This window comes from Brevibacterium sp. 239c, assembly GCF_900169365.1.
Taxonomy (GTDB): Bacteria; Actinomycetota; Actinomycetes; order Actinomycetales; family Brevibacteriaceae; genus Brevibacterium.
The window spans coordinates 1-57671 of record NZ_FXZH01000009.1 but is presented as its reverse complement, the minus strand read 5'-3'; the positions used below and the strand labels follow the sequence as shown (position 1 = coordinate 57671).

Here is a 57671-nt window from a genome sequence, read left to right as displayed (position 1 = left end):
TCGTCGAGCGGGTAGAGCTGTTCGACGCGGACCAAAGCCGTCGTCGTGTCATTGCGCTTCTCACGCTGTGCCAGCAGGTCCCAGTAGAGCTTTCCGGAGACCATCACGACGCGCTCAACCTGCGCGGGATCGACGATGGAATCGTCGATGACGGGTTCGAACGTTCCCGAAGTGAAGTCCTCAGGTGAGTTCGCGGCGGCCTTGAGCCGCAGCATCGACTTCGGAGTGAAGACGATGAGCGGACGCTTGTTCGTCGTCATCGCATGACGGCGCAGGAGGTGGAAGTACGAGGCACCATTCGACGGGTATGCGACGGTCATGTTCGATTCGGCACACAGCTGTAGGTAGCGCTCGATGCGAGCAGAGGAATGGTCAGGTCCCTGTCCCTCATATCCGTGGGGCAGGAGCATGACGACGCCGGAGTTCTGCTGCCACTTCTGCTCCGAGGACGAGATGAACTCGTCGATCACGGACTGAGCACCCTGCGCGAAGTCACCGAACTGGGCTTCCCAGGCGACCAGGGCATCCTTGCGTTCGACCGAATATCCGTATTCGAAGCCGACCGCAGCGTACTCGCTCAGCAGGGAGTCATAGACCCAGAATCGAGCCTGTTCATCGCTGAGATTCTGCAGCGGAGTCCACTCATTGCCGTTGACGGCGTCGATGAGCACCGAATGGCGCTGCACGAAGGTGCCGCGACGTGAATCCTGGCCGGCGAGGCGAACAGGAATTCCGTCCATGAGCAGCGAGCCGAAGGCCAACAGCTCGGCGAAGCCCCAGTCGATGCCGCCGGACAGCGACATCTCCTTGCGCTTCTCGAGCAGGGCACGCAGTTTCTTGTGGATGGTGAAGTTCTCTGGAACAGCGGCGAATGTCTCGCCGATGTGTTGCAGAGTCTCCGAGCTGATCGCCGTCTCGGCATTGTTGAATGCTTCGATGTCGCTGGGCACGTGCGGAGCATTGAAGGCGTCTCCGTCGTAGGAACCGGACTCGGCTTCCTTGGTCTCGGCAAATGCCGATTCCAGTTTCGACTGGTAGTCCTTGAGGGCTTCGGTGGCTTCTTCGGCGGTGATGCATTTCCTGCCGACAAGCGATTCGGTGTAGAGCTTGCGCACCGAACCCTTCTTCTCGATGAGGGAATACATCAGCGGCTGGGTCATCGATGGATCGTCACCCTCGTTGTGTCCCCGACGGCGGTAGCAGACGAGGTCGATGACGACGTCGCGGTTGAATTCCTGACGGTATTCGAACGCGAGACGGGCGGCCCTCACAACAGCTTCGGGGTCATCCCCGTTGACGTGGAAGATCGGTGCGTTGATCGACTTCGCGACGTCGGTGCAGTAGTAGGACGAGCGGGCCGAGGCCGGGGGCGTGGTGAAGCCGACCTGGTTGTTGATGATGATGTGGATGGTTCCACCGGTCCGGTAGCCGCGCAGCTCCGAGAGGTTGAGGGTCTCAGTGACAACACCCTGACCTGCGAATGCCGCGTCGCCATGGACGAGGACGGGAAGCACGGTGAATCCGGCTTCTCCCTGGTCGATGAAGTCCTGCTTGGCGCGCACGATGCCCTCGAGAACCGGGTCCACGGTCTCGAGGTGGCTGGGATTGGCCGCGACGTAGACATCGGTGGAGTTGCCCGCTGGCGAGGTGAAGGAACCCTCGGTGCCCAAGTGGTACTTGACATCGCCGGATCCCTGCACGCTGTCCGGAGACATCGTTCCGTCGAACTCACGGAACATCTGCGCATAGGACTTGCCTGCGATGTTGGTGAGCACGTTGAGACGTCCACGGTGGGCCATGCCGATGGCGACCTGTTCCATGCCGGTGTCCGCCGACTGGTTGAGGACCTCGTCGAGGAGGACGATGGCTGATTCGCCGCCTTCGAGGCTGAAGCGCTTCTGCCCGATGTACTTCGTCTGTAGGAAGGTTTCGAAAGCTTCGGCTGCGTTGAGGCGGCCGAGGATGTGTCCCTGCTCCGAGCGTGTCAGCTCCTGATGCGGAACCTCAATCTTTGCCTGGAACCAACGACGCTGCAGCGGATCGGCGATGTGCATGTACTCAAAGCCGATGGTGCGGCAGTAGCTCTCGCGCAGGAGTCCGAGGATGTTGCGGAAGGGCATCATCGGCTTGGCACCGAAGCCACCCGTGGGGAACTCGCGTTCGAGATCCCACAAGGTTAGGCCGTGCTGGTTGATGTCGAGGTCCGGGTGGGAACGCTGACGGTAGACGAGCGGATCGATGTTCGCCATGAGGTGCCCGCGGGTGCGGTAGGCGTCGATGAGCTCGATGACGCGAGCGGTCTTGTTGACATCGTCCTGGTCTTCAGCAGAGACATCAGGCACCCAGCGCACAGGCTCGTAGGGCAGACGCAGTGACTCGAAGACGTCGTCGTAGAAGCCGTCCTCGCCGAGGAGGTAGCTGTGGACGAGCTTGAGGAACTCGCCCGATCCGGCACCCTGGATCACGCGGTGATCGTAGGTGGAGGTCAGCGTCAGGACTTTGGACACGGCCAGCTTGTTGATCGTGTGCTGGCTGGCGCCCTGGAACTCTGCCGGGTAGTCGAGAGCACCGACACCGATGATGCAGCCCTGGCCCTTGGTCAGACGCGGCACTGAGTGCACGGTTCCGATTCCGCCGGGGTTAGTCAGCGAGACCGATGTGCCCGCGAAATCATCGGCCGTGAGCTTTCCCTGCCGAGCCTTGTCGACGAGACCGTCGTAGGCATCGACGAATTGGCGGAAGGTCAGGGTCTCAGCCTTCTTCACGTTCGGCACCAGAAGCGTGCGCGAACCGTCCTTCTTCGGCACATCGATTGCGAGACCGAAGTTGATGTGAGCGGGGGAGACCATGACCGGCTTGCCGTCGCGGACATCATAGGAAACGTTCTGCGAGGGGAAGTTCTGCAGAGCCCGGATGACAGCGAAGCCGATGAGGTGGGTGAAGGAGACCTTGCCACCGCGGGTCCGCTTGAGGTGGGAGTTGATGACGATGCGATTGTCGATGAGGGCCTTGGCAGGCAGCGCCCGGACGGACGTGGCCGTGGGAACCTCGATCGAATCATCCATGTTCTTGGCGATCAGCTTCGCGGGACCGCGCAATGGAGTCACGGTCTCCTCGGGAGCCGGTTTCGGCTCGGTGTCCTTTACGGCGACTGTGGGCACAGACTTGGTCTCGGCCTTCAGCGTCTCGGACTGAGCCGACGATGGGGAGATTCCGCGGGGACTGTCATCCGCGACAGAGTCTGCACTCGAGGCATCCTTGGCGGACTTGTCGGCGGACTTAGTCGGCGCTTTGGCTGCTGGTTTCGCATTGGACTTCGCGGCCGGCTTGGTGCCGGTCTGCGCGGTGGGTTTGGCGTCTGCAGTTTTCGCTGCTACCCCATTCCCGTTCTTTTCGTACTTGTCGAAGAACGGCCACCATGACTGGTCGACCGAGTTCTTATCGGACTTGTACTGTTCATACAATTCCTCGACCAACCACTCATTCGACCCGAAGTCGTCGACGGTGCGGTTCGGAGTATTGACGGACACGGCGTTGATCGCCTACTTCCTGATTCAAGAATTGCTGCTTAACGACATGACCAGCCTAACGCGATGTACCCGCGTATGTCCGCATAGGGGACAATAGTGTTATGCGTTTCATCTCAAATGACCCGAATAATGATCTGACCTACTCAGATGTCTTCCTGGTTCCCAATTCGTCCTCGTTGACTTCTCGGTTCGATGTCGACCTGTCGACGACCGATCCCACGGGCTCCACGACCCCGATCGTGGCCGCGAATATGACTGCCGTATCCGGCCGCCGAATGGCTGAGACCATGGCACGCCGAGGTGGTCTCGCGGTTCTGCCGCAGGACATCCCCCTGTCCGCGGCCCAGGACACGATCGCGTGGGTGAAGAGTCGCGACCGTGTCTTCGACTCTGCACTGCGGTTCTCTCCGGAGGACACGGTGCTCAATGCACTGCACGTATTGGCCAAACGTGCCCACGGCTTCGGAGTGGTCGTCGACGATGACGGGAAGCTCGAAGGAGTGATCGACTCGTCGAGCCTCAAGGACGTCGACCGGTTCACCGCGGTGTCTGCACTGTTGGAACCCTCTCCGCACATCATTAGAGCCTCGGATGTCGACTGGTCGGACGGCGCGCAGCTGGAGTCCTTGTTCGAGTCCATGAACGAGGCCCGCACCCCATTCGCCGCTGTCGTCGATGACAGCGACAGGGTGCTGGGATCCCTGACACCCAAGTCTTTGCTGCGCTCGTCGATCTACGCCCCTAACCTCGATAGTCAGGACTCGCTGAAGATCGCGGTGGCTGTCGGAGTCAACGGCAACGCCGTCGAGCGGGCCTCCGCTCTGGTCGCAGCCGGAGCCGACGTGCTGGTCGTCGACACAGCACACGGCCATCAGGTGAAGATGCTCGATACCCTGGCCTCGATCGCGGCCGCGGATCTCGGAGTGCCCATCGTCGCCGGCAATGTCGTCACCGCTGACGGTGTTCGCGATCTCGTGTCGGCCGGTGCCCAGATCATCAAGGTCGGTGTCGGACCCGGTGCCATGTGCACCACGCGCATGATGACGGCAGTCGGCCGTCCGCAGTTCTCGGCTGTTCGCGAATGCGCCGAGGCTGCCAGGGAACTGGGTGCTCACGTATGGGCGGACGGGGGAGTGCGTTATCCCCGCGATGTGGCGCTGGCTCTCGCTGCTGGTGCATCGCAGGTCATGGTTGGGTCCTGGTTCGCCGGCACCCATGAATCCCCGGGTGACCTTCTGATCGACGGTGAGGGCCGCAAATACAAGGAGAGCTTCGGCATGGCATCTGCACGGGCCGTGGCGAACAGGACTCGGACTGAATCCGCATTCTTGCGTGCACGCAAAGGACTGTTCGAAGAGGGCATCTCGTCGTCGACTATGTACATTGACCCAGAATCTCCTGGAGTCGAGGACCTGCTCGATGGCATCACTTCGGGTGTGCGCAGCTCCTTCACCTATGCGGGAGCCCGGAGTCTAGAGGAATTCGCGGATCTTGCCACGGTCGGAGTGCAGAGCGCGGCCGGTTATGACGAAGGCCGACCGTTGTCCCGGAGTTGGTAAGCTCTCACCATGCACAGTGACAGTCCCGGCCGGCGGGAAGCCGGCGCCCCAGACGACGACCCTCACCCCCTGAGGTTCGATCACATCACTCAACGTGATCTCCTGACCGCGAACGGCAGGGATCGTCACTGATGGAATGGCTGTACCTTGCGTTAGCACTCTTCCTGATCGGCGGCACCGGCGTCTTCGTCGCTGCCGAGTTCTCACTTCTCACGCTGGACCGCCACACTGCAGATAAAGCGGTGGAGGACGGCGTGGTCGGAGCCAAGATCCTCCGCCGATCGATGACCCACCTGTCCACGCAGCTGTCTGCGGCACAGGTGGGCATCACAATCACGACTCTTCTGACCGGTTACCTGATGGAGCCGTCCTTGGGCAGGCTTTTGGCACCGGTGTTCGAAGCGATGGGTGCCAGTCCAGGGCTCGCTGCTCCGATCGCGCTGACGATCGCACTCATTCTGTCCACGATCCTGTCGATGATCTTCGGTGAGCTGGTGCCGAAGAATCTGGCGATTGCAGTTCCCCTGGCCACCGGTCGTATCGCCGCGCCGGTGCAGTATGTCTTCTCCCTTGTCTTCAAGCCTGTGATCAGCGTGCTCAACGGCACCGCCAACAAGATCCTGCTGACTTTCGGCATCGAGCCTCAGGAGGAGGGCTCTGTTGGCCGCTCGCCCGAAGAGCTCACCTCTTTGGTGCGTCACTCCGCTGAAGAGGGAGTGCTCGATGAGCAGACGGCTGACCTTCTCCAGCGGACGCTGAGCTTCTCCGAGCGAACCGCAGAGGACGTGATGACTCCGCGCACACGTATGTCATCGGTGGTCAAGGACACGACCGCGCGAGCGATCATCGAACAGGCCCGAGAGACAGGGTTCTCCCGTTTCCCGGTCGCCGGAGAAGACAAGGACCATATCCTCGGCGTCGTTCACGTCAAGCAGGCCTTTGCTGTTCCGCTGGCGAACCGCGACGATGCATACGCTGGGGGACTGATGACCGAGGTGACCGAGATTCCCGAAACCCTTCTGCTCGATCCGCTTCTTATGGAACTTCGAGCCAAGGGCCTGCAGATGGCAGTCGTCGTCGATGAGTTCGGAGGCACCGCCGGTGTCGTGACCCTCGAAGACGTCGTGGAAGAACTCGTCGGTGAAGTCGCCGACGAACATGACCGGATGCGTGTGGCGGCACGGCCCGCCCGTGATGGCACCTGGATCGTTCCGGGACAGCTTCGCCCCGACGAAGTCTCATTGACGATCGGTCTCGACATACCTGAAGATTCCGACTATGAGACTCTGGCTGGATTCGTCCTCAAAGAGCTGGGCCGGATCCCGGAGCCCGGCGACCAGATCCGCACTGAGGACGCACTGATCCGAGTCGAACGGATGCACGGTCGACGCATCGAAAGGCTGCGCATACTCCTTCGTGCAACCGACGCGGTCGGCTATGAACAGGGTGGTGAGTTCTGATGAGCACCGACTGGTTGGGCCTCATCTGGCTCCTCGTGCTGCTTCTGGGCAATGCCTTCTTCGTGGCCGCCGAATTCGCCGTGGTCGCGGCCAAACGATCGCAGCTCGAGCCCCGAGCACAGGGGGGGTCGGCGGCAGCGAAGACCGCTCTGTACGCGATGGAGCATGTTTCGGTGATGCTCGCGATCTGTCAGCTGGGAATCACCGTCTGCTCTCTGCTGTTGGGCAATGTTGCGGAGCCGGCCATTCACCACCTCCTGTCCGGCCCGCTGGAGGGACTGGGGATTCCGGCAGGACTGTCTTCGACGATCTCCTTCATCCTGTCTCTCGGTGTCGTCACCTACCTGCACGTGGTGATCGGTGAGATGGTGCCGAAGAACATGGCGCTGGCGGGCTCGGCGCGGGCAGTGATGCTGCTGGCACCTCCGCTCGTCTTCCTGTCCCGAGTCTTCGGCTTCGTCATCAAACCGCTGAACGGTCTGGCCAACTCGATCCTGCATCTGTTCAAAATCGAGGCTCGCGACGAGGTCAATGAAGCGTTCACGATCGAGCAGGTTGAATCGATCGTCGCTGAGTCCAAGCGCGAAGGCCTGCTCACCGACGACACCGGGTTGCTCAAGGGTGCGCTGGAATTCAGTGACAAAACAGCCGCCGACATCATGGTGCCCATGTCCGAACTGATCACCATCGTCTCGAGTGTGACCCCCGACGATCTCGTCACCCTGGTTGGAAAAACCGGGTTCTCGAGGTACTTCGTAACCGACGATGACGGCTACCCGCAGGACTATCTCCACATCAAGGACGTTCTCTACGCCGACAGCACGCTCGAATACGGTGCGCCCGTTCCGGCGAAGCGATTCCGTCCTCTGTTCACTGTGACCGCCAGTGATGAGGTCGAAGAGGCACTGTCCCAGATGCAGAAGGTCGGCATCCACGTGGCCAGGGTCGTCTCGGAAGAGGGCAACGTGCTGGGTCTGCTCTTCCTCGAAGACGTCTTGGAAGAACTTGTCGGTGAGGTTCAGGACGCCATGCAGCGGGGCCGACACCAGCACTGAGCATGACATCGCCCACAGATCACTATCGATCTGTGACGCGGGTCATCCACGAACTTAATGCTTTATAACAATATGTTACGAATCTCCCCGACCAGCGGCCGCAAATACGTTATCTGTGCCGCCCTGGTGGGGGCGAAAGCATGTGTAACCCGAGGTCACACGCCAAGTATGAACGGAAAATGACAATCTGTAACGAGGTCGTTATAGTGTTGTGACATAAGGTTTTCGTTTGCCGGTAATCATCACGGCCGAAATAGGGACAACAGTACGGAGTAATATGTCGAGTGAGTCCTCGACCGCAGAGGCGCAACCGGTTCGCCGCCGCGATCTGCGCAAGCAGCATACGTCTTCACCCGTGACATCTGTCTTCTCCAAGCAGCATGCGCCATCGGCGCCGCAGCACTCGGGCCCGACTCCTTCAACACCACTCTCGCCGCGACGCGCCGCGATGGCTGCAGAAGCCAAAGCGGCTGCAGGGTCACCGCGTCGGGCCGCAATGGCCAAAGAAGCGTCGGCTCGTCCCGATCATGGTGGTTCGGCATTCGTCGCCGCCCGGATGGGCAGCCGCGGATCGGACGGTTCTCTTCTGCGGTCGGTCCGTCGTCGTCGCATGACAACTTTCTCCGCACTGGCAACTGTCTCCGTGACGGGTACCGCAATCGCTGCCGTCATGGTCGCCGGCAACATGAGCGGCAACCAGGAAGTCAAGGTCGACGAGACTGCAGCCGATACTCAGGCTCGTGCAATCAATTCCGAATCCGTTTCGGCCGACATCAAGGCCGACGACGAGAAGACGAGCATGGCCATCGGAGCGCCCAGCGCAAAGCAGACCAAGGTGGAGGCCGCCTCGCGCGCCATCACGAAGACGGTGCTGCCCGGCTGCAAGGACGAGGCGCCCAAGGGCCATGTGTCGAACGGCGAACTGCCCGAAGACTGGCTGTGCGAGGTCGGCGTGGGCAAGCACAAGCTGCGTTCCGATGCCGCCGTGTCGTTCGCAAAGATGAACGCTGCGTACAAGAAGGACACTGGCAAGGAACTTGCCATCACTGATTCTTATCGCTCGCTCGAATCCCAAATCTCCGTTGCCGAGCGCAAGCCCGGATTCGCTGCCCGGCCGGGTACGTCCAACCACGGTTGGGGAATCGCGCTCGACCTCGGCGGCGGTACCGAGACAGGAACCGGCCCGCAGTCCGAGTGGCTCATCGCCAACGGTGAGAAGTACGGCTGGGAGAACCCGGACTGGGCCAAGCGCAACTCCTATGAACTCTGGCACTGGGAATATGTTCCCGGGCGCAAGGACATGAAGGGCGCCTGATGCTTTCAACCGCGTGCAATCGAGTCTCGATTGCACGCGGTTTCGTTTTGGGAAGCACTACATGTCGGTGATAGCATTGCATCCGTTGCCCGCGTAGCTCAGTGGATAGAGCGTCTGCCTCCGGAGCAGAAGGTCGTAGGTTCGAATCCTGTCGCGGGCACCACATGCCGCCCTCCTCAACACCTGAGGTGGGCGGTTTCTGCTATCACCGATTAGGGTGGTCTATAACGAATCTCAACCAGCTGATGAAGGTCATGATGTCGACTCCTGCGGACGTGACGAGCTCTGATGTCGTGCTCAGTGCACAATCGGTGCGCAAGAGCTTCGGACGCGGCGACACCGCAGTGACAGCCCTCGACGACATCACGGTGAACTTCGAAGCCGGTAGGTTCAGTGCGATCATGGGCCCCTCGGGTTCAGGAAAATCCACCTTCATGCATGTCCTCGCCGGTCTCGACAGAGTGGATTCCGGCACCATCACCCTAGGCGGTCAGGAGATCACAGGTCTCAACGACAAGGAACTGACGCAACTGCGACGCGACCGCGTCGGATTCATCTTCCAGGCATTCAATCTGGTTCCCACTCTCAGTGCCGAGCAGAACATAGAACTGCCGGTGGCCTTGGCACGCAAAAGGATCGATCCCGAGTGGAAGACCGAAGTCGTTGAGCGCCTTGAGCTGGGGGATCGGCTCAAACATCGCCCGCATGAACTCTCCGGCGGTCAGCAGCAGCGTGTTGCTGTGGCTCGTGCCCTGCTGACTCGCCCTGACGTGATCTTCGCCGACGAGCCCACAGGCAACCTCGACTCACAAGCCGGTGCTGAAGTGCTGGCGCTGCTGCATGGAGCAACAAGCCGCTACGGGCAGACGATCATCTTGGTTACCCACGACCCCGTAGCCGCCTCACACGCGGATCGAGTCGTGCTCCTCAAAGACGGTCGTGCCGGAGGGGAAGTGCACCAGCCCTCCAAAGAGTCCGTGGTCTCCGCGCTGGGTGAACTGAGCGACCTGTGATCGCAGTCGCTCTGGCGGAGATTCGTATCCACTGGGCGCGATTCCTCGCAGTGGGACTCGGCATCGCGCTGGCCGCGGGTTTCGTCGCCTCTACTCTGATTATCAGCTCGTCTTTGCAGGCCAGCCTGAAGGAGTCTGTGTCGCACACATTCTCCGAGGCCGACCTCGTCATCGTCCCGGGCCAGGACATCTTCGTCAACGGGCAGGAAGCCGCTCCGCTGACCAAGCCGCTGGAACAGGTCGAGGGAGTGGACACTGCAACTGTCAACGCGCGAACAACGACGACCGGTCGAGGGCAGACATTCTCTGAGAGCACGTTCGCTTTGACACCTGCACCCGCAGACCCGGGCCTGGACACATTCGCGCTCACCGATGGGACCCGGCCCGAGTCCCTCACAGATCTCGTCCTGGACGAGAAGACCGCGGATGACCTGGGGGTGGGCATCGGCGACGAGATCCGCTTCTCCGTCGGCCCTGACGATGAGGCGATGCCCGTCTACCGGGGGCCGAATCAAAGCAACACGACGTTCACCGTCGTCGGCCTGGCCTCTATGGACAGCGGCCCGGCGACTGCAGGATCGCACCGCGGGCTAACCACCTCGGCGAGCTATCAGGAGTACTTCGCTTCGCAGGGTGATGTTGTCGCGATACAGATCGCTCTCGACGAGGGTGCTGATCCGAACGTGGTCCGCGCACACCTTCAGGACGCGATCGACGACTCAGCTCTGCAGGGAAGCCTGGAGGCGATGAGCGTCGGCGATGCCATCGATGTGAAGACGGATCGGCTCTCCGGCAGCAATGAGGTCGTCACCTGGCTGCTCCTGGCCTTCGCCGGCATCTCCGTCATCGTGGCGATACTGGTGGTGTCCAACACCTTCTCCGTCATCGTGGCCGGTCGCAGGCGCGAACTGGCACTGCTGCGCTGCCTGGGTGCATCACGGGTTCAGCTCTACGGGTCCGTGGTGACCGAGGGAACCTTTATCGGGCTGCTTGGCTCGATCTGTGGAGTGGTGGTCGGGACGGGGCTCAGCTTCTGCCTCGCCGCGGGAGCGAAGCAGGTCTGGCCCAACGAATTCGACTATCTCAGCCTCAGCGTTCCTCTCTCGGCGCTGCTGATCGGCATTGTCGTCGGTGTGCTCCTCACGGTCCTTGCCACCATCCGACCGGCCCGCAGCGCCATCGCTGTGACGCCGTTGGAGGCGCTGCAGCCCCTCGACGAGTCCCTGTCGCCCTCGCGGCACAGCCGGGTGCGTCAGCTCATCGGGTGGTCGAGCATCGGCCTCGGAATCGTGCTCCTCGTCGCTTCGGTCTATCTCATCGGGAGATCACCGGGGTGGATCCTGGGTGGGGCGCTCGGGGGCGCACTGCTCGTTTTCGGCCTGATCCTGTGCTCCGTGATGATCATTCCGCCGATCCTCGCAGCAATCGGCGACCTGGCGTTCAGTCCCTTCGGCGTCCCGGGCCGCCTCGCCACGTTGAACACTCTGCGCAATCGCAGCCGAACCGCGGCTACGGCAACCGCACTCATCATCGGTGTCACCCTGGTGGCGACGATCGTGGTCGGTGGAATGTCGACGAAGGCCACGCTGAGCTTCGGACTCGACCAGCGCTATCCCGTCGACATCTCCGTTCCGCTCGAAACCACCGTCGATCGGGACGAAGCCGATGGTGTGCGTGAGATTGCAGGGGTGGAAGCCGTCGTCATCGCCCATCGGGCGGAGGTGCTCGGTGACCACGGCGATATGCCCCCCGAGCTCTATGTCATCGATCCCGATTCCGCCCAGACTGTGCTCAGTGAGGGCGCCGAGCCACCCGTTCCGGGGAAAGTGCTCGTCCCCGACGACTACGGGCCAGAGAGCATCCGCATCAAGGGGCTCACCGAGGCGACTCTTCCGGTTGAGAAGGCCGGTGACTCGAGTCTGGTCTTCCTCACCACCCCGGATGTCGGCAATGATCTGGGTGTGTCCGCGACCTCCACCTCCGTCCTGGTCAAGGTCGATCCGGATGCCTCAGTCTCCGACATCTTTCGAATCCAACAGGACGTAGCCGAAGAACTCGACGTGACCAGTGACGAGGTGGGTGGTTCGGCAGTGGCCCGAGGCCAATACTCCGAATTCATCGATGTCCTCCTCATCGTTGCGGTGGCCCTGCTGTTCGTCGCCGTCCTCATCGCCCTCCTCGGCGTCTCGAACACGGTGAGTTTGTCGGTGATCGAACGTCGACGAGAGAACTCTCTGCTCCGGGCACTGGGCCTGAGCATCTCCCAGCTGAGATCGATCCTCGCACTGGAAGCCACCCTCATCTCGTCTGTGGCGGCACTCATCGGGCTCCTCCTCGGCGGGGGACTGGGCATCGTCGGCACCAGTCTGATCACGCATGACTATTCCAATCGGCTCATCGTCGACTGGTCGATCCCCTCAACTCTGGGTATCCTTCTTGTCGCGATTCTGGCCGGTCTGCTCTCGGCGCTGGCACCGGCCGGACGGGCAGCACGGCTGTCACCGGTCGAAGGACTTAAACAGGAGAACTGACCCCGGCGATTCTGGTGCGGGGTACCGGATGGTAGAAATGCAAGCATGAAATCTGCGTGGGCATCAATTCTGATCGGCATCGGAATCATTGTCGCCGCATTCAATCTCCGTCCAGGCGTGACGGGGCTTTCGCCGCTGCTGGATGCGATGGGATCCGAGATCCATCTCAGCTCCGCCTTTCTGGCCATCATCGGAATGCTGCCGCCGCTGCTCTACGGAATCAGCGGCTTCATCACCCCACGGCTGTACAACCGCTTCTCTGGACTGACGATCTCCCTGGCAGTGATGATCATGATCACGGCGGGTCTTGGCCTGCGCGCGATCGTCGACTCTCCCGCACTCTTCCTGGCACTCAGCGTTCTCGCGCTGCTGGGCATGGGCATCGGCAACGTGGTCGTGCCACCGATCGTGAAGTCCTACTTCCCCGATCGGGTCGCACTCATGTCGACTGTGCACGTGGGCATGCTGCAGTTGGGAACATTCATCCCGCCACTGGTGGCCGTGCCGTTGGCATCGAAGTTCGAATGGCGCGGGTCTCTGCTCGTGTGGGCAGCATCCGCAGCAGCCGGGATTGCTGTCTGGGTCCTGATCGCCGTTCTCCGGCCCTCGCCCCGATCGCAGGTTACAGCCACAGTCGTCGGCGGCAGCGAGCTGCTCAGATTGGTCAAGACCAAGCGCGCCTGGGCCCTGATGACGATGACCGGGTTGACCTCTTTCAACAACTTCATCCTGTTCACCTGGCTGCCCACCCTGCTCACACGTTCCGGTTTCGACCCGGCATTTGCAGGAGCCATGCTCGCCCTGGTGACCGCGATACCTCTCGTCCTCGGGTTCGTTCTGCCGCTTCTGGCACAGAAGATGCGCACAGCCTCACCGATCGTCGCGGTCTTCTGCGGCTCTCTGGCCGCCGGGTACCTCGGTCTCTGGCTCGTCCCCGAAGCCGCACCAGTGTTGTGGACGATTCTGTTGGGAATTGGGATCTCAACGTTCCCACTGGCCCTGACCCTGATCACCCTGCGCTCTCGCAGCGCCGAGGCCTCGGCAGCGCTGTCCGGCTTCGTTCAGGGCGGTGGCTACCTGATGGCAGCAACTGGCCCCCTGATCTTCGCCTTCTTGATTCAGTCCTTTGATGCGATGTGGCCAGCTTATGCGGTGGTCCTGGCCTCCACCGCGGTGAAATTCGCGGTCAGCTTCTCCGCCTGTCGCCCAGGCTCGATCTGATCCGTCCACCTCCCGGGTTGAGACGATGCTGAGGACTATGACACCTGATTCGCCGTCGACAACCGGACACGAGTAATCTGATCGGGTGACCCCGGAACTTCTGCAGACCGCTTTGGCGCGTGCACTGGCGAGCAGTGCCGCCGCACGAGGAATCCACAACGTCCCTGTTCCGGAGCCGCCCCTCCGCCGTGTGCAGGAGAAGCGCCGTCGGCCGCAGGCCTCACGCCCCGGGGACTGGGTTTCGACCATTGCACTGCGCAGTGCTGCGAGCCTGCACACGGATCCCAGACTGCTGGCAGAAGAGATCGCGTCTCAGCTGCGCGCGGACATACGAGTAGCCGACGTCGAAGTCGCCGGACCTGGATTCCTCAACATCACGGTCAGTCCCAGCAGCCTCGCCCAGACCGCCGCTGACATCGTCGACTCCGATCAGCCCTTCGGTCCTGATCGTGACGCAGCAGCGCGCATCGAAGCCGCCATCGGCCAGCGCATCTTGGCCAGTTCCGAGCTGCAGGCACTGCAGGTCGCGGTGGGAACCGACGCGCTTCGCTTCCTGGCCGCACGCAGCAGCACGTCCCCGCCGCAGCCAGGCGACACCCAAGTGCTGCGCACAGCCCACTCGGACAACCCTATGTACGCAGTCCAGCTCGCGCACTCCGCAGCCCGTCGAGTCGAACGGCGTGCGGCAGCGGCTGGAATCGATGCCTCCGACTTCGACGCGAACACCTTGACCGATGCCCGAGAGACCGCTCTGGCCGCAGCACTGGCCGATTTCATCACCACGACGCGCCACGCTGCTTCCTGGGGCGAACCACAGCGCATCACCTGCCTCCTCGAAGCCATAGCCCAGCTGTTCCTAGACTGGGCGCAGGCATGCTCTGTGACACCGAGCATCGACGAGAAGATCACGCGACTCCACGCTTCCCGGCTGGTCCTCGACCGAGCCGCCATCATCGTCCTGGCCACAGGACTTCGACTACTGGGCGTCAGCGCCCCGGAGAGGATGTAATGCCAGCCCATATCGCCGGCACCATGCACGCCACCCCAGCACCCGTGTGGCTGCCGTACCCAGAGGACGTGAATGCGCTCCTGCCCAGCCTGTGGTCAGACAATGTGACGAAGTCCGACTCCGGTGTCCTCACCATCGCCGGGCACTCGGTCACCGACCTCGCCGAACGCTACGGCACCCCGACCCTCGTCATGGACGTCGCCGACTTCACAGCGCGCGCCGAGAACTACGTCAGCGCCTACTCGGCTGCCTTCTCCACAGACAAAGGCCTGGCCGGAGTCGACGTCTTCTATGCGGGCAAAGCATTCCTGTGCACTGCTGTCGCCGGGTGGGTCCACGAAGCGGGCCTCGGCCTCGACACCTGTTCCCTGGGGGAGATGATGGTGGCCAATGCAGCAGGGGTCCCAGGCGAGCGGGTCGGCCTGCACGGCAACAACAAATCTGCGGCCGAGCTCGAATATGCTCTCGACTACGGTGTGGGACGGATCTTCGTCGACAGCCTCGACGAGATCGCACTGCTCGAGTCGATCGCGGCAGCGAAGGGAACCACCGCTCCGGTGATGCTGCGCGTCACGGTGGGCGTCGAGGCACACACCCACGATTTCATCGCCACGGCTCATGAAGACCAGAAGTTCGGCCTCTCCGTCTCCGCCGGGACCGCTGCGAAGGCCGCCGCGGCGGTGGCGAACTCCTCACATCTGCGTTTCGACGGTCTGCACTCGCACATCGGCTCCCAGATCTTCGACATCTCCGGCTTCCAAGTCGCTGCCGCCCGCGTCCTGGCGCTGCGCGCAGAGATCATGGCCGAACACGGCGTTGATCTGCCCGATGTCGACCTGGGCGGCGGCTTCGGCGTCCGCTACACCTCACAGGACACACCTATCCCGGTGGCGAAGATGGCCCAGGAACTCGCCGAGGTGGTCGCGAAGGAATGTCGTGGACTGGGCACGAACGTGCCGCGGATCTCAATCGAACCCGGACGCGCGATCATCTCCCCATCCGTATTCACCCTCTACCAGGTCGGCACCGTCAAAGAGGTCGACACAGACAACGGCGTACGCACCTACGTCGCCGTCGACGGGGGGATGAGTGACAACATTCGGACAGCTCTCTACGATGCCGACTATTCGTGTACCTTGGCCAATCGGAACTCCGATTCCGAACCGGCCATCGTGCGCGTGGTGGGCAAGCACTGCGAATCCGGTGACATCATCGTCCGAGACGAATACATGGGGTCTGATGTGTCCGCCGGTGACCTCGTCGCGGTCCCGAACACCGGTGCCTATTGCCGGTCACTGGCCAACAACTACAACCACGTGCCCAAACCAGGGGTCCTGGCCGTGACAACGGATAAGGTTGAGTGGATTGTGACACCCGAGGACTACTCTCAGATGTTGCGCAGCGATCCGGGAATGAACGCCGGAGAGCGCGTATGAGTGCCATTGAAGACAGCGAAAAGGTGAACAAATGCAGGCTTTGAAAGTTGCCATGCTCGGATGTGGAGTCGTCGGCACCGAGGTCGCCGCCCGCATCCAGAATCGGAGCGAGGCGTTGGCCGAACGGATCGGTGCGCCGCTGCAACTGAGCGCAATCGTCGTCCGTGACACCTCCAAGCAGCGCCCGGGAATCGATTCGAGCCTGCTGACGACAGATGCTGAGGCGGCCATTGCCGACGCCGATATCGTCATCGAGCTGATGGGCGGCATCGAGCCTGCCAAAACGCTTATCCGCTCAGCCCTTGACCACGGGTCCTCCGTTGTCACAGCCAATAAGGCTCTGCTGGCTGCCAACTACGGTGAGCTGATGTCGGCGGCAGACTCCGCCGGTGTGCGCCTCGAGCACGAAGCAGCCGTCGCCGGTGCCATTCCGATCATCCGTCCTGTCGGCGACTCGCTGGCAGGGGACCGGATCGACAGAATCATGGGCATCGTCAACGGCACCACCAACTACATCCTCGACCAGATGGACTCCGAGGGATGGGGCTTCGATGAGGCGCTGAAGACCGCGCAGGAGCTGGGATTCGCCGAGGCGGACCCCACCGCCGATGTCGGCGGCCATGATGCCGCCGCGAAGGCCGCCATTCTCTCGTCGTTGGCCTTCCACGCTCCGGTCTCGATCGACGATGTCCACGTCGAAGGCATCGAAGACATCACACCCGAGATGGTCGCCACGGCCCGGGATCAGGGCTTCGTCATCAAACTCCTCGCCGTGTGCGAACGAGTCAGCGAATCACCTGCCGGACCGGGCCTGTCCGCTCGCGTCTACCCGGCCCTGCTGGGACGCAGCCACCCCCTGGCGACAGTGCGCGGTGCCTTCAACGCCGTCTTCATCGAGGCCGAGGCTGCCGGTTCGCTCATGTTCTACGGACAGGGTGCCGGCGGCGAACCGACCGCATCTGCGGTCCTCGGAGATGTGGTCTCCGTGGCCCGTCGCAAGGTGCTCGGTGGTCGGGGACAGTATGAGCGCCCATTCCACGAGGACTCGAAGATCCTGCCGATATCGGCGATCACCACCCGGTACCACATCACGCTCGACGTGGTCGACCGTCCTGGTGTTCTCGCCGCAGTCTCCGAGGTCTTCTCCGACGAAGGTGCGTCGATCGAACTCATGCGCCAGACCGTGGGAGAGGTCGACGACGAAGGCACTCAGCACGCGAAGCTCGTGCTCGCCACCCACTCGAACACCGACGCAACCCTCCGGGAAACGGTCGACCGCCTCAGCGGCCTCCCCGTGGTGCGCGCCGTCAAATCCGTGATCCGCGTAGAAGGACAGTGAGAATGACCGAATTCCCCAAAAAACAGTGGCAGGGCGTCGTCGAGGAATACCGCACCCTCCTCGATATCTCCGAAACTACACCGGCCGTGACCTTGGGCGAAGGCGGCACGCCGCTCATCCACGCGGAGAAGCTCAGCGAACTCACCGGTGCCGATGTGTGGGTGAAGTACGAAGGCCTCAACCCGACAGCGTCCTTCAAGGACCGGGGTATGACGATGGCCATCACGAAGGCCGTGGCTCAGGGTGCTAAGGCCGTCATCTGTGCCTCGACAGGCAACACCTCAGCCTCGGCAGCCGCCTACGCCACCAAGGCCGGACTGACCTGTGCTGTGCTCGTGCCCACCGGCAAGATCGCGCCGGGCAAGATGAGCCAGGCCATCGCCCACGGGGCCACGCTGCTCGAAGTCGACGGAAACTTCGACGACTGCCTGACGCTCTGTCGCAAGCTCTCCGAGTCCTACCCTGTCCACCTCGTGAACTCCGTCAACCCGGATCGTATCGAGGGACAGAAGACGGCTTCCTTCGAGGTTGTCGACGTCCTGGGCGACGCTCCCGACATCCACGTGCTGCCCGTGGGCAACGCCGGCAACATCACCGCCTACTGGAAGGGCTACCGCCAATACCAGGAGATCGGAGCCTCGACCCGTCTGCCGCATATGTGGGGCTTCCAAGCCGCAGGATCGGCCCCGATTGTCCTCGGCCACCCCGTGGACGAGCCCGATACGATCGCCACGGCCATCCGGATCGGCAATCCAGCCAGCTGGGAGCAGGCAATCGAGGCCCGTGACTCGTCCGGCGGAGTCATCGATTCCGTCACCGACGATGAAATCCTGCGCGCACACAAAGTCCTGTCCCGGGACGAGGGGATCTTCGTCGAACCCGGTTCGGCGGCCTCAGTGGCGGGTCTGCTCAAGATGTCCGAAGCGGGCAAGGTCCCGTCCGGTGCGAGCATTGCGGTAACCGTGACCGGTCACGGACTCAAGGACCCCAGCTGGGCACTGCACACAGCCGACGGCTCCGAGATCGAGCCGAAACGGGTCTCCGTCGACGCGGTCAGCGCGGCACGGGCTCTCGGGCTCGAAGACAGGTGAGTGTGAGGATTCAGATCGAGGTTCCGGCCACCTCGGCGAACCTGGGCCCTGGTTACGATGCCTTCGGCCTTGCTCTGGGGATCTTCGATACTCTAACTCTGACCATCCACGACGACCCCGTGGACCCCAGCATCTGCGTGAGCGTGACAGGGGAGAGCGCAGAGACGCTGCCGACGGATCGCACCCATCTCATCATGCGAGTGATCTCTGATGTGCTCTCTGCAGAGTATCCGCAGGCCCCTGCAGATCTGGGGGAGCGGCTCAGCCTGGAATGTGTCAATCGGATACCGCACTCACGCGGACTCGGATCCTCCGCGGCTGCGAACGTGGGTGCCATTGCTCTGGCCGGTGAGGTCGGCGCCTACGCAGGTGGTGCGAAGCTGAGCCGACAACGTGTGCTCGAGCTCGCATCCGAACTCGAGGGCCACCCGGACAATGCGGCCCCCGCTGTCTACGGGGGACTGACCATTGCATTGCCGGAGCCTGCGCGTTCGTGGCAGATTCCAGCCAACACCATCGCCGAGGTGACCGTCATGGTCCCCGACATGCGTCTGGACACGGAGATCGCTCGCAGCGTGATCCCCGTATCCGTCGAACATGAGGTCGCCGCAGAGAACTCTGCCCTTGCGGCACTTCTCATCCATGGGTTCGTCACCGATGACTCGGTGCTGCTCGAGGCCACCGCCGATCGTCTGCATCAGGAATTCCGCCGTGACGCATACCCGGAGTCGATGGCGCTCGTCGACGCGCTGCGCGCCGAGGGCCTGCCCGCAGTGATCTCCGGCGCCGGACCCACCGTCCTCGTTCTCGCAAGTGCAGTTCCCCCCGAGCTGGTCCCCGACGCGGTGACACTCATACATACCACCATTGACCTCGGCGGATATCGCGTCAAGGAAAAAAATTAGTCACCGGATTCGCGTGAAAGCCATTGAGCACGTAAACTATGAGTGTTCCGTCAGTGATCGGATTCTGCGATACGCATCGCGATTCCGCTGATTTTTTCACAAATTCTGGAACGTCTCCTGCTCATTCTTAGGCAGGTTATCTTTCACAATGCACCGTCAATGGTGTTTCCGTCGCCGTGAGTAAACGGCTCTTGCCGCACGGCCGAAAGAGGGAGAAGGACCTTCGTGTCTGAAACCACTACTCAAGATTCCACCACACGCACCGGCAGTCTGACCGCTTTGCGTCTGCCCCAGCTCCAGGAAATGGCAGCGGGACTCGGGATCAAAGGGTACCGTCGACTTCGCAAAGGCGAACTGATCGACGCCATCAACAACCACAATGGCGCCCAGGGCGGTTCGGGGCAGGCTCAAGCAGCCTCGAAGACCGTACCGGCAGCTTCCGCACCAGCCGCTTCCGCAGCTCCCGAGAAGGCAGCAAAGGAAGACAACCAGGGTGCCGACGATGTACCCGTCGAGGCCAAGCGTCGTCCCGCTCGTCGCAGTGCAGCTGCGACGTCCGATGACGCCGCTGTTTCGCAGGGCGCGCCCGCCGCATCGTCTACTGCTGAGTCCTCCATCGTCGCCGAGGCATCCGCTGCAGACGACAATTCGTCTGATTCCGCTGGTGAGCCCGACAAGCAGCGTTCGCGACGTAGTCGTTCACGTTCTCGTGGCGGCGACGCCCAGAACGACGACAACGGACACAACGCCGATGACTCGGCCGAGCGCTCGGATCGCAATGATCGTGGCAATGGCCGCAACCGTCAGACTGACGACAACGACCGTGGCAACGATCGTAGCAACGGGCGTAACAACGACCGCGGCAACGACTCCGGCAATGACCGCAACAACGATCGTGGAAACGGGCGCAATCGTCAGAACGACGACAACGACTCCGGCAACGACCGCAACAACGACCGTGGCAACGACCGCAACAATGACCGCGGCAATGGGCGCAACCGTCAGAGCGACGACAACGACCGGGGCAATGACCGTAACAACGATCGCAACAACGATCGTCGGGGTCGCAACAACAACGATGACGACGATCGCGGCAACCGTCGCGGACGCGGTCGTGACCGTGACCGCAAACGTCGCGGCGGACGTGGCAACGACGAGCCCGAGATTCGCAATGATGACGTGCTCATCCCCGTCGGCGGTATCCTCGACGTCCACGACAATTACGCGTTCTTGCGCACCTCCGGTTACCTGCCCGGCCCCAACGACGTCTACGTCTCGGCCTCGATGGTCCGCAAGAACCGACTGCGCAAGGGCGACGCTGTCGCCGGTGCCATTCGGCAGCCTCGTGAGAACGACCGCAACAGCAAGCGTGAGAAGTTCGACGCCCTGGTGCGATTGGACTCCGTCAACGGACTGACCGTTGAAGATGCACGCAACCGCGTCGAATTCTCAAAACTGACTCCGCTCTACCCGCAGGAGCGGATGCGCCTCGAAACCACCTCGAAGCAGCATTCGACACGGCTCATCGACCTTGTGACGCCCATCGGCAAGGGCCAGCGCGGCCTCATCGTGGCGCCCCCGAAGGCGGGCAAGACGATGATCATGCAGCAGGTGGCCAACGCCATCACCGAGAATAATCCGGAAGTTCACCTGATGGTCGTCCTCGTCGACGAGCGTCCCGAGGAAGTCACGGACATGCAGCGTGCGGTGCAGGGCGAAGTCATCGCCTCGACCTTCGACCGCCCCGCAGATGACCACACGACGATCGCAGAACTCGCCATCGAGCGCGCTAAGCGTCTCGTCGAAATGGGTTCAGACGTCGTCGTGCTTCTGGACAACATCACACGTCTCGGCCGTGCCTACAACATTGCGCAGCCAGCCTCGGGTCGTATCCTCTCCGGTGGTGTCGACGCGAACGCGCTCTACCCGCCGAAGCGTTTCTTCGGTGCCGCCCGCAACATCGAAAACGGCGGGTCGCTGACCATTCTGGCCACCGCCCTCGTCGAGACCGGATCCAAGATGGACGAGGTCATCTTCGAAGAGTTCAAGGGCACCGGCAACATGGAGCTGCGTCTGTCGCGCCAGCTGGCTGATAAGCGCATCTTCCCGGCTGTCGACGTCAACGCGTCGAGCACCCGTCGCGAAGAGATGCTGATGACCAATGAAGAGATGAAGGTCATGTGGCAGCTGCGTCGTGTGCTGTCCGGACTCGAACAGCAGCAAGCTGTCGAACTCCTTATGTCGAAGCTGAAGGAAACCGGCTCGAACGTCGAGTTCCTGATGCAGGTGCAGAAGACGACACCACTGCAAAAGTCTGCCACCGACAACCACTGAGATGGCAGACGATGACACCCTCAAAGCCAGCGTCAGCGCACTGCTCGACGAGCATGCACGTCTGCAGTCGGAACTCTCCGATCCTGCCGTGCACGCTGACGCTGGCCGAGCCAAGAAGCTGACCAGGCGCTACGCAGAACTCGACAAGGTGGCTGTGACCGCCCGTCGATTCGATCAGCTCGAAGACGACGCTGTCGCCGCGGAAGAACTCGCGGCCGACGACGCCGAATTCGCGGCCGAGGCCAAGCGCCTGCATGAAGAAGCCTCGGACGTCGAGGCCGAACTCAGAGACCTCTTGGTTCCCAGCGATCCCGACGATGCACGTGATGCGATCATCGAGATCAAAGCTGGTGAGGGTGGCGACGAGTCCGCGCTGTTCGCAGGCGACCTCCTGCGCATGTATCAGCGCTGGATCGACTCACGCGGATGGTCCTCGCAGATCTTGGATGCTACGCATTCTGATCTGGGCGGGTACAAGGACGTGACCTTGGCCGTGAAGGCTAAGGACGATGGCGCCTACGGGTGGGTGAAGTTCGAAGGTGGAGTCCACCGGGTCCAACGTGTGCCCGTGACCGAATCCCAAGGACGCATCCACACCTCGGCCGCCGGAGTGCTCATATTTCCCGAAGTTGACGAGCCGGAGGAAGTCGCCCTCGACGACAACGATCTGCGCATCGACGTCTACCGATCCTCGGGGCCGGGCGGCCAGTCGGTGAACACGACAGACTCCGCTGTGCGCATCACCCACGTGCCCACAGGCATCACTGCCAGCTGCCAGAACGAGAAGTCGCAGCTGCAGAACAAAGAAGCCGCACTGCGCATGCTCCGCGCCCGCATCCTGGCCAAGCAGGCTGAGGAAGCGGCTGCCGAAGCTGCAGACATCCGCCGGTCCCAGGTTCGCACCGTTGACCGTTCGGAACGCATCCGCACCTACAACTTCCCCGAAAACCGGATCACCGACCATCGGACAGGCTACAAGGCCTACAACCTTGACCAGGTTCTCGCCGGTGATCTCGATCCTGTGGTCGGATCCTGCCGGGAGGCTGACAAAGCAGCTCGACTCGACGCGCTGGGGGACTGACCTGAATCCGCGCCCGCCCGGTCTCGAAGAGGACGTGTCGACGGTGCTGCTCGGGGCGACGCGACTGCTGGCCGAGGCCCACGTGCCCAATCCCGACCTAGATTCCGCAGCCTTGCTCGCCCATGCGTGGGGAATCGAGGCATCGGACCTCGCACGCAGACGTCTCTTCGGCGAGTCCGTTCCTGCTGGAGTCACCGAAATATTCGTGGAACTCCTCGACCTGCGACGCCAGCGCGTCCCCCTTCAGCACATCACCGGTGTCGCAGCATTTCGCCACCTCGAACTGAAGGTAGGTCCTGGAGTCTTCGTGCCCCGCCCCGAGACAGAGCTTCTCGTCACCGAGGTTCTCGACGAGTTGGAGCGGCAGCGGAACGCCCATGAGCCCTTCGTCGTTGATCTGTGCTCGGGCTCGGGAGCGATCACGCTCTCCCTGGCCACCGAACATCCGAAGCTGTCCATCGTCGGCGTCGAGCGTGAAACTGAGGCCCTGAACTGGTCGCTGAAGAATCTGACGGCGGTCAACCTCGGCGATTCCACTGTTGAACTCATCTCTGGTGACGCAACGACATTCGCCGATGACCGTCCTGACCTGTGGGGCCTGGCCGATGTCGTCGTGACCAACCCTCCCTATGTGCCCGATGAGGCTGTACCCCGCGACCCGGAGGTTCGGGAGCACGATCCAGCTGCCGCTCTATACGGCGGTTTCACGGGTCTGGAGATCCCAGCGCTCATCATGAGACAGGCAGAGAAGCTGCTGCGTCCCGGCGGATTCTTCATCATGGAACACTCCGAAGAACAAGGCCCACACGCCTGCGAACTCATCATGAAGACGGCCAGTCTCAGGCAGGCCGCCACCTACCCGGACTACACTGGACGCGACCGCTACACGGTGGCTCATCGTGTGACAGAGGTCGACCTATGACCACGGACCTCCCAGTTCGGGACACTGCCCACCACGATTCGAAACGGAGAATTCGTGTCGAGACGATTCGACGTCACCCAAAGCGACATCCGTGACCTTGTCCTGGACGAATGCGCCAGGGTCAGCGAAACGGGCAATCTGCTCGTCATCCCCACGGACACCGTGTATGGGATCGCCGCAGACGCCTTCAGCGCTTCAGCGGTCTCCGCACTCCTGGCGGCAAAGGGCCGCGGACGCGATATGCCGCCGCCGGTCCTGGTCCCGCGCGCGGAAACCGTCTTCGGCCTCGTCGACGGCGTCGATGAGAGGATGCTGTCTCTGACCGCTCGTTTCTGGCCCGGCCCGCTGACGATCATCGCCAACGCCCAGCCGTCACTGGACTGGGACCTCGGCGACACCCACGGCACCGTGGCGGTGCGGATGCCCGACGACGAATACGCGCTCGCATTGCTGGCTCGGACCGGGCCACTGGCCGTGTCGAGTGCCAACATATCCGGGAAGCCGGCCGCCACCTCGGCGGACGAAGCGATGGAGATGCTCGGTGACGATGTCGACATCTACGTCGACGGGGGAGTGCGGGCATCGGGAGTCTCCTCGACCATCGTCGACCTGACCGCCGATGTGCCCCGCGTTGTGCGCGAGGGCCCCGTGACCATCGATGAACTCCACGAAATCGTCCCCGACGTCATCGACCTGGACGGCTGAGTGCGCGCCTACCTCTTCATCCTCATCATCTCGGCCCTCGTGGCCTATCTGCTGACCCCGATGGTCAAGCGGGTGGCAGAACGAGGCCAGATATTCTCGCCCCTCCGTGAACGAGATGTGCATTCCGTTCCGACGCCGAGGTTGGGTGGAGTCGCGATGTTCGGCGCGGTGATCGTGGGCCTCGTATTTGCCTCACAGACACCGTTCCTGCAGCGGATCTTCGTCGACATGGCCCCGATCATCGGCATCGCCGGCGCCGCCACAGTGCTGTGTGTGCTGGGCATCATCGATGACATCTGGGATCTCCATTGGATCACGAAACTTGCCGGACAGGCACTGGCCGCCGGTTTCATGGCCATCAATGGCGTGGCTCTGCTGTCGATTCCCTTCGGGGGAGTCATCATCGGTTCTCCGCGGATGTCGATCATCATCACCATCCTGGTGGTGCTGGTTACGATCAACGCTGTGAACTTCGTCGACGGACTTGACGGATTGGCTGCGGGGGTCGTTGCCATCGGCGGCAGCGCCTTCTTCATCTACTCCTACGGCCTGGCCCGCGACGCCTCTCCCGACTCCTATGCGAACCTCGCGTCGCTGATCACCGCAATCCTCGTCGGTGCCTGCGTCGGTTTCCTGCCGCATAACTTCAACCCGGCACGGATCTTCATGGGCGATTCGGGATCAATGCTCATCGGTCTGCTGCTGGCAGCATCCACCATCCGCGTCACCGGTCAGGTCGACCCGGCTCTGCTCGGAGAAGAACGCGTATTCGCGACCTTCCTGCCCATCATCCTGCCTGTCGCCGTGATGTTCCTGCCGCTGCTCGACCTGGGCCTGGCGGTGGTCCGCCGTCTCATGGCGGGCCAATCACCCTTCTCCGCGGATGCGAAGCACCTCCATCACAGAATGCTCAGCCTGGGCCATTCTCATGCTCGAGCCGTGCTCATCCTCTACACATGGACCGCACTCATCGCATTCGGATCCGTCATGCTCCTGCTGATGCCCTGGATCTACGTGGTCTGTATTGTCGGCGGGCTGTTCGCCATCACCCTTATCTTCACGTTCTACCCCCTGCGGGTCCGCCAGAAAGCCAGAGAGGAAATCTCATGACCGATGAGTCACCGCGTCAGGAAACCTACGTTGAGGCAGCGTGGACGAGAGTCTGGAGGACCATGCTGGTCCGTGGAATCATTCTCGTCGTGGCTGTCGCCGTGCTCGGAATGGGTATCGGCTACCTAGTTTCGGGTGCCCAGGGACTCAACGGCGGCGCTGTCGGTGGGGGTCTGGCCGCGGTGTTCATCATCATCACGCTGGTCATCATGTATGCCGGACGAAACATGGGACTGACTGCGATCGCCGGATTCTTAGGCATGGGCTTCCTCTTCAAGGCGTTCATCTTCATGATCGTCATCTGGAGGCTCAAAGACGCCACCTGGCTAGACGGAACTGTGGCGTTCTTCACAATTGTGGTTGCTGTGCTCGGTTCCTCGCTCGTGGAGGCGCTGACGGTGGTCAAAGGTCGTGTGCCCTACGTAGATCCTGAAGCGAAATAGGCGAACTTTGCGCTTGCGCCAGCCCCTGCCAGGAGATGTACAGTCAAAGGTGATGAATTTGTCGGCAGCTCTCTACAATTGGTAGAGTTGTTGCGGTGCTGGAGCCATTTGTTGCTCCATGTCGCTCCTGAACCTACAGCCACGCAACTCGTGCGTGGCAAAGGCCAGGCCATCAAGGCTTTTGACCATGGGAGAGTTAAGGAAACGTGGGAACACTCAACGCTGCGAACACAATGATCCAAGCCGCTGAAAGTGGTTATCACGGTCCGTCAATGGCGGAGTTCTTCCCCGCTGCGTTCCTCTTCGAAGGCACGCCCTTTGAGATGAACCGCGTGATGCTCATCCGCGTCATCGCCACCGTGGCAGTCGTTGTTCTGCTTGCTGTGTGGGCCAAGCGCATGAAGCTCGTTCCCGGTCGTTTCCAGTCAGCTATGGAGCTGGCGATGGAATTCGTCACAGTCGGCATCGCCGAGGACACCTTCGGCAAAGAACGTGCAAAGAAGTTCATGCCGCTGATCGTTGCGATCTTCTTCGGCATCCTGTTCTGGAACGTCACGAAGCTCATTCCCTTCCTCAACATGCCCGGCACCGGCGTCATCGGTCTGCCGATCGTCCTCACGCTGACGGTATATGTCACCTACCACTGGGCCGGTATCGCTGAGAAGGGACTCGGCGGCTACCTCAAAGATTCGCTCATCCTGCCCGGTGTGCCTTGGCCGATGCACATTCTGCTCATCCCGATCGAGTTCATCACGAAGTTCATCACCCAGCCGTTCACGCTGGCGATCCGACTCTTCGCCAATATGATGGTCGGCCACCTCCTCCTTGTGCTCTGCTTCTCCGCGACGACCTTCTTCCTGGTCGACGCCGCGAACGGCTTCCAGTTCTTCTCGATCGTCACCTTCGCCGGCGGATTCTTCGTGTTCATCCTCGAGATGCTGATCGTCGTCCTCCAGGCCTACATCTTCGCTCTGTTGTCCTGCGTCTACATCAACGCGGCCATTTCAGAAGACCACTGATTTAACACCCAGAACCGTAACTCACGAGTTGCACGGTCGGGCCAACCACCCGGCTTCATTATGAAAGGAAAAGCATCCTATGGATATGCTCGCCGCAGTTGAAGGTAGCGTTTCGACGATCGGATACGGCCTCGCCGCTATCGGCCCTGGCATCGGTGTCGGAATTGTTATCGGCAAGACCATCGAGGGAACCGCACGTCAGCCTGAGATGGCCGGCGCACTGCGCGGAAACATGTTCCTCGGCATTGCGCTGATCGAGGCACTGGCCCTGATCGGCATCGCCACCCCGTTCTTCCTGCCCTGATCACGAAGAGGACTAATCGATGACTCCGGAACTAATTCTTGCCTCGGCGAAGAACCCGCTTCTCCCCGCCTGGTATGACATCATCTGGAGTGCCATCTGTCTGCTGATCGTCTTCCTGGTTGTTTGGAAGTACGTCCTCCCGGCCTTCAATAAGACCCTCGATGAGCGCGCAGAGCGCATTCAAGGTGGAATTGAAAAGGCTGAGAAGGTGCAGGCCGAAGCCGATCAGGCTCTGGCCGAGTATCAGAAGCAGCTCGCCGACGGCCGTGCAGAAGCTGCACGACTGCGCGCCGAGGCTCAGGAAGAAGGCGCCCAGATCATCGCCAATATGAAGACCCAGGCTCATGCAGAGTCCGAGCGCATCGTTGCTCAGGCTCAGACGCAGATCGAAGCCGAGCGTCAGACCGCCATGGTGCAGCTGCGCTCGGAAGTCGGAACGCTCGCCACCGACCTGGCATCACGCATCGTCGGCGAATCACTCACCGATGACCAGCGTTCTGCCAACGTGGTCGATCGCTTCATCTCCGATCTTGAGTCGCAGTCTTCAGCACAGCCTGTCAAGGGGGCGTGATGCTCCAGTCGAGCAGATTGTCCCTGCAGGCCGTACTTGAAACCGCCAATGCCGAGATCTCCCGCGGCGACGCGCGTGAAATCGGTGCGGGTGAGCTGGCCATCGTTGCTGTTCTCGCTGAGAATGTGACGCTGCGTAAGGCCTTGGCTGACTCGTCCGAGTCGGCTGAGAAGAAGCAGCAGCTGCTGCGGACTCTGTTCTCGACTCGGACCACCGAGACGGTCCTGCGTCTGAGTGAACTGGCAGTGAGCCAGCGCTGGGCCAGGACTCAGGACTTGGTGACCAGCCTTGAGGTTGCCGGAGTGACAGCCATCGCTGCTGCCGCTCAGGTATCCGGTCAACTCGGTCAGGTGGAAGAGGAAGTCTTCCGCTTCGCCCGTCTGTGCGAAAGCGAACATGAACTGGCGCGCGCCTTGGAATCCGATGCCTCTGCGTCGACCAAGCGTGCGCTCATCGCAGACTTGCTGGCAGGTAAGGCACAGGCCGACACCATCACGCTGATCGAGCAGGCCGTTCTGTTCCCGCGCGGACTCCGCGTGGCGAAGGCCCTGGATCAGTACAGCGATATCCTCGCGGCACGACAGCAGCGCTCAGTCGCCGAAGTCACCGTTGCCAAACCGTTGAGCGAAGCTCAGACCCAGAAACTGACGGCCGCTCTGTCCGCCAGCTATGGACGCGACCTTGTACTCAACGTCCAGGTCGACCCCGCAGTCGTCGGGGGAGTCCGCGTTCAGGTCGGCGATGAGATGATGAGCTCAACAGTGGCTGATCGTCTGGCCGAAGTTCAGCGTAAGCTCGCAAGTTAAATTGAGGTGCCGGCCAGTCCGGCAGCACAGGCGGCCCATCGGTCGTCGGACGCAAGTTTTGAGTAAAGGAAGCAGGGAAACCAGATGGCGGAACTGACAATTCGCCCGGAAGAGATCCGGGACGCTCTCGGGAAGTTCGTTGACTCGTACAACCCCGAGAGCTCGGTAAAGTCCGAGGTCGGCAAGGTTGTCACCGCAGGTGACGGAATCGCCCACGTCTCGGGCCTGCCCGGCACAATGGCCAACGAACTCCTTCGGTTCGAAGATGGCACACTGGGCTTGGCACAGAACCTCGACGAGCGCGAGATCGGCGTCGTCATCCTCGGCGAGTTCGCCGGAATCGCCGCGGAGCAGAACGTCTACCGCACCGGTGAGGTACTCTCCATTCCAGTCGGTGACGGATACCTCGGTCGCGTGGTCGATCCTCTGGGTCACCCGGTCGACGGACTCGGCGAGGTCGAGACCGTCGGTCGTCGTGAGCTTGAGCTCCAGGCCGCAGGTGTGATGGATCGCCAGGAGGTTCGCGAACCTCTGCAGACCGGCTACAAGAGCATCGATGCCATGATCCCTGTCGGTCGTGGCCAGCGTCAGCTCGTCATTGGTGACCGCAAGACGGGTAAGACAGCTCTGGCCATCGACACGATCATCAACCAGAAGGCCAACTGGGAGACCGGCGATCCGAAGAAGCAGGTTCGCTGCATCTACGTTGCCATCGGCCAGAAGGGCTCCACCATCGCCGGTGTCCGTCGTTCGCTCGAAGAAGCGGGCGCACTGGAATACACCACGATCGTGTCCTCGCCTGCTTCTGACTCCGCAGGTTTCAAGTACCTCGCTCCCTACTCCGGTTCGGCCATCGGCCAGCACTGGATGTACGAGGGCAAGCACGTCCTCATCGTGTTCGACGATCTGTCGAAGCAGGCTGAGGCCTACCGTGCGGTATCTCTGCTGCTGCGTCGTCCGCCGGGCCGTGAGGCATTCCCAGGTGACGTCTTCTACTTGCACTCGCGTCTGCTCGAGCGTTGCGCGAAGCTCTCCGATGAGTTCGGCGGCGGTTCAATGACCGGCTTGCCGATCATTGAGACCAAGGCCAACGACGTTGGCGCCTTCATTCCGACCAACGTGATCTCGATCACCGACGGTCAGATCTTCTTGCAATCGGACCTCTTCAACGCCGGTCAGCGTCCAGCTGTCGACGTCGGTGTGTCCGTCTCCCGCGTCGGCGGTGCCGCTCAGACGAAGGCGCTCAAGAGCGTCTCCGGTACTCTGAAGATCTCCTTGGCTCAGTATCGTTCCCTCGAAGCGTTCGCGATGTTCGCCTCGGACCTCGACGAGACGACCAAGCGCGACCTGGCTCGCGGTGCTCGTCTGACCGAGCTGCTCAAGCAGTCTCAGTTCTCGCCGATGTCGTTTGAGAAGCAGACCGTGTCGATCTTCGCCGGTACCCACGGCTACCTCGACGAGATTCCGATCTCCGATGTGCTGAAGTTCGAATCAGAGCTTCACGATCACCTCGAGCGCAAGACCGGCATCTTCACGACCATTCGTGAGACGCTCAAGCTCGATGATGACACTTCGGCTGAGCTGGAGAACGTGTTGGCCGAGTTCACCAAGAACTTCGTCACCTCCGATTCCAGCGGATCCCAGGCCGGCAGCGAAGAAACCGCCACTGCGTCTTCGGACGAGGTCGAGCAGGAAAAGATCGTTCGGCAGAAGCGTTGAACCTGATCCGTAACAGCGAAAGGAAGAACTGATGGGAGCCCAGCAGAGGGTCTTCAAACAGAAGATCCGCTCTACGTCGTCCTTGAGGAAGATCTTCAAGGCCATGGAGCTCATCGCTGCTTCACGGATTCAGAAGGCCATTGCCCGTTCGCAGGCTGCCAGCCCCTACGCCAATGCATTGACCCGCGCGGTCTCTGCGGTGGCCAGCGAGTCCAACGTCGACCACGTGTTGACATCCGAGCCTGAGAACGTCAGCCGTGCTGCTGTTCTCGTCGTGGGCCCGGATCGCGGATTCGCAGGAGCCTACTCCGCGAACCTGCTGCGCGAAGCCGAGGAACTCATTCGGCTTCTGCACAGCGAAGGCAAAGACGTTTCGCTCTTCACCGTCGGCGGGAAGGCTGAGAACTACTACACCTTCCGCGACCGAGCGATTGTTCAGGCCTGGACTGGAATCTCCGAGACTCCGACGGCTGAGAAAGCCCGGGAGATCGGTGAGGCCCTGTTGCAGAGCTTCAATACCGAATCCGCTGAGAACGGTGTGGATGAGATCTACATCGTCTTCACGAAGTTCGTCTCGAGCGTCAAGCACGATCCGGAATACCGGCGTCTGCTTCCGCTTGAGGTCGTTGACGCGGACGAAGTCGCCACCGGCGGCGAGTCCGCACCCGCGAACGATGCGGCTGCGTTCCCACTCTATGAGTTCGAACCCAGCGCCGAGGCCGTCTTGGACTCGCTGTTGCCGCGATACATCGACTCTCGAGTCCTGGCAGCGTTGCTGAGTGCATCGGCATCCGAGCAGGCCTCGCGTCAGGCTGCGATGAAGACGGCGACCGATAACGCGGACGACCTCATCAAGACCTACACCCGGTTGGCCAACACGGCTCGCCAGGCGGAAATCACCCAGGAACTCACCGAGATCGTCGGTGGGGCCGATGCCCTTGCGGCATCATCAGCCGGCGACTGACCGGCGAGAGCAGAGAAGAAAGAGACCATGACTGCCACAGCTACGGATACCTCCCCGGCGCAGGGCACAGCCCTCGGCCGGATTTCCCGAGTCATTGGCCCGGTTGTCGACATCGAGTTTCCGCTCGACTCCGTGCCAGCGATCTACAACTCCCTGTCCACCTCGGTGGAACTCTCAGAGGGCACGCGCAAGCTGACCTTCGAGACCGCACTGCACCTGGGCAACGGCATCGTCCGTGCCGTGTCATTGCAGCCCACCGACGGTCTGGTCCGCGGACAGGAAGTCACCGACTCCGGTGCACCCATCACGGTGCCAGTCGGGGACATCACCAAGAACCACGTGTGGAACACCACCGGTGACTGCCTCAACCTCGAAGAGGGCGAGCAGCTCGAGATCAGCGAGCGCTGGCCAATCCACCGCACCGCACCTGCCTTCGACGAACTCGAGTCGAAGACTGAGATGCTCGAAGTCGGCATCAAGAGCATCGACCTGCTCACCCCGTACGTGCAGGGTGGAAAGATCGGCCTCTTCGGTGGCGCAGGTGTGGGCAAGACAGTCCTGATTCAGGAGATGATCTACCGCATCGCGCATAACCACAGCGGCACATCCGTGTTCGCCGGTGTGGGAGAGCGCACCCGTGAGGGCAACGACCTCATCATGGAAATGGACGAGGCAGGAGTGTTCAAGGACACTGCCCTAGTCTTCGGCCAGATGGATGAGCCACCAGGCACCCGTCTGCGTGTCGCACTATCGGCACTGACCATGGCGGAATACTTCCGCGATGTGCAGAACCAGGACGTGCTGCTGTTCATCGACAACATCTTCCGTTTCACCCAGGCCGGTTCCGAGGTGTCGACCCTGCTGGGCCGCATGCCATCGGCCGTGGGCTACCAGCCCAACCTGGCTGACGAGATGGGCCTCCTGCAGGAACGAATCACCTCGACGCGTGGTCACTCGATCACCTCGATGCAGGCGATCTACGTTCCTGCTGATGACTACACGGACCCGGCTCCGGCAACCACGTTCGCCCACTTGGACGCAACGACCGAGCTCAGCCGTGACATCGCCTCACGCGGTCTGTACCCGGCTATTGACCCTCTGACCTCGACGTCGCGCATTCTCGATCCGCTGGTCGTCGGCGAAGAGCACTATCGTGTCGCCAACGAAGTCAAGGCCATTCTGCAGAAGAACAAGGAGCTCCAGGACATCATCGCCATCCTCGGTGTTGATGAACTCGGTGAAGAGGACAAGCTCGTCGTCCACCGTGCTCGTCGCATCGAGCAGTTCCTGTCGCAGAACACCTACACCGCTGAGAAGTTCACTCAGGTTCCCGGTTCGACCGTTCCGCTGGCCGACACCATCGAAGGGTTCTCGAAGCTCTGCTCCGGTGAAGTCGACCACATTCCGGAACAGGCATTCTTCAACGTGGGTGGGCTTGACGATGTCATGCGCAACTACGAAGAGATGCAGAAGTAAGCCATGGCTGTCCTCGATGTGAACGTCGTAGCAGCCGACCAAGAGGTATGGGTTGGTGAGGCCAAGCGCGTCATCGCCCGTACCTCGGACGGCGATATCGGTATCCTTCCAGGCCACGAGCCTGTATTGGGTGTCGTAGCCGATGGTGAGGCGCGTATTCTCACGACAGATGAGGAGACCATTCGGGTTAAGGCCGATGGTGGTTTCCTGTCTGTTGAGAATAATCGCGTTATCATTGCCGCTGATCAGGCCGAACTTCTCTGATCCGTCAATTAAACTGGCAACTGTGAACCCTTCCGTCCTGCTGATCGTTCTGCTCTCGTTAGTAGGACTCGCCCTCGCGCTGATCGTTGTTGTGACGATTCGACGTCGGTCGATTTCGAAGCTGTCCGGTGCTTTTGATTGTTCCATCAACGTGGGCGAGGAATCCTCTTCTCGCCCACGTTGGCGTCTGGGTGTAGCAGTGTTCTCAGTGGCCTCACTGGACTGGTACCCCGTATTCGCACTGACTCGTCGTGCCGCAGTCCGTCTCCCGCGCGCCGATCTTGATATCCTCGTCCGCCGCAAACCCACGTCCGGTGAACAGTACTCCGTGCTGCCCGATGCCGTTGTGGTGGACTGCTCCTATGGGAAGGCCGACGGTCGACCCCGTTCCGTATCTTTGGCCATGGACACCGAATCGCTGTCCACGATGGCCTCCTGGCTGGAATCATCGCCCCCCGGCTTCAACCCGACGATGGGAAGGTTCACCTGATGGATGTCTTTCGCTTGACCGGTCCGAGTCGACTGCTAGGCGAAGTCGATATCAGGGGAGCTAAGAACAGCGTTCTCAAACTGATGGCGGCCAGTCTCCTTGCCGTCGGCAAGACGACGATCACCAATGTGCCGGCGATCCTCGATGTGCGCATCATGGTCCAGCTGCTCATCCGGCTGGGCTGCGACGTTGACTACGACGCCGATCGGGGAGTCGTCAGCATCGACGTTCCCGCCGAGGTCGGAATCCAGGCCGACTACGAACTTGTACGGGCCATGCGTGCATCCATCTCCGTGCTTGGACCCCTGACCGCACGGATGCGTTCGGCACATGTGGCGCTGCCCGGTGGCGATGCGATCGGTTCCCGCGGTCTGGACATGCATCAGGCCGGCCTCGAAGCCCTCGGTGCAACGGTGCACCTGGACCACGGTTACTTCGTCGCGGAAGCCCCGAATGGTCTTCGTGGGACTGACATCGTGCTCGAATTCCCCTCCGTCGGGGCCACAGAGAACCTGGTGATGGCAGCGACGCTGGCACACGGCGTGACGACGATCTCGAACGCGGCCAAAGAGCCAGAGATCGTCGACATCTGCTCAATGCTCGTAGACATGGGCGCCCAGATCAATGGGATCGGAACCGCCGACATCACCATCACCGGTGTCGACGAACTCCGGCCAGTCGACCACCGAACGGTGGGGGATCGGATCGTCGCCGGGACCTATGCCTTCGGTGCTGCCCTGTCCGGCGGAGATGTGACCGTCAAAGGCGTTGGACTCGATCTGATGCCCAACATCGCCATCAAGCTGCGCGATTCGGGTGCCACGGTCGACGACCTCGGCGAGATCGAATTGGGAGATGGCACCCGTGGCAAAGGATTCCGCGTCGTCGGTGCCGAACGGCCACACGCGATTCGCGTCGCGACGATGCCGTTCCCCGGGTTCCCCACAGATCTCCAACCATTCGTCATCGCACTGAACTCCGTGGCCGACGGGGTCGGTCTGCTCTCGGAGAACCTGTTCGAAGCTCGTTGGAGGTTCGTCCAGGAAATTGCCCGATTGGGTGCGAAGGTGCGAATTGACGGAAACCATGCTCTGATCACCGGTGCTGAGAGTCTGTCCGGCGCCGAGGTGGAAGCCTCAGACATCCGCGCCGGTGCCGGTCTGGTGATGGCGGGCCTGCGGGCCGTGGGAATCACTGAGGTCTCCGGCATCGACCACATCGAACGAGGTTACGAGAACTTCGTGTCGAATCTGCGCACTCTTGGCGCCAACATCGAACGCGTCGAAAAAGCCGACATCCTCAGCTTCGAATAGAGTTCGGCTTCGAGCAGAACTCAGAACAGTCGCGAGTCTGGGTCGTCCATGCCGCGCAGCGCATCGTAGTCGAGAACGACACAGCGGATGCCACGGTCCTCGGCCAAGGTCCTGGCCTGGGGCTTGATCTCCTGAGCGGCGAACACTCCCTGTACAGGGGTGAGCAGCGGGTCGCGATTCATCAGCTCCAGATACCTGGTCAGCTGCTCCACGCCGTCAATGTCACCGCGGCGTTTGATCTCCACTGCCACCGACTTGTGACCGTGATCCCGGGCCAGAATGTCGACGGGACCGATGGCCGTCATGTACTCACGCCGGACCAAGCTGTAGCCGTCCCCGAGAGTCTCGATGTGCTCTGCCAGCAGCTCTTGCAGATGGGCTTCGACTCCGTCTTTGACCAGTCCGGGGTCAATGCCGAACTCATGCTGGTCATCGGCGATCACCTCGGCGATGGAGATGACGAGCTTGTCACCGGTCTTAGCCTGCGAGACTGTCCATAGCTCGACCAGACCCGCATCTGCCTGCTCTTGGCTCGGATCAGTGATTTTGATCGAGCACGGGGGAGTCATCCAATTCAGAGGCTTATACGATCCGCCATCCGAATGGATGAGGATCGAGCCGTCGGCCTTGATCATGATGAGACGGGTGGCCATGGGCAGATGGGCGGTCAGACGACCAGCATAATCTACGGAACACTTAGCAATGACGAGACGCACGCGCTTTACCCTACGTGAGAGAATGGGCAGATGCCACGATCTACCTCCTCGCGTCGCAAAAACAAATGGCAGCAGACCCCACGAGAGCTCTCCGATTCCGTCAATGGGCTGCGCACAAGCCGAGATCTGCCTGATGGCACATGGTCGGTGCAGAACGTCGCCGGCAATTCGCAGGACAAGATCTATGTCTGTCCTGGGTGCGGACAGGACGTGGCATCTTCGACTCCGCATATCGTCGCCTGGCGACAGACCGCAAGATATGGCACCGAGGTGGGCGTGGACTCGCGTCGACACTGGCACTCGAGATGCTTTCAGAAATTCCGATGACGGAGTACTGGGCTCACTTGTAGGCGGAGTGATCTCAAGGCCTGCGGGCGGGATTTCTAAGGCCGAAATTGGGATCTGAAAAGGGGCCAGTTCATTGTGAACTGGCCCCTTTTTCAATAGAACGGGTGCTCTGAGAGCTTAGACCTCAGCGCAGCGAGTTCTTCGACCGCGACGCCTTGGTGTTCTTGTTCTTCGCTCCTGAGACCTGAGCGTCGATTGCAATCGTGTCAGCGTCGGTGGCTCCGTTAGGCAGCTCGGAGTCCTCTGCGTCCTCGTCCTCTTCAGCTGCGTCGGCTGCATCAGTCTCAGACTCGGCTGCCTGAGATTCAGATGCTGCTGCGGCGTCCTTGCCTGGGGCTTCCTCGGTGCTCGTGGAAATCGCCGAGGCAGCTGCGTCGGTGGAACCGTCCGTGCCCTGTGCACCGGCATCTGCGTCGTCGGCAGCGATGTCATCCGCCTCGTCTGCTTCCTCGGGATCCTCGGCCAGAAGGTCGGCGAGCTCCTCCTCATCGGCGATCTGTTCAGTGGCGTGGGATGCGGATTCTGCCTTGGCCGGATCGACGGAATCGCCGCCCATGACACCGGGCATCGCGAACAGCGAGCGGAGCTGATCGAGCTGGGCTGTGATCGTCTTGCGCTGTTTGGTCAGCAGATCGACCTGAGACTGTGCCGATGCCACGTTGCGCTTGGCTTCGGCTGCGGACTCCTCGATTGTGGCCTCGGCCGTTGCTCGGGCTTCGCTGATGAGAGTCTGCGCACGAGTCTTGCCGTCGGCAATGATGTCGTCGGCCTTCTTCACCGCATCCGAGCGGGTCGTCTCCGCCCGCTCTGCAGCTTCCTTAGCCTCGGCATCTGCCTTGGCAGCACGCGCCTGGGCTTCGTCGATGAGCTTCTTGTTCTCAATCTGGGCGGAGTCGTAGCGCTTCTTGCGATCGGTCTCGGCGGCCTGGCGTTTGCCAGCTAGCTCGACATCGAGTTCGTCGGCAGCCTTCGTCGATGCCTCATCACGAGCCTTGGCTGCGGCGAGAAGTTCATCGGCCTGGGCCTGCGCGGTGCTGATCGACTCATCGGCCTGAAGCTTGGCTTCGGCGCGCAGGTCAGCAGCCTGCTTCTCCGAGGTGGCCTTGAGTTCAGCGAGCTCGTGCTCGAGGCTCTCGCGGGCTTCCTTCGTGGCCGCCTCATTGGCTTCCTTGGCCTGGTTGTACTCACGTTCCGCGGTCGCTTTGATTTCAGCAGCACGCTTCTCGGCGGCCTTCACCGTCTCGTCGGCGCGCAGCTCGGCCGAACTGATGATCGCGTCGGCTTCCGAGCGGGCATTGGACAGCGTGTCGTTGCTCTCTGTGTGCATCCGGGCACGGGCAGACGCAGCTTCGGCGCGTGCCTTGTTGCGGATGGTCTCTGCATCGGAGTTCGCCTGAGACAGCGTCTCGCGTGCCTGCGACTCCGCGATCTTGAGCAGATGGTCGATGCGGCTTCCGGGAGGACCGGCAGCCTCGGCGCTGTCATTGGCCGCCTTCTTCAGCTGAGCCTTCGCTTCGGAGAGCTCCCCGGCGATCTGAAGTTTCGCGCGATCAGCGTTGATGACCTGACTGCGGGCATCGGAGAGGGCCTTACGAACGGACTCGACCTCGGTTCGCAGCTGCTGCAGGCGAGAATCTACTTCACTTTTTTCGTAGCCGCGCATCGCTGTGCGGAATTCTTCGGTGGGCGTCACTGAAGCGGACTCCTGTCGTGTCAAGGGATGTGGTCAAATCGTCCACCCCCTACTCTAACGGACTCACTATGAGTGTTGGGTGCGAATTCCCAAGTGTGGACGTGTCCTGTCACGATGTGACACAGCCCCCGTGACTGAGGCCACAGACAGCTGGACTACCCTTGGAACAGGCAGCATTCCATTGACTTCCCTGCTCGTTGGCGGGGTGCAAATATCTGAGGAGAGAATATGACTGAAGCAGTGATCGTCGCGGGTGCCCGCACGCCTTTCGGACGTCTGCAGGGAGGCCTGTCATCGTTGACTGCTGTGCAGCTGGGCGGCAAGGCCATCGCAGGTGCATTGGATCGTGCGGGCATCAAGGGTGAGGACGTCGAGTACGTCATCATGGGCCAGGTCCTGCAGGCCGGGCTCGGTCAGGGACCCGCGCGTCAGGCCGCAGTCGAAGCCGGCATCCCCATGAACGTACCAGGTGTCACCGTGAACAAGCTGTGCCTGTCGGGCATCAATGCGATCACACAAGCGGCCCAGCTGGTACGGGCTGGCGAATATGATGTCGTCGTCGCCGGTGGACAGGAGTCGATGAGTCTGGCTCCCCACCTGCTGGAGAAGTCGCGTTCGGGGTACAAATACGGTGACGTCGTCGTCAAGGACCATATGGACTACGACGGACTGTGGGACGCCTTCACTGATCAGGCCATGGGCGGCCTGACCGAAGAGGCCAACGCGGGTGACTTCGAATTCTCCCGTGAAGAGCAGGATGCCTTCGCGGCCCGTTCGCATCAGCGTGCGGCCCAGGCCTGGGAATCGGGCAAATTCGGCGACGAAGTTGAAGCAGTCACCATCTCCGGTCGCAAGGGCGACGTGACTGTATCCACCGATGAGGGCGTGCGTGCCGAAACCACACCTGAGTCGATGGCCAAGCTGCGCCCTGCCTTCCGCAAGGACGGCACGATCACAGCAGGAAGCGCCTCCCAGATCTCAGACGGTGCGTGTGCAGTCGTCGTCATGTCTCGGGAGAAGGCCGAAGAGCTCGGTGCCCCGATTCTCGCTGAGATCCGATCCCATGGTTGGACGGCAGGTCCCGACTCCACGCTCCAGCATCAGCCCTCGCAGGCGATCCAGGCTGCTGCGAAGAAGGAAGGCATCGCTGCCGATTCCTTCGACCTCTACGAGATCAACGAGGCCTTCGCCGCAGTCGGGCTGGCAAGTTCGAAGGACCTGGGAGTCGACCCGGACAAGGTCAACGTCAATGGCGGCGCGGTCGCACTCGGCCACCCCATCGGGGCCTCCGGTGCCCGTATCGTGCTGACCCTTGCACTCGAGCTCCAGCGCCGAGGTGGTGGCACCGGTGTCGCCGCTCTCTGCGGTGGCGGCGGCCAGGGTGACTCACTCATCGTGACCGTACCTGCACAGAACTGACATAGATCTGATCCGAGATAGATCCGAGAGGAGAGCATCATGCTCGTTGCATTCTCCGTCGCTCCCAGCGGGGGTGACAACGCGGACGCGTCGGTCCACGACGCGGTCGCCGCAGCCGTGGAAGTCGTTCGGCGTTCCGGCCTGCCGCACCGCACCGATTCGATGTTCACCACGATCGAAGGTGAGTGGGATGAGGTATTCGCTGTGGTCAAAGAGGCCACCGACGTCGTCGGCGAGTTCGGGTCGCGAGTGGCCCTGGTCCTGAAGGCCGATATTCGTCCCGGCTACACCGGAGAGATCGACGGCAAACTCGAACGCTTAGAGGAAGCCATCGACGCACGCGGTGACGCGTGACCAGCCTGCGGTCCCACATCTGATCGATACCGAAGGGTAAGTGCGGTGCAGAGGGAACTTTCGGGAAATTCCTAGTGACGTACGTCTCATTCGGGTCTACTCTTTCTGTAAGGAAGAAGGAGATGAATAATGAATGGTTCCACGTATTTCACTACAGCCACAGCACTGACGATGGTCGCCCTGCTTGGTTTCATGGCTGCCGGGTTCTTTCCGATCATCGTCGACTTCGCCTTCGCCATCGAAGCTGTGGCCGTCATCCTCGCCCTGATCGGGCTGGTGATGGTCTCGTTCGTGACGGTGCGGAAGTCACTGGAGCGTGTCGCTCGTCAGTACTGACCCACATGTCAAACGCCTCGTGAATCGAGGTGAGAGTGACCGCCCGAACACAGTGGTCCTCGTTGTCGTCCCGGGGTTCGATCTCCGGGACGACAACGAGGACCACTTTCTGTTCTGCCGCGGGCATCGGTTAGGATATTTGAGCCTCCGTAGCTCAGTTGGATAGAGCAACCGCCTTCTAAGCGGTAGGTCGCGGGTTCGAGCCCCGCCGGGGGTACTTCTCATCTATTGACGGCTCCGATGACTCTCCGGTTTTTCCCTGCACTCAGCAATTACCTCCTCTTACGGCGTGGCAATTGGTGCACAGCTGGGAAAACGTAGAGAGTGGATGCGTGATGACAGACAGTAAGAGTGCCGTGACGCCACCAGTGGGAGGGGCGCTGAGCGATATCGCGAAGCGAGTCTCAGAAACCCGCTTCACCCTGCAGACCGATGATTGCTCTGATGGTCGCAACCTGCACCGACAGCTCTCCTCAGAGCTGACGGATTACCTGCTGCCCCGGATCAATCGGACACAGACGCCCTTCATGATCGCAGTCGGCGGGTCAACCGGTGCAGGCAAATCCACCTTGGTGAATTCTCTGGTGGGGAGAACGGTGAGTCCTGCCGGTATACGTCGACCCACGACAGGCAACCCGATCGTGGTTCACAACCCGGCCGACGCCAAGTTCTTCGAATCACAGTCATTTCTGTCCGATCTGCCACGCAGCACGGACCCCACGACTTCGACTCCCTCTGTTGTGCTGATCCAAGATGAGGGCATCGAACCGGGCACTGCTGTGCTCGACTGCCCAGATATCGACTCCATCGCCGAATCGAACCGTGATCTGGCCCGTCGGATTCTGATGAGTGCCGACCTATGGATGTTTGTGACCACAGCAAACCGCTATGCCGATGCAGCACCCTGGGTACTGCTCAAGGATGCTGCCGTGCGCAACACCTCGGTAGCCATCGTGCTCGACCGGGTACCGCCGGAAGCCAACCGTGAGGTCAGGCACCACCTCTCCAGCCTGCTTTCGGAAGCGGGACTGGAGAACTCCCCGATCTTCGCAGTGGCCGAACTCGAACTGGAAGAGGGTCTGCTTCCTCACTCCGCGATCTATCCGATCCGGTCCTGGACCAGCCAGGTGAGTTCGGAGGGCCTTTCACAGGAGCGGATTCGTCAGCGGACCCTCACCGGTTCGATCGGTGCACTACCTGCTCAGGTGAAGTCTTTGGCCGATTACGCCGAGTCGCAGGAGTCCACGTTTGACCGCCTGCAGCTCAGCCTTGATCAGACTTTCCAGGCTGCAGACACAGGCCTTGCCGAGGTGTTCTCCGACGGCCGGGTTCTGCACGGTGAGGTGAATGCCAGGTGGCAGGACTTCGTTGGTACGGGGCAGCTCTTCCGCGGTCTGGAGCCCACAATGGCGCGCATGCGCGACAGAATCTCTGCCGCAGTCACCGGCAAACACGATGCTGCCTCGCCTCTGCACATTGCGATCCTGCGCAGCGCCGCGATCTCACTGCGGGAGCAGGCAATCGGCGTCGTTGACGAGGTCGGTGCTCAGTGGCTGCGTGACCCGGCCGGTTCTGCGCTGCTGGATGCCCATCCTGAACTCCGCCAGAGCGCAAAGGACCTCGAGGACTCGGTCAAGTCCGCCGTCAGCGGATGGTCCAGCGAAGTGAATGCGCTGGTGCGTGACATCGGGCAGGGCAAGAAGTCCAAGGCTCGAATTCTTTCGTTCGGAGTCGGCGGAGTCTGTGCCGTTGTCGAATACGCGGCATTCTGGGATCCAAAATACTCTTCCGAGAACAATCACGTTTCGCGCAATGACGCGAATGTCGCCCTCAGCCTCGCCGGCACGATCTTCGGTGAGCAGGAGGCCGTGAATCTCATCGGCTCGATCAGGGATCGCTTCCTGACCACAGCGGCGGGAATCGTCGGCGGTTGCCGTGCGCCCTTTGACAACGTACTACGACTATCCGCGGTACCGGCGCGGCAAGCGGGCGCACTTCGCGCCTCCGGTGATCGACTTGAGGTGGCATTGTGAACGATCCTGCACAGTCCGAGATCAGTCGTCGGGCCGAAGGCATCCGGCAGACCCTGTCTCTGGGACCCGAGAAACTGAGTTCCGAAGTTCGCGCTGATGCACAGAACCTGCTCAACCGCGCCGAGGATCGCCTCGGCTTGGGGGAGGAGTTCACCGTCGTGGCCTTTGCTGGTTCCACGGGGTCTGGAAAGTCTTCATTGTTCAACGCCGTCGCCGGACTGGACATCGCTCGGGTCGGCGTTCGTCGCCCGACTACGTCGCGCCCCACCGCATGCGTCTGGGGCGAAGGCGGCAACGACATCCTCAACTGGCTGCATGTGCCCGAACGCAGCCGGACCTGGCGCGAATCGGCGCTCGACGGTGACGATCAGCGTAAGCTCCATGGGCTGATCCTGCTCGATCTGCCTGACCACGATTCGACCGCAGTCAAGCACCGTGTCGAATCCGATCGACTGGTGGGGCTCGTCGACGTTGTGTTCTGGGTCGTTGATCCACAGAAGTACGCTGACTTTTCACTTCACTCCGAATACCTGGCGAAACTGGCAGAGAACAGCTCGAACATGGTCGTCGTTCTCAACCAGGTCGACAAACTCAGTGACGAAGAGCAGAAAGCTGCCGCCGACCACCTGCAGCAGCTTCTCGTTGAGGACGGGCTCACCGACACGAAGGTGCACATGACCTCCGCCCTCACCCGTGAAGGGATTCCCCAGGTCAGGTCGATCTTGGCCGACACGGTCGACTCCAAGCAGGCAGCCTCTGAGAGGCTGTTGGCCGATATGCAGGCCATGGCCAAACGGATGCAGAACGAACTCGGCGAGCCCGTGGTTCCACCTGATGAGCGTCCGGGAGCCTCAAAGCTGGTGGAGACCATGTCTGACGCCGCAGGTGTAGAAGCCGTCGCACAGACAGTCCACGATGACTACATTCGCCGTGCCTATCGCAAGACCGGATATCCGGTGCTGGCATGGATGCAGCGGAACGCTCCCGACCCGTTGGGCGCCAAACACGGCCAGGGCCGAGACGAGCTGATTCGCGCGTCTGTGCCGGCGACGAGCAAAGCTCAAAGCTCTCAGGTGCGTCTGATGGCTCACGAACTGATCGCAGAAACCGTGTCGTCCATGCCGCGACCATGGCAGAGTGCAGTCTTGGAAGCCGAGAAGGAGAGTACCACCGAGCTCTCCGAAGCCCTCGACTCGGCCGTCACAGCTGTGGATATCAAACCGCAGACTCCCGGCTGGTGGTCCGTGGCCAAGATTCTGCAGATCATCTTCTTCATCGCCACGATCCTGGGCCTGTTGGGTGTCATCGCCACCGCGATCCTTGCCATCGTTATGCCGGGAACACTTCCGGGATGGAGCTGGATCGTGAGTATCGGGCTCCTGGCGGTAGGCATCATCGGATCTGTTGTGAGTTCGGTGATCGCTAAATCTGCACGCGCCAATGGAGCCGATGAGGCAGCCAGAGACGTCGATCGCACACTTCGCGAGGCCGTGGGCAGTGCGGCTCAGAGTTCCTATCTTGAGCCAGTCAACGCCGTGATCGACGAACACCGACGCGCCTACGAAACACTGCGTTGACACTTCTGTGCACATGAGCGGCGACTCGTGTGCGAATGCCCTGTGGACGGTCAATCACCGTCCACAGGGCATTTCTCATGTCTGGCAGACGGCGGCGCCAGATGTGTTCAATGATGGTTGACGTGATCGAACGGTTTCAGGCTGATTCGTCCCCGATGGGTGATCCGGCAAGTCCGATCACGTAACGCTCAGCAGAAGTGAGGTAACACGATGTCCATCATTCCGATCGCCCTCAGCGGTACTGTTGCCGCCGATCCGCAGAGCAGGACGCTGCCCTCGGGCAGGGCCTGTGCCTCGTTCCGTCTGGCCGTGAATCATTGGCGTCTCGACAAGGGGACGGGAGAATACGCCGCCGATACGACTTCGTGGTTCAGCATCGACTGCTATGGGCCCTTGGCCAGCAATGCGTCGATGAGCATCCATCAGGGAATGTCCGTCGTCGTGCAGGGAACCCTGAAGATTCGCGAATGGTCGACGGAGGAGAAGAAAGGTATTGCTCCGACCGTCATAGCCGAGCACATCGGCCCAGATCTGAGATATGGCACCGCCAATTATCAGAGGGCCAGCGGTGTGAGCAGACAACAGGATGGCCAGCAACAGGAAGGTCAGCAGCAGACGTCGGCAGGCAGCGAAGCGGGATGGGGCTCGTTTGCGGAGGGCCCTGAAAATGGTGGGTCCGATGTCTCGGACGGGTCGAGATTCGGTCTGGGATCTGCGAACAACGACGACGCAGAAGACACCGGACAATACACCGCAGACACTGCGGTCGCTGACGCCGATGAGTCCGAACCAGGTGGGGGAGACTCCGGAAACCTCGATGACGCAATCGCACGAGACACGGTGAGCGCAGCGGCGCCTTTCTGAGCCGGGTCTTTGGGCCGGTGCTGTGTCATTGCACAGATCACAGTTGAGACTGGGGCTCGCACACGTCAGATCTGAACTCTATTGGGCCGACGATCGGCTAAAGTGAGACTGTTCATCGTTCCCACCTGCTGAGGTTGTTGATGCGTCTCGTTCCGCTCCTGAGTCTCGGAGTTCTGACCATTTCTCTGTCGGGCTGCTCACTGCTGGGAATAGGCGGTGAAGATGCTCAGCCAACGCCGGATCGCACCCCGGCCAAGCCAGTCGCGGAGGTCGACAAAGTCGTAGCAGCTCTCAAGCCGCTGACCGGCGACGAGGACAAAGTTCCTTCAACGAAGAAGTTCTTCAAAACCATGATCGATGCCGGCTACGAGCCGAAGCAGCTCGAAGCCACCATCGATGACTCGCCGTTGGGCAATGATGTTCCCTCGAAGATGTTCGGTGTGAAGACCGCCAAAGGGTGCGTCATCGGCGAGATTCGGAAGGGTAAGGCAAACGCGGAACTGATGCCGCCGACCGAGTCGACGGGGTCATGTCTGTTCGGCGAAGTCGAACGTCCGAAGGGTGTCAAAGCACCTGAAGGAGACAAACGTGAGAAGGACGGCGACTCCAACGGGGCCGGGCACATGCCTGGCGAGGACATCAACGGCAAGGACGGTCCGTCTGAAAGCCCATCGCCTGACGGGGGATCGGAAGACACCTCCTCGCAGGGGACATCATCAGATGGCTCTACGTCAGAGGGATCCTCAACCGAAGGTTCCTCGTCAGGAGGCGGCTCCTCCGAGGGGTCATCATCCGGTGAAGCACCGTCCCTGGGCGGCGGCTGAACGCAGCGCCACAGGGAGTGGTCCAATTGGCACTTGAGCGTGCCGAACCGATAACCTGAGGTTATTATGGCCGAATTCATTTACACCCTTCACAAGGCGCGTAAAGCGCACGGCGACAAAGTCATTCTCGATGACGTGTCGATGTCCTTCTATCCCGGAGCGAAGATCGGCATGGTCGGTCCGAACGGTGCCGGTAAGTCGACGATCCTTAAGATCATGGCCGGGCTCGAACAGCCTTCCAACGGTGAGGCTCGGCTCAGCCCCGGTTACACCGTGGGCATCCTGTTGCAGGAGCCGCCCCTGAACGAGGACAAGACTGTCCTCGGCAACGTCGAAGAGGGCGTCGGTGAGATCAAAGCCAAGCTTGACCGTTTCAACGCCATCTCAGAGGAGATGGCCAACCCTGACGCGGACTTCGATTCCCTGATGGAAGAGATGGGCAAGCTACAGGAAGCCATCGATGCTGCCGATGCCTGGGATCTGGACTCTCAGCTGGAGCAGGCGATGGACGCTCTGCGCTGCCCACCGCCAGAAGCCGAAGTCAGTGTGCTCTCCGGTGGTGAGCGCCGCCGCGTGGCGCTGTGCAAGCTGCTCCTCGAAAAGCCCGATCTGCTCCTGCTCGATGAGCCCACAAACCACCTGGACGCCGAGTCCGTGCTGTGGTTGGAGCAGCACCTGCGGTCCTACCCCGGCGCCGTCATCGCGATCACTCACGATAGGTACTTCCTCGACCACGTTGCCGAATGGATCGCCGAGATCGATCGCGGACACCTCTACCCCTACGAGGGCAACTACTCGACCTACCTGGAGAAGAAGCAGGAACGTCTGCAGGTCGCGGGCAAGAAGGACGCGAAGCTGTCGAAGCGCCTCAAAGACGAACTCGAGTGGGTCCGGTCGAACCCGAAGGCCAAACAGACGAAGTCGAAGGCTCGTCTGGCTCGGTATGAAGAGATGGCCGCAGAGGCCGAGAAGACCAAGAAGCTGGATTTCGAAGAGATTCAGATTCCTGCCGGTCCTCGCCTCGGCGACATTGTCATCGAGGCTTCCAAACTGCAGAAGGGCTTCGACGGTCGTCTCCTCATCGACGGTCTCAGCTTCTCCCTGCCGCGCAACGGCATCGTCGGTGTCATCGGCCCCAACGGTGTCGGCAAGTCGACTCTGTTCAAGACCATCGTCGGGCAGGAAGAGCTCGACGGCGGAGATCTCAAGATCGGCGACAGCGTTAAGACCTCATATGTCGACCAGTCGCGTGGCGGTATCGACTCGAACAAGAATCTGTGGGAGGTCGTCTCCGATGGACTCGACTTCATCCAGGTGGGCAATGTTGAGATGCCTTCACGAGCATATGTCTCCGCCTTCGGTTTCAAGGGTCCCGATCAGCAGAAGAAGGCCGGCGTGCTCTCCGGTGGTGAGCGCAACCGCCTCAACCTGGCGTTGACACTCAAACAGGGCGGAAACCTGCTGCTGCTCGATGAGCCGACTAACGACCTCGACGTCGAAACCTTGGGTTCATTGGAAAACGCCCTCCTCGAGTTCCCCGGCTGTGCCGTGGTCGTCTCGCACGACCGTTGGTTCCTCGACCGGGTGGCGACCCACATCCTTGCGTGGGAGGGCACAGAAGACAATCCTGCGAACTGGTATTGGTTCGAAGGCAACTTCGAGTCCTACGAGGAGAACAAGGTCGACCGCCTCGGTGAAGACGCAGCTCGCCCTCACCGTGTGACCCACCGTCGCCTTACCCGTGACTGATTGAGTTCTGTGCTCTGCGTGCAGTCAGCGCAGCGCACAGAGTCGAATACCAATAGCTGATGCCCCGGTCGTCGACCGGGGCATCAGCTATTGGCGGGGGCATCAGCTTTCAGGCGGCTGATGCTGATCTGGTGAGAACAGATTGCCGATGCGCAGCACAAGCTTCAACAGATATCTCAACAAGATGGTGCCGACGATCCCGATCATGATCGATATCAGCGCAATCAGGGCCAGGTTCATGTCTGCGCCCTCACGAATGAAGACCAGGGCAAGGATGGTGATGATGATGAAGAGAGCGACGTTGACCAGTCGAGAGATGATCTTCCCGAGGATCTCGATCATCGCGGTGTCTTGGTTCACTGAGTTGCCTTGATTCGGACCATGCCCTCCTGCGCCACTGTGGCCAGCAACTCGCCGGTCTGGGCGAAGATGCGCCCGTACCCGAGACCGCGGCCGCCCTGGGCTGCAGGCGATTCCTGAACGTAGAGCATCCACTCATCGACTCTGACCCGACGATGCCACCACATGGCATGATCCAGGCTCGCGACCCGTAGCCCCGGGCTCGTCCAGCTCAGCCCCTGACGGCGCAGCACCGGTTCCAACAGGTTGAAATCGCTGGCATAGGCCAGAGCCGCCGCATTGAGTACAGGATCATCGCCGAAGGTCGAACTGGCACGGAACCATACGTGCTGCTGTTCGCGCTGTCGATCATCGGTGGTCAAGCTGTACAGGGATTCCTCCACTGGGCGAATCTCGAAAGGGCGTTTATTCAGCCATTCGGTGACCTGAGGTGTGTCCTGTCCTGCCAGGATCTCGCGCAGTTCCGGGCACTCCAGCGGTCCAGGCAGGCCGGACGGCATGGCCTCAGCGTGTTCAAGGCCCTCCTGTTCGACCTGGAACGAGGCGATCAGGGACAGGATCGGCGCACCCTTCTGATAGGCGTGGACACGACGGGCAGAGAACGAGCGTCCGTCACGGAGTCGTTCGACACCGAACTCAATCGGTTCGCTGACATCCCCGGCGCGCAGGAAGTACCCGTGAAGTGAATGGATGAGGCGTTCATCGGGCAGGGTCGCTGCTGCAGCCACAACGGACTGCGCCACCACCTGACCGCCGAAGACACGTCCGTCGGGTTTGTATTGGTTCTGTCCGACGAAATAGTCGCTCTCTCGGGAATCCGAGGTGAAGCTCAGGCTCTCGAGTTCGAGCACTCTGCGCAAGGTGTCGATGTTCGCCTCTGCAGTCGTGGGTTCTACATCGCTCATATGGGCCTCCAGCCTGCGACAATGAATCTCGTGCGTGTGTTCATGATTCTATCGTGGCCGTCACTGCCGCAGTGAAAGTGGCATGATGGGTCATATGCACAATGGCACCACAAACCCCCTGCTGGACGAATTCACGCGAGTACTGCTGGAGCTGAGATGGGGTGACATGGATGCCTACGGTCACGTCAACAATGTCACCCAGCTGCGCCTGCTCGAAGAGGCGCGTGTCCGAGCACTGGGGTCACCGACACACAGTGTGGACGCACCCACAACGCCTGGGCAGTTCGGAATAACGGACACCATATCGGGAATTAGGATCCCCCCGATCTTCGGCGCAGCCTCGGAGACCACTGAGTTGCTCGTGGCCTCGCATGCGATCGAATATCGTCGGCCGATTCTCTACCGCGCGGGACCCATCGCCATCGACTTGGTCATCAGCGAGGTCAAACCGGCGTCTGTGACCATCGGTTACGTCATCGCCGAACCCGACGGCTCGGTCGCCTATACGCTGGCGGAGACGGTCATCGTCTTCGTAGACCGAACCAGTTCCCGACCACGGCGCATGAGCCAGGAGGAGACAGCAGCAATGGAAGACGTCATTCGGCCTGCCGTACCGATGCGGGGGCGTCGCCGATGACCGAACTTGAGATCGCCGATCCGCTGGCGATGAAGGACCTGGCCGCGTTCACCTCTTTGGCTCACAAATTGGATCCCGATGGAGCCATGCGCCTGCACGTGTCATCGACCGTACTTGTCGTCACCATTGCCCCCTTGTATCCGCATGGGATCGGTGACTCCACACCACTGGTGTTAGCGATGCGCATGCTGCGTCTCAACGGCCCTGAAATGGATGGACTCGACGAGGTCGTTCCCTTGGCCAACCTCAAGGACCGGTTCGCCAGAGCAGAGAATGCCACACGCCTGCCGGTGCCGCCGAACTCGGTGCTGGTGTCCTGGACCGGGATAGCGCCCCCAAAGGGACAATGGACTGCCCACGACAGAATCGCCGGTGATGTCCTGCGCTCCGCCGCCGAGGCGGGGGTTGCAGAGATCAGCGACGGCGCCCCTGAGGGTGCCGGCTCGCATGCGGTGAAGGCACTGCGATCGCGGGTGTGGTCGAAGCCGATGACCGCGACAGGGGGCACCGAGCTGCCCGGTGGGCTCGGGTTCGCGGCGAGTGCACTTCGGTTCGTACCTGAAGCGGAGACTGCCTCGGCTGCGGAGAACGAGGAATACGATGTCTTCGCAAGCTCTGGATGGCTGCGAATTTCGACGCCGGGCGGGCATCTGCTCACCCGGGCACGATGAACCCCTCAGCGGTGCGAGCCCACAGCTGTGCTGGCCCACAACTGACCGATCACAGCTGACCGAGCACACCTGACCGGTCAGAGCTGACTGCCCGCACCTGACCGGTCAGTGCCGGTCTCTCAGACCGGGTTGCTGTTCGTGTTGACCATAGCCGTGGCCGCCCGCTGGAAATAGTCCCAGAAGATCTCGTCATAGAGCGGTGGGAGCGCCACATCATCGAGAGCTGCCCGCATCGAGGCCAGCCACCGGTCACGTGCGTCGAAGTCGACGGGGAAGGGAAAGTGGCGCATCCGCAGCCGGGGGTGCCCCCGTTCCTGTTGGTAGGTCGTGGGACCACCGAAGTACTGTTCCAGGAACATCTGCAGGCGGTGCTTGGCTCCTGTCAGGTCGTGCCCTTCCGGGTACATGGCAATGAGCACTTCATCCCGATCCACATGATCGTAGAAGACATCGATGAGCCGGGTGAAGGTGGGATGGCCACCGACGGCGTCGAAGATCGTCTCGTTCGATGTCTGCGTCATGGTCAATTCTCTCCGTCTGTGGTGTCGGATCCGGCTTCATCGGTCGTCGCCCGGATCTCATCGTCGCTGGGCAACGGTGACGGCGACTCGTCGCTGTTCCTCCGGTCCGCAGCCGAGGGGCGAGCGGAATCGCGGGCCGCACCCGTCGTGGCGGGTCCGGGAGCATCGGAGGTGTCCGGCAGGGTCCGGAGCATGGTCTCCTGAATGATCGGGATAGTGATGCCGCGCGTGTCGAACTCGTGCGTGAGTTCCGCACGGAAGGCACGTTCGACCATCCACTGCAGGTTGGGCTTGGTTTTGATCATTGTTCGGATGACCCTGTACTCGGCTGACAGGGACTGGACTCCTGCGATCTCGGGACGTTCGAGAATGGCGGATGCCAGTTCTTTGTCCTTCAGCATGGAGTTCGTCACCGATTCGGTGATCTCTCGGTAGGTGTCCATTGCGGTGGAGTAGTTGACCGGGATCTCGAGGACGGCACGCGCCCATCCCTGCGACAGGTTGCCGACGCGCATGATCTCGCCGTTGCGCACATGCCAGAGAGTTCCCGTGAGGTCACGTACCGCTGTCTTGCGCAGACCGAAGTCCTCGACCTCGCCGACGGCTTCGCCCAGGTCCACGGTGTCTCCGATGCCGTACTGGTCCTCGATGACCATGAAGAACCCGGACAGGTAGTCCTTGACGAGTTCCTGGGCACCGAAGGCCAGTGCCACACCGACGATGCCCGCTGAGGCCAGAATAGGTGCGATGTTGAAGTTCAATTGGTCAAGGACCATGAGCACGGCGATGACGCTGATGATGATCGTCGTCACCGACGACAGCATTCGCCCCACGGTCTTCGCACGCTGAGCACGACGTTCACGGATGATGACCGGTTCGATGCCGGTGCGCTGCGACTCGATGACAGAGCTCGAGAACTTGCCGCTGCCGTGCCCTTCCGCCTTCTCGCTGCCGACGGTGCCCTTGGCCACCGCGGTGGAGAATCGTCGGATGAACAAGCGCATCACTATGTTCAGCCCGATGGCGATGATGATGATGACGACGATCCGCAGCGGAGCGTCGAGGAGAAAGTCCCAATCGATCTTGGGTGCGGATAAGAGGTCGTTCTGCAAAGCATCGAAAGTCATGATGCCACGAGCCTAACTGCCGAAGGTCAATGTGCCCTTGGAATTGCTGGACACTTCCTGAGCGGTCAGCGCCCGCTGGGCGTCGGCAAGATTCTCCCGCATCAGGCGCACCAGTCCTTTGGGGGCCGCTGGATGATCGCTCAACCATGTCTGGGTGGCCTTGACGGTGTGCTCGCTGACCGGGGGGAACAGTCGCAACGTCAAGGTCTGTGCGATCTCCAGGGTCCGGGTTTCCCACCATCCTGAGACCCGCTGGAAGTATTCGGTGGAGAAGTCGCGCAAGGGGGCTTCTGAGGCGAGGATCGCACCGGTGTCCGTCTGCAGACCGGAGGCGAAGCCCAGAGCCAGAGCACTGAGTTCAGAGTTCGGAAGGTCGGCTTCGTCGAGAATGCGAGTGAATGCCTTCGACTTCGCCGCCGAGGTGGGGCGTGCGCTGCGCGCCGTCGCCGCCTGACGTGCTCCGGTTGCCGAAGGGTCCGTTTTGGCCATGGCCTCGATTGCTGAGTCGTCGATCGCATCGTGTGCCGCGAGTGCGATGATGATCTCCCAGGTGAGATCGGTGTCGATGGTGATTCCGTAGACCGTGTCACCGGCCGCATCCAACCAGGATTGCAGCACTGAGATCTGCGCTTGAGTCGACGCATGCTTGATGAACCCGCGGAGGAACTGGAACGCCTGGTCAGTACCGCCAGGAACCGCGTCGAGAAGCTGTGTGAACCGGTCGGCGACAGCAGCATGAGCCTCTGCTCGTGCCGCGGGGACCAGATAGGTTCCGACAGCGGCGTCGAGTTGACGCATCTGGGTGAGCAGTCCCGAGGAATGTGTCACGGACGCACAGTTGTCCAAGACCGTGGTGATGTAGTCCTGGACCGGGCGCTGACCGTCGCGGACAGTGTCCCAGAGAGTGCCGAGGATGAGCAGCTGAGTCAGGGAGTCATCGAAGTCACCGAGACGCTTGGATGCGAGGTCCATGCTCTCGGTATCGAAACGGACCTTCGCATAGGTCAGGTCCTCGTCGTTGACGATGAGGGCGTCGGGTTTCGGCAGACCGCGAGCTTCCTCGACGATGGTCGACTCCGAATCGATGTCGAGTGGGAAGCTGTGGGTCCGAACCAGTCGGCCCAGTCCGTTGTCGGAGTAGAACCCGATGGCCAGACGGTGGGGACGCAGCGACGGAACCGGCTGCCCTTCGATGATCCAGGGCTTCTGAGTCACGCGCAGCTCGGACACCACCTCGGTGTCATCATCGGTTGCGGTGTCGACCTCGGCTTCGATGAGGTTGACTCCGGATTCCTCGAGCCACAATTTCGACCAGGTGGCGAGGTCTCGTCCGCTGGTCGCCTCGAGCTCACCGAGGAGGTCCGGCAGCTCTGTGTTCGACCACGCATGTTTGTCGAAATAGCGTTTGAGCCCGGAGAAGAACTCATCGCGACCGACCCACGCCACCAACTGTTTGAGCACCGAAGCACCCTTGGCGTAGGTGATGCCGTCGAAGTTGACCTCGACATCTGCCAGGTCTTCGATGCTGGCGACGATCGGGTGTGTGCTCGGCAGCTGATCTTGTCGGTAGGCCCACGACTTCTCAATCGTGGCGAACGTCGTCCATGCCTCGGAGTACTCGGTGGCTTCGGCTGTGGCCAGCGTCGACATGAACTCGGCGAAGGACTCGTTGAGCCACAGGTCGTTCCACCATTTCATGGTGACCAGATCTCCGAACCACATGTGCGCCAACTCATGGAGCACGGTCACAGCACGTCGCTCCACAAGGGCCTCTGTGGGTCGTGATCTGAAGACGTAGTTCTCCAGAATGGTCACGGCGCCGGCGTTTTCCATCGCACCGGCATTGAACTCGGGAACGAAGAGCTGATCGTATTTCTCGAACGGATAGGACACACCGAACTCGCGTTCGTAGAACTCGAACCCTGCTCGTGTGATGGCGAAGAGGTTCTCCGCATCGAGGTGTTCGAAGAGCGACTCGCGGCAGTACAGGCCCAGCGGGACGGAGGAGCCATCGGAGGAGATCAGCTCTGAATGCACACTGCGGTAGGGTCCGGCCACGATGGCAGTTATGTAGGAGGAGATCGGAGTTGTCGGGGCGAACTGCCATACCGCGGTGTCGTCGACCGGGGCTTCGTCGAGCTCGGTGAAGACTTCGCTGGGATCACCGGGAGCCGGAGTGGGGGAGTTCGACACCATGGCCCAGCGTGCAGGGGCCACGACGGTGAAGGAGAACGGGGCCTTGAGATCGGGCTGTTCGAAGACAGGGAAGACGCGTCTGGCGTCGGGAACCTCGAACTGTGAATAAAGGTAGACCTCACCGTCGATGGGATCGACGAAACGGTGCAGGCCCTCACCGGTATTCATGTAGTAGAAGTGAGCATCGATGATGAGCTCGTTCTCAGCGGCGAGGCCGGGCAAGGTGATCCGGGAGGCAGAGACGACCTCGGCGATCTCGAGATCGAGTCCGTTGAGCCGGATGCGTTCGACGCTGGCGGTGATGGCATCGATGAAGGTGGTGGACTCCGGCGTTGCGGTGAAGCGGATGCGGGAGCGAACCCGGAAGCTCTCACCCTCTCCGGAGAGAATCAGGGTGTTCTCGTAGCTCGAGACGTCGACGAGGGATGAACGTCTGCGAGCTTCCTCGCGAGTGAGGTTATATTGGGGCACTTTGAGGTGACCTCCGCTTCGGGTCCGGGTGTACTTCGCCATTCTTTCATGGACGCATTCCTCTTCGGTGCCAAGGCTTGATAAATTGGCCTCGGACATTGCGGGCGTTTCGCCCGTGCCGGTGCCCACCCTAACGAGGAGTGAAATTGAGCAGAGAGACACTTGACCTGTGGTTCGACACGGCCTGCCCGTGGGCATGGATGACGTCGCGCTGGGGCCTCGAAGTCGCCAAGGTGCGTGACATCGACGTGAAGTTCCATGTCATGAGCCTGAACATCCTCAACCGCGATAAGGACATCCCGGCCGACTACCGAGAGCTGATGGATCGTGCTCTGGCCCCGATGCGCATCGTCACCGCCGCCATCGCCGAGCACGGCGATGAGGTCGCGGAGCCTCTCTACACCGCGATCGGAACTCGTATCCACCCAGGTGGGGAGCAGGACTTCGACAAGGCCGTCGCCGAGGCGCTGGCTGAGGTCGGCCTGCCGAATGACCTGATGAAGTACGGCGACCGCGACGACTACGACGCGGCTCTGCAGGAATCACATGATGAAGCCCTGGCACTCGTCGGCGACGATGTGGGCACGCCGATCTGCCGCGTCGCAGGAACCGCCTTCTTCGGTCCAGTCGTCACCCCGGCACCCAAGGGCGAAGACGCGGGTCGACTCTTCGACGGCGTTCTCGCTGTGGCTTCGACCCCAGGCTTCTTCGAACTCAAACGCACACGCAATCAGGGCCCGGTCTTCGACTGAGGCTCTGCCCCACCACACACAGTCTTTCCCGGGCATCTTGGCCCGGAGAACTCGAAGGAGTCACCACATGAAGGTTCATCTCGGCACCGACCACGCAGGATTCGAATTCAAAGAGATCCTCAAGACCCACCTCGGCGAATCGGGCTACGAAGTCATCGACCACGGTGCGCTCGAATACGACGCTCTCGATGACTACCCCGCATTCTGCATCGCTGCGGCTCAGGCAGTCGTCGATGATCAGGCTGCCGGTGTTGAGGCACTCGGCATCGTCATCGGAGGCTCGGGCAACGGCGAGCAGATGGCCGCGAACAAGGTCAAGGGAGCCCGGACCGCACTGGCCTGGAACACCGAAACCGCGAAGCTTGCGCGCGAGCACAATAATGCCCAGATCGTCTCGGTCGGCGCCAGGCAGCACACGGAGGCTGAATCGATCGCCATCGTCGATGCTTTTCTAGCGGAATCGTTCTCCGGTGAAGAGCGGCACGAGCGTAGGATTCGGATCATGGACGCCTATGAGGCCGAGGGCCAGTCGGCGCTGTGAAGATCAGGGGAGCGGTACTTCGGGACATGGGTGCTGAGCGTCCCTACGCGGATTCGGCGCCGATGTCGATCGAAGAACTCGAACTCGATGCGCCCGGTCCCGGTGAGGTGCTCATCCGACTCAGCGCTGCGGGTGTCTGCCATTCGGATCTGTCCGTCGTCGACGGCAACCGTCCGCGGCCTCTGCCGATGCTGCTCGGTCATGAGGGTGCAGGAATCGTCGAACAGCTCGGAGACGGCGTCGACGACCTGGAGATCGGCGACCAGGTCGTCACCGTCTTCCTGCCGCGCTGCGGGGAATGTGCGAACTGTGCCACCGATGGCAAGCTCCCGTGTACACCGGGCAGCGCCACCAACGGTGCGGGAACCTTGCCATTCGACGGGCATAAGGTCCGACTCCACGATGATTCGGGCACCGAGGTGCTCCACCACCTGGGTGCGTCGATCTTCGCAACCCACGCCGTGCTCAATCGCGCCTCCGTCGTCCCAGTGGCTTCTGATGTCCCTGCCTCGATCGCAGCCGTGCTCGGCTGTGCGGTGCTCACCGGCGGGGGAGCGGTCCTCAACGCCGGAGTTCCAGGGCCCGAAGACGAGATCATGATCGTCGGCCTGGGCGGAGTCGGCATGGCCGCTCTGATCACAGCACTGTCCATCGAGACGGCTGGCGTGATCGGCGTGGATGCCAATCCGGACAAGCTGGTCCGGGCAAAGGAACTGGGCGCGGCCGAGGTCTACACTCCCGAGCAGCTGGGGGAGCGCAGGGCTCCGATCGTCATCGAATGCGTCGGACATCCACGCGCCTTCGAAACCGCGTTCTCGGCGACCGCGGTCGGTGGGAAGACCGTCACTGTGGGACTTCCCGCACCCGATGCGCAGTCGCACATCACTCCAGTCACACTCGCAGCCGAGGCACGCACCGTCATCGGTTCGTACCTGGGCTCAGCGGTGCCCAGCCGTGACATTCCCGTCTACGCCGACCTCTGGCGTCAGGGAAAGCTGCCGGTCGGGGAACTGGTGTCGGACACCATCGGCCTCGAAGACCTCAACTCGGCCTTCGATGCGCTGGCCGACGGAACCGTCGTGCGCCAGGTCATCGACTTCCAGCGCTGAGCTCAGCCGCAGGCGCTGGAAATCACCCCTCGGATGTGAGCTCACTAGTCGGCGCCGACGTCAGCGGGAATGTGCAGGATCCGGTCGTCGGCAGCGGCCGGATCACCGCGCCCGTCCGTGTTGTTCGTGAGAACCCAGACCTCGCCGCTCGGTGTTCTCACCACATCGCGCAGGCGACCGAACTGACCGGCATAGGACACATCAGCCTCGGCGACATCCGATAGGGCAACTGTCCGCAGCACCTGTCCCCGGAGATTGGCGATGAAGAGTGTGCCCTCGCTGATGGCCATTCCGCTCGGGCTGGCCTGGTCGGGACTCCACTGCTGCACCGGGTCGATCAAATCAGCGTCTGGGGCAGGACCTTTTGAGATCCCTTCGACCTCAGGCCAGCCATAGTTACCGCCGGCTTCGATGATGTTGAGCTCATCCCACGTGTCCTGACCGAATTCGCTGGCATACATCGTGCCGTCCTCGCCCCAAGCCAGGCCCTGCGGATTGCGGTGTCCATAGGTGTAGACGAGGGACCCGTCGAACGGGTTGTCATCTGGCACGCTGCCATCCGGGTTCATCCGCAGGATCGAGCCCGAGAACGACTCACGGTCTTGGGCAGCGCTCCGGTTGCCGGCGTCGCCGACCGTTGCATAGAGCTTTCCGTCTGGGCAGAAGGCCAATCGACCGCCATTGTGGAAATCGGCCTTGGCGATCCCGTCGACGATCGTCTCGGGCGCACCGAGCTCCACACCATCGGATCCATGCTTGAGCGGAAATCTCTGGATCCGATTGTCCGTCTCGGTGGTGGAGTATGCGTAGAGACTGTCGCCGTGCACGCTGAGGCCCAGGAGCCCGCCTTCGCCTGAGGCGGAGACTCCAGCAACCGTTGCGACCTCTCTGGCCTGAGCCGGTCGCTGATCGTCGAGTTCGAGGATGCGACCGGAGTCTCTTTCACTGACTAGGACCGTGTCTTTGTAGAAGGCAACCGACCATGGGGCCTGCAGGTTCTGTGCCACTACCTCCGGATCGTCTACTCCAGGATCGACATCGGTCCTGCTCTCCCTGCTGGGGCCGCTGCTGGCCTGTGTGTCTGGAGCCGATGGGCTCGGCAAAGATGAATCCGGGTCATCGGAACTGCAGCCGCTCAGCGTCAGCGCGAGTATGATGACGGCCGCGGAACGTCGACGAAGAGTCTGCGCGGCGCGAAGAGTGGTCGGCTGCGATAGGTGTTGCGGAAAAGGGCGTGCTGCTGTCAGGGCGGATCTGTGGGTGTTGTGTCCTCGGATCAGCATTGGCGGCGCACCTTCCGGCCTCGAAATTCCGCGAGCCTGCCCCCACATTGTCTCCTGTTGGGATGAGATAAGGGGGTTATAGGCCAGATTGTGTGTACAGCATAGGGACTTTGCCCAGTAGGCAGTAGGCCAAGACGGGGCTGAACATGGTCTGGAAGCATGTTCAGTGTCCAATCCCAGGAATCATCCCCGCTGTGGTG

50 protein-coding genes and 2 tRNA genes (1 of these 52 running past the window's edge) are annotated in these 57671 nt (G+C 61.4%); 43 read left to right on the top strand and 9 right to left on the bottom strand.

All coding sequences use genetic code 11. From position 1 onward, the window contains the following. Window positions 1-3530: the 5' portion of a multifunctional oxoglutarate decarboxylase/oxoglutarate dehydrogenase thiamine pyrophosphate-binding subunit/dihydrolipoyllysine-residue succinyltransferase subunit gene (locus BSP239C_RS10120; protein ID WP_101572447.1), read on the bottom strand. It extends 238 nt beyond the left edge of the window; the window shows 3530 of its 3768 coding nt (coding positions 1-3530); the start codon lies at window positions 3528-3530; its stop codon lies off the left edge, out of view. Between the two features lie 101 nt (window positions 3531-3631). On the opposite strand from BSP239C_RS10120, the gene BSP239C_RS10115 reads away from it, so the two are divergent. The 29 genes from BSP239C_RS10115 to murA all read left to right on the top strand — a co-directional run bounded on the left by BSP239C_RS10115 (window position 3632) and on the right by murA (window position 34985). Next, window positions 3632-5089 (top strand): GuaB1 family IMP dehydrogenase-related protein, encoded by a 1458-nt coding sequence (locus BSP239C_RS10115; protein ID WP_101572445.1) that lies wholly within the window; start codon window positions 3632-3634, stop codon window positions 5087-5089. A 131-nt stretch (window positions 5090-5220) separates the two neighbouring features. Next, window positions 5221-6549 carry a hemolysin family protein gene (locus tag BSP239C_RS10110; protein ID WP_101572444.1) on the top strand — a complete coding sequence of 443 codons (1329 nt, stop codon included), beginning with the start codon at window positions 5221-5223 and terminating at the stop codon, window positions 6547-6549. Next, window positions 6549-7604 carry a hemolysin family protein gene (locus BSP239C_RS10105; protein WP_101572442.1) on the top strand — a complete coding sequence of 352 codons (1056 nt, stop codon included), beginning with the start codon at window positions 6549-6551 and terminating at the stop codon, window positions 7602-7604. The genes BSP239C_RS10110 and BSP239C_RS10105 overlap by 1 nt, the downstream gene beginning before the upstream one ends. Before the next feature lie 277 nt (window positions 7605-7881). Beyond that, window positions 7882-8919, top strand: a complete 1038-nt coding sequence (locus BSP239C_RS10100) for a D-alanyl-D-alanine carboxypeptidase family protein (protein ID WP_101572440.1) — start codon at window positions 7882-7884, stop codon at window positions 8917-8919. A gap of 87 nt (window positions 8920-9006) precedes the next feature. Then, a tRNA-Arg gene (locus BSP239C_RS10095) sits at window positions 9007-9082 on the top strand. 94 nt (window positions 9083-9176) lie between these two features. Continuing rightward, complete coding sequence (locus BSP239C_RS10090) at window positions 9177-9932, top strand: ABC transporter ATP-binding protein (protein WP_180958978.1); 756 nt, start codon at window positions 9177-9179, stop codon at window positions 9930-9932. Further along, complete coding sequence (locus tag BSP239C_RS10085) at window positions 9929-12463, top strand: ABC transporter permease (protein WP_101572437.1); 2535 nt, start codon at window positions 9929-9931, stop codon at window positions 12461-12463. The genes BSP239C_RS10090 and BSP239C_RS10085 overlap by 4 nt, the downstream gene beginning before the upstream one ends. 45 nt (window positions 12464-12508) lie before the next feature. Further along, the gene (locus BSP239C_RS10080) at window positions 12509-13684 is read left to right on the top strand and encodes a CynX/NimT family MFS transporter (RefSeq protein WP_101572435.1); all 1176 of its coding nucleotides are present in this window, start codon (window positions 12509-12511) and stop codon (window positions 13682-13684) included. 85 nt (window positions 13685-13769) lie between these two features. Beyond that, on the top strand, window positions 13770-14693 hold the full coding sequence (locus tag BSP239C_RS10075) for a DALR anticodon-binding domain-containing protein (protein WP_101572434.1): 924 nt from the start codon (window positions 13770-13772) through the stop codon (window positions 14691-14693). After that, window positions 14693-16129 (top strand): diaminopimelate decarboxylase, encoded by a 1437-nt coding sequence (gene lysA, locus BSP239C_RS10070; protein WP_101572432.1) that lies wholly within the window; start codon window positions 14693-14695, stop codon window positions 16127-16129. Before BSP239C_RS10075 ends, lysA begins: the two co-directional genes overlap by 1 nt. 31 nt (window positions 16130-16160) lie before the next feature. Further along, window positions 16161-17468, top strand: coding sequence for a homoserine dehydrogenase (locus tag BSP239C_RS10065; protein WP_101572430.1), 1308 nt, complete (start codon window positions 16161-16163; stop codon window positions 17466-17468). A gap of 2 nt (window positions 17469-17470) precedes the next feature. After that, entirely contained in the window at window positions 17471-18559 is a 1089-nt protein-coding gene (thrC, locus tag BSP239C_RS10060; protein ID WP_101572428.1) for a threonine synthase, read from the top strand. A gap of 2 nt (window positions 18560-18561) precedes the next feature. After that, window positions 18562-19464 (top strand): homoserine kinase, encoded by a 903-nt coding sequence (thrB, locus tag BSP239C_RS10055; RefSeq protein WP_101572426.1) that lies wholly within the window; start codon window positions 18562-18564, stop codon window positions 19462-19464. Window positions 19465-19689: 225 nt separating this feature from the next. Further along, on the top strand, window positions 19690-21798 hold the full coding sequence (rho, locus tag BSP239C_RS10050; protein ID WP_101572423.1) for a transcription termination factor Rho: 2109 nt from the start codon (window positions 19690-19692) through the stop codon (window positions 21796-21798). 1 nt (window position 21799) lies between these two features. Continuing rightward, a complete protein-coding gene (prfA, locus tag BSP239C_RS10045) occupies window positions 21800-22879 on the top strand; it encodes a peptide chain release factor 1 (RefSeq protein ID WP_101572421.1) in 1080 nt (359 codons plus the stop codon). Beyond that, window positions 22788-23801 (top strand): peptide chain release factor N(5)-glutamine methyltransferase, encoded by a 1014-nt coding sequence (gene prmC / locus BSP239C_RS10040; RefSeq protein WP_226841562.1) that lies wholly within the window; start codon window positions 22788-22790, stop codon window positions 23799-23801. Before prfA ends, prmC begins: the two co-directional genes overlap by 92 nt. Before the next feature lie 54 nt (window positions 23802-23855). Further along, window positions 23856-24506, top strand: coding sequence for an L-threonylcarbamoyladenylate synthase (locus BSP239C_RS10035; RefSeq protein ID WP_101572419.1), 651 nt, complete (start codon window positions 23856-23858; stop codon window positions 24504-24506). Then, window positions 24507-25616 (top strand): MraY family glycosyltransferase, encoded by a 1110-nt coding sequence (locus BSP239C_RS10030; protein ID WP_101572417.1) that lies wholly within the window; start codon window positions 24507-24509, stop codon window positions 25614-25616. Continuing rightward, complete coding sequence (locus BSP239C_RS10025; protein ID WP_101572415.1) at window positions 25613-26059, top strand: hypothetical protein; 447 nt, start codon at window positions 25613-25615, stop codon at window positions 26057-26059. The genes BSP239C_RS10030 and BSP239C_RS10025 overlap by 4 nt, the downstream gene beginning before the upstream one ends. 206 nt (window positions 26060-26265) lie before the next feature. Further along, window positions 26266-27078 (top strand): F0F1 ATP synthase subunit A, encoded by an 813-nt coding sequence (atpB, locus tag BSP239C_RS10020; protein ID WP_257930164.1) that lies wholly within the window; start codon window positions 26266-26268, stop codon window positions 27076-27078. A 79-nt stretch (window positions 27079-27157) separates the two neighbouring features. Beyond that, a complete protein-coding gene (gene atpE / locus BSP239C_RS10015) occupies window positions 27158-27382 on the top strand; it encodes a F0F1 ATP synthase subunit C (RefSeq protein ID WP_101572413.1) in 225 nt (74 codons plus the stop codon). Between the two features lie 19 nt (window positions 27383-27401). Then, window positions 27402-27953 (top strand): F0F1 ATP synthase subunit B, encoded by a 552-nt coding sequence (locus BSP239C_RS10010; RefSeq protein ID WP_101572411.1) that lies wholly within the window; start codon window positions 27402-27404, stop codon window positions 27951-27953. Next, the gene (locus tag BSP239C_RS10005; protein WP_101572605.1) at window positions 27953-28759 is read left to right on the top strand and encodes a F0F1 ATP synthase subunit delta; all 807 of its coding nucleotides are present in this window, start codon (window positions 27953-27955) and stop codon (window positions 28757-28759) included. The genes BSP239C_RS10010 and BSP239C_RS10005 overlap by 1 nt, the downstream gene beginning before the upstream one ends. Window positions 28760-28843: 84 nt before the next feature. After that, window positions 28844-30478, top strand: coding sequence for a F0F1 ATP synthase subunit alpha (gene atpA, locus BSP239C_RS10000; protein ID WP_101572409.1), 1635 nt, complete (start codon window positions 28844-28846; stop codon window positions 30476-30478). A 31-nt stretch (window positions 30479-30509) separates the two neighbouring features. Then, complete coding sequence (locus BSP239C_RS09995; RefSeq protein ID WP_101572407.1) at window positions 30510-31442, top strand: F0F1 ATP synthase subunit gamma; 933 nt, start codon at window positions 30510-30512, stop codon at window positions 31440-31442. 27 nt (window positions 31443-31469) lie between these two features. Next, window positions 31470-32918: a F0F1 ATP synthase subunit beta gene (gene atpD / locus BSP239C_RS09990; RefSeq protein WP_101572405.1), complete on the top strand. Its 1449-nt coding sequence runs from the start codon at window positions 31470-31472 to the stop codon at window positions 32916-32918. A gap of 3 nt (window positions 32919-32921) precedes the next feature. After that, window positions 32922-33182 (top strand): F0F1 ATP synthase subunit epsilon, encoded by a 261-nt coding sequence (locus BSP239C_RS09985; RefSeq protein WP_101572403.1) that lies wholly within the window; start codon window positions 32922-32924, stop codon window positions 33180-33182. A 22-nt stretch (window positions 33183-33204) separates the two neighbouring features. Next, window positions 33205-33672 (top strand): DUF2550 domain-containing protein, encoded by a 468-nt coding sequence (locus BSP239C_RS09980; protein ID WP_009884056.1) that lies wholly within the window; start codon window positions 33205-33207, stop codon window positions 33670-33672. Continuing rightward, entirely contained in the window at window positions 33672-34985 is a 1314-nt protein-coding gene (gene murA / locus BSP239C_RS09975) for a UDP-N-acetylglucosamine 1-carboxyvinyltransferase (protein ID WP_101572401.1), read from the top strand. The genes BSP239C_RS09980 and murA overlap by 1 nt, the downstream gene beginning before the upstream one ends. Window positions 34986-35005: 20 nt before the next feature. Here the strand turns inward: murA and nucS are convergent, their stop codons facing one another. After that, window positions 35006-35701 carry an endonuclease NucS gene (gene nucS / locus BSP239C_RS09970; RefSeq protein ID WP_101572399.1) on the bottom strand — a complete coding sequence of 232 codons (696 nt, stop codon included), beginning with the start codon at window positions 35699-35701 and terminating at the stop codon, window positions 35006-35008. Between the two features lie 472 nt (window positions 35702-36173). Beyond that, window positions 36174-37742, bottom strand: a complete 1569-nt coding sequence (locus BSP239C_RS09960) for a cell division protein (protein WP_101572397.1) — start codon at window positions 37740-37742, stop codon at window positions 36174-36176. 228 nt (window positions 37743-37970) lie between these two features. Between BSP239C_RS09960 and BSP239C_RS09955 the strand changes: the two genes are divergently transcribed. The 9 genes from BSP239C_RS09955 (at window position 37971) to ettA (ending at window position 46898) form a co-directional block, all read left to right on the top strand. Then, window positions 37971-39161: an acetyl-CoA C-acetyltransferase gene (locus tag BSP239C_RS09955; protein ID WP_101572395.1), complete on the top strand. Its 1191-nt coding sequence runs from the start codon at window positions 37971-37973 to the stop codon at window positions 39159-39161. 39 nt (window positions 39162-39200) lie between these two features. Continuing rightward, window positions 39201-39515, top strand: coding sequence for a thiamine-binding protein (locus BSP239C_RS09950; protein WP_101572394.1), 315 nt, complete (start codon window positions 39201-39203; stop codon window positions 39513-39515). Between the two features lie 129 nt (window positions 39516-39644). Then, the gene (locus tag BSP239C_RS09945) at window positions 39645-39851 is read left to right on the top strand and encodes a hypothetical protein (protein ID WP_101572392.1); all 207 of its coding nucleotides are present in this window, start codon (window positions 39645-39647) and stop codon (window positions 39849-39851) included. A gap of 143 nt (window positions 39852-39994) precedes the next feature. Further along, a tRNA-Arg gene (locus tag BSP239C_RS09940) sits at window positions 39995-40068 on the top strand. 118 nt (window positions 40069-40186) lie between these two features. Then, window positions 40187-41884, top strand: a complete 1698-nt coding sequence (locus BSP239C_RS09935; protein WP_257930163.1) for a dynamin family protein — start codon at window positions 40187-40189, stop codon at window positions 41882-41884. Next, window positions 41881-43461: a GTPase gene (locus BSP239C_RS09930; protein WP_101572390.1), complete on the top strand. Its 1581-nt coding sequence runs from the start codon at window positions 41881-41883 to the stop codon at window positions 43459-43461. The genes BSP239C_RS09935 and BSP239C_RS09930 overlap by 4 nt, the downstream gene beginning before the upstream one ends. A gap of 210 nt (window positions 43462-43671) precedes the next feature. Further along, window positions 43672-44325 (top strand): single-stranded DNA-binding protein, encoded by a 654-nt coding sequence (locus BSP239C_RS09925; RefSeq protein WP_101572388.1) that lies wholly within the window; start codon window positions 43672-43674, stop codon window positions 44323-44325. A gap of 140 nt (window positions 44326-44465) precedes the next feature. Continuing rightward, window positions 44466-45149 (top strand): DUF6993 domain-containing protein, encoded by a 684-nt coding sequence (locus BSP239C_RS09920; protein ID WP_101572386.1) that lies wholly within the window; start codon window positions 44466-44468, stop codon window positions 45147-45149. Between the two features lie 66 nt (window positions 45150-45215). Then, on the top strand, window positions 45216-46898 hold the full coding sequence (ettA, locus tag BSP239C_RS09915; protein ID WP_101572384.1) for an energy-dependent translational throttle protein EttA: 1683 nt from the start codon (window positions 45216-45218) through the stop codon (window positions 46896-46898). 102 nt (window positions 46899-47000) lie between these two features. On the opposite strand, the gene BSP239C_RS09910 is transcribed toward ettA, so the two are convergent. Continuing rightward, window positions 47001-47258 (bottom strand): hypothetical protein, encoded by a 258-nt coding sequence (locus tag BSP239C_RS09910; RefSeq protein ID WP_257930162.1) that lies wholly within the window; start codon window positions 47256-47258, stop codon window positions 47001-47003. Further along, window positions 47255-48163: an acyl-CoA thioesterase II gene (locus BSP239C_RS09905; protein WP_101572382.1), complete on the bottom strand. Its 909-nt coding sequence runs from the start codon at window positions 48161-48163 to the stop codon at window positions 47255-47257. The genes BSP239C_RS09910 and BSP239C_RS09905 overlap by 4 nt, the downstream gene beginning before the upstream one ends. Before the next feature lie 94 nt (window positions 48164-48257). Here BSP239C_RS09905 and BSP239C_RS09900 point away from each other — a divergent pair, with 94 nt between their 5' ends. After that, window positions 48258-48800: a thioesterase family protein gene (locus BSP239C_RS09900; protein ID WP_101572380.1), complete on the top strand. Its 543-nt coding sequence runs from the start codon at window positions 48258-48260 to the stop codon at window positions 48798-48800. Continuing rightward, window positions 48797-49471, top strand: coding sequence for a hypothetical protein (locus tag BSP239C_RS09895; protein ID WP_101572378.1), 675 nt, complete (start codon window positions 48797-48799; stop codon window positions 49469-49471). Before BSP239C_RS09900 ends, BSP239C_RS09895 begins: the two co-directional genes overlap by 4 nt. A 119-nt stretch (window positions 49472-49590) precedes the next feature. On the opposite strand, the gene BSP239C_RS09890 is transcribed toward BSP239C_RS09895, so the two are convergent. Genes BSP239C_RS09890 through pepN form a run of 3 tightly spaced genes read right to left on the bottom strand, consistent with a single transcriptional unit; the run spans window position 49591 to window position 53828 of the window. After that, entirely contained in the window at window positions 49591-49992 is a 402-nt protein-coding gene (locus tag BSP239C_RS09890; RefSeq protein ID WP_101572376.1) for a globin, read from the bottom strand. Window positions 49993-49994: 2 nt separating this feature from the next. After that, complete coding sequence (locus BSP239C_RS09885) at window positions 49995-51119, bottom strand: mechanosensitive ion channel family protein (protein ID WP_257930161.1); 1125 nt, start codon at window positions 51117-51119, stop codon at window positions 49995-49997. Window positions 51120-51131: 12 nt separating this feature from the next. Further along, the gene (pepN, locus tag BSP239C_RS09880) at window positions 51132-53828 is read right to left on the bottom strand and encodes an aminopeptidase N (protein WP_101572374.1); all 2697 of its coding nucleotides are present in this window, start codon (window positions 53826-53828) and stop codon (window positions 51132-51134) included. A 104-nt stretch (window positions 53829-53932) separates the two neighbouring features. Between pepN and BSP239C_RS09875 the strand changes: the two genes are divergently transcribed. The 3 genes from BSP239C_RS09875 to BSP239C_RS09865 all read left to right on the top strand — a co-directional run bounded on the left by BSP239C_RS09875 (window position 53933) and on the right by BSP239C_RS09865 (window position 56188). Further along, entirely contained in the window at window positions 53933-54538 is a 606-nt protein-coding gene (locus tag BSP239C_RS09875; RefSeq protein ID WP_096160646.1) for a DsbA family protein, read from the top strand. Window positions 54539-54605: 67 nt separating this feature from the next. Next, on the top strand, window positions 54606-55079 hold the full coding sequence (locus tag BSP239C_RS09870; RefSeq protein ID WP_096160645.1) for a ribose-5-phosphate isomerase: 474 nt from the start codon (window positions 54606-54608) through the stop codon (window positions 55077-55079). After that, window positions 55076-56188 carry an alcohol dehydrogenase catalytic domain-containing protein gene (locus BSP239C_RS09865; protein ID WP_101572372.1) on the top strand — a complete coding sequence of 371 codons (1113 nt, stop codon included), beginning with the start codon at window positions 55076-55078 and terminating at the stop codon, window positions 56186-56188. The genes BSP239C_RS09870 and BSP239C_RS09865 overlap by 4 nt, the downstream gene beginning before the upstream one ends. 44 nt (window positions 56189-56232) lie before the next feature. Here the strand turns inward: BSP239C_RS09865 and BSP239C_RS09860 are convergent, their stop codons facing one another. Then, window positions 56233-57195, bottom strand: coding sequence for a sorbosone dehydrogenase family protein (locus BSP239C_RS09860; protein ID WP_257930160.1), 963 nt, complete (start codon window positions 57193-57195; stop codon window positions 56233-56235). Between the last annotated feature and the right edge of the window lie 476 nt (window positions 57196-57671).

Excerpts from the sequence above, each read along its gene's own strand:
- BSP239C_RS10115 (WP_101572445.1), top strand. The coding sequence starts at position 3,632 with ATGCGTTTCATCTCAAATGACCCGAATAATGATCTGACCTACTCAGAT.
- BSP239C_RS10110 (WP_101572444.1), top strand. The coding sequence starts at position 5,221 with ATGGAATGGCTGTACCTTGCGTTAGCACTCTTCCTGATCGGCGGCACC.
- BSP239C_RS10105 (WP_101572442.1), top strand. The coding sequence starts at position 6,549 with ATGAGCACCGACTGGTTGGGCCTCATCTGGCTCCTCGTGCTGCTTCTG.
- BSP239C_RS10100 (WP_101572440.1), top strand. The coding sequence starts at position 7,882 with ATGTCGAGTGAGTCCTCGACCGCAGAGGCGCAACCGGTTCGCCGCCGC.
- BSP239C_RS10090 (WP_180958978.1), top strand. The coding sequence starts at position 9,177 with ATGTCGACTCCTGCGGACGTGACGAGCTCTGATGTCGTGCTCAGTGCA.
- BSP239C_RS10080 (WP_101572435.1), top strand. The coding sequence starts at position 12,509 with ATGAAATCTGCGTGGGCATCAATTCTGATCGGCATCGGAATCATTGTC.
- lysA (WP_101572432.1), top strand. The coding sequence starts at position 14,693 with ATGCCAGCCCATATCGCCGGCACCATGCACGCCACCCCAGCACCCGTG.
- BSP239C_RS10065 (WP_101572430.1), top strand. The coding sequence starts at position 16,161 with ATGCAGGCTTTGAAAGTTGCCATGCTCGGATGTGGAGTCGTCGGCACC.
- thrC (WP_101572428.1), top strand. The coding sequence starts at position 17,471 with ATGACCGAATTCCCCAAAAAACAGTGGCAGGGCGTCGTCGAGGAATAC.
- prfA (WP_101572421.1), top strand. The coding sequence starts at position 21,800 with ATGGCAGACGATGACACCCTCAAAGCCAGCGTCAGCGCACTGCTCGAC.
- BSP239C_RS10025 (WP_101572415.1), top strand. The coding sequence starts at position 25,613 with ATGACCGATGAGTCACCGCGTCAGGAAACCTACGTTGAGGCAGCGTGG.
- atpE (WP_101572413.1), top strand. The coding sequence starts at position 27,158 with ATGGATATGCTCGCCGCAGTTGAAGGTAGCGTTTCGACGATCGGATAC.
- BSP239C_RS10010 (WP_101572411.1), top strand. The coding sequence starts at position 27,402 with ATGACTCCGGAACTAATTCTTGCCTCGGCGAAGAACCCGCTTCTCCCC.
- BSP239C_RS10005 (WP_101572605.1), top strand. The coding sequence starts at position 27,953 with ATGCTCCAGTCGAGCAGATTGTCCCTGCAGGCCGTACTTGAAACCGCC.
- atpA (WP_101572409.1), top strand. The coding sequence starts at position 28,844 with ATGGCGGAACTGACAATTCGCCCGGAAGAGATCCGGGACGCTCTCGGG.
- BSP239C_RS09995 (WP_101572407.1), top strand. The coding sequence starts at position 30,510 with ATGGGAGCCCAGCAGAGGGTCTTCAAACAGAAGATCCGCTCTACGTCG.
- atpD (WP_101572405.1), top strand. The coding sequence starts at position 31,470 with ATGACTGCCACAGCTACGGATACCTCCCCGGCGCAGGGCACAGCCCTC.
- BSP239C_RS09985 (WP_101572403.1), top strand. The coding sequence starts at position 32,922 with ATGGCTGTCCTCGATGTGAACGTCGTAGCAGCCGACCAAGAGGTATGG.
- murA (WP_101572401.1), top strand. The coding sequence starts at position 33,672 with ATGGATGTCTTTCGCTTGACCGGTCCGAGTCGACTGCTAGGCGAAGTC.
- BSP239C_RS09955 (WP_101572395.1), top strand. The coding sequence starts at position 37,971 with ATGACTGAAGCAGTGATCGTCGCGGGTGCCCGCACGCCTTTCGGACGT.
- BSP239C_RS09950 (WP_101572394.1), top strand. The coding sequence starts at position 39,201 with ATGCTCGTTGCATTCTCCGTCGCTCCCAGCGGGGGTGACAACGCGGAC.
- BSP239C_RS09945 (WP_101572392.1), top strand. The coding sequence starts at position 39,645 with ATGAATGGTTCCACGTATTTCACTACAGCCACAGCACTGACGATGGTC.
- BSP239C_RS09935 (WP_257930163.1), top strand. The coding sequence starts at position 40,187 with ATGACAGACAGTAAGAGTGCCGTGACGCCACCAGTGGGAGGGGCGCTG.
- BSP239C_RS09925 (WP_101572388.1), top strand. The coding sequence starts at position 43,672 with ATGTCCATCATTCCGATCGCCCTCAGCGGTACTGTTGCCGCCGATCCG.
- BSP239C_RS09920 (WP_101572386.1), top strand. The coding sequence starts at position 44,466 with ATGCGTCTCGTTCCGCTCCTGAGTCTCGGAGTTCTGACCATTTCTCTG.
- ettA (WP_101572384.1), top strand. The coding sequence starts at position 45,216 with ATGGCCGAATTCATTTACACCCTTCACAAGGCGCGTAAAGCGCACGGC.
- BSP239C_RS09905 (WP_101572382.1), bottom strand. The coding sequence starts at position 48,163 with ATGAGCGATGTAGAACCCACGACTGCAGAGGCGAACATCGACACCTTG.
- BSP239C_RS09900 (WP_101572380.1), top strand. The coding sequence starts at position 48,258 with ATGCACAATGGCACCACAAACCCCCTGCTGGACGAATTCACGCGAGTA.
- BSP239C_RS09895 (WP_101572378.1), top strand. The coding sequence starts at position 48,797 with ATGACCGAACTTGAGATCGCCGATCCGCTGGCGATGAAGGACCTGGCC.
- BSP239C_RS09890 (WP_101572376.1), bottom strand. The coding sequence starts at position 49,992 with ATGACGCAGACATCGAACGAGACGATCTTCGACGCCGTCGGTGGCCAT.
- BSP239C_RS09885 (WP_257930161.1), bottom strand. The coding sequence starts at position 51,119 with ATGACTTTCGATGCTTTGCAGAACGACCTCTTATCCGCACCCAAGATC.
- pepN (WP_101572374.1), bottom strand. The coding sequence starts at position 53,828 with ATGGCGAAGTACACCCGGACCCGAAGCGGAGGTCACCTCAAAGTGCCC.
- BSP239C_RS09870 (WP_096160645.1), top strand. The coding sequence starts at position 54,606 with ATGAAGGTTCATCTCGGCACCGACCACGCAGGATTCGAATTCAAAGAG.